We start from the raw sequence: 55,118 nt of genomic DNA, 5'->3' as shown, positions 1-55,118 counted from the left end.
GTATCCGTCCGAATTCGTCGACGAGCCGGTGTCGGATCCGGAGACCTTCTCGGTGCCGGATATGTTCGACATGTCCGACCTCCCAACGGAACCCGAGCGCAAACCCGTATCAGGGCCGTTCATCGCCGCCGCGCTGACCGAGCCGAATCGGTTCGCGCCCGCGGCGGATCACCGCCCGCTCGTCCACCTCGGTGAACGCTAGTACCCGTACAGTCCGTCCGAACTCGACCGATGGAGCCGACACATGTCGTCAAGCGTTGGGCAGTACCAGGATATGGGTCAGTATCGCGAATTGGCCGGCCGATTGGCCTCGTTGATGCAGGCCGGGCCGGAGCGGGCCGGGGCACTGAACCAGTTCATCGAGGCGGTCGCCAATCCGCAGATGTTCACCGACATGCTGATCGCCTATGCCGGGCGCTGGTTCAACGAGACCGGCGGTGCGTCGGTGCTGCTCGGGCCGGAGATGTTCTGGGCCCTGTCGGCTCCCGACGCGCCCAGCGGCAACTCGATCGCGGCGGAGATGGCGGCGTACGCGGAAATCAGTGGCGGCGAGCGCAATCGGAAGATGCTGCTGATCTGCCTGCTCGAACATCTGGCACAGAATCAGTGGCAGGCCGCCACCGCGGGCCTGTCCGAGCCGCGGATCGTCACCAACGGGCTGGTCTGAGCGTCAGTGCCAGCGCGCCAATAGCCGGTTCGCCTCGGTCGCCAGCGCCGCCTGCAGGAACGGGCCGAAACTGACTCGGGCGACACCGAGTTCGCCGAATCCGGCGCGGCCGCCCGCATCCGGCAGTGCGATGGCGTTGACCGGCAGCGGCAGCTCCGCGCACAGGCGGCGCTGCGTCTCCGGCCGGTGGCGGCCCACCGGATACAGCACATCGGCGCCCGCCTCGGCGGCCAGCCGCAGCCGCTCGATCGCGCGCTCGATACGGTCGGTGGGATCGCCGATCTCGCGCAGCAGCAGATCGGTGCGGGCGTTGACGACCATATGCACACCGGCGGCGTCCGCGGCCCGGCGCAGCTCGCCGACGAATTCGGCATGTTCGGCCGGTTCGCGCAGCCGCCCGCCCTCGCTGTGCACGGTGTCCTCGATGTTCAGCCCGACCGCACCGGCCTCGAGCAGACCGTCGATCAGCTGTTCCGGCTTCAGTCCGTAGCCGGATTCGATATCCACCGAGACGGGCAGATCCACGGCCGCGGTGATCTCGCGGATCCGGCCCATCGACTCGGCGAAGGTCATCCCCTCGCCGTCGGCCTTGCCCAGCGAGTCGGCGAGCGGATGGCTGCCGACCGTCAGGGCCGCGAATCCGGCCTCGGCCACCAGCTTCGCCGACCAGGCGTCCCAGACCGTCGGCAGGATCGCCGGATCGCCGGGGCGGTGCAGTGCGAGGAATGCGGTGGCCTTGTCGCTCAGTGCGGTCATGGCTCGATCCTTCCGCAGGGACCGGAGCCGCGCCAGGGTCAGCGCGCCGCCGTGGCCGGTTCCGGCGGCCCGAGCCGGGGGCGCAGCGCACTCGGCAGCCACGGCAGCAGCGGATCGGTCGCATGGTCCAGGATGCCGCCGACCGGATCGTCGACGCCGTCGCGGCGGACCAGATCCTCGGCGGGCCGATAGATCTGCCGCACGATCAGCAGGCAGACCACGATCACCGCGAGATCGCGCACGATCACCGCGCCGGTGAACCATTGCTCCGGCACGCCCTTCTTATCGATGCCCAGGTAGTAGTACATCCGCGGGAACCACACCAGCGCGTCGATCGTCATCCACGCCAACAGGATTCGCCGATGCGGCAGGGCCAGCACCGCCAGCGGCACCAGCCACAGCGAATACTGCGGGCTCCACACCTTGTTGGTCAGCAGGAACGCCGCCACCACCAGGAAGATCAGCTGCGCCACCCGCGGCCGCCGGGGCGCGGTCAGCCCGATGTAACCGATTGCGGCACAGGCGAGCACGAACAGCAGCAGCGAGACCGCGTTGAGCACGCCCGGGGTATCGGAGGAGGCCAGCGGCCCGTCGAAGCCCTGCCAGCCGGTGAACGAGGTGATCACGTTGTAGATCGAGTCCGGATCGGCATGCCGTTCGGTGTTGAGCCGGAAGAACTCTCGCCAGCCGTCGAAGAACGGCGCGGCGATCGGCAGATTCACCAGCAGCCAGGTCAGCCCGGCCGATACGACCGCAAGCCCGGCCGCGCGCAGCGGCCGGATCCGGGCGCCGTCCAGATACTCGCGCAGCCCCGCCATCCGTCCGGAGCCGTTGTGGCGCAGCTGTTCCCAGAGTGCGGGCAGGCGCTGGCGGCTGTCACTGCGCAGGCACAGCACCACGATCGGACCGAGCAGCAGCAGCGGATACAGCTTGGCCGCCCCGCCCAGTCCGAGCAGTACGCCCGCGAGTACGGGCCGCCGCCGCGACCACGCCAGCAGGCCGGTGGCCGCGAAAGCCGTTGCCAGCGCGTCGAAGTTGGTGAACACGTGCACGAGCACCAGCGGGGACAGCGCCACCAGCGCGGCGTCCCAGACCCGCCGCCCGGACAGTTGCGCCGAGGCCCAGACCGTCACCAGCCAGGCCATGGCCAGGCCGATCACCGCGACATTGAAGTAGACCACCACCGGCAGCGCGCCGGGCAGTCGCAGGCCCTGCCAGGCATTGGAGACCTCCATGGCCAGCCATTGGTACAGCCCCGACAGCACCGGATACTCCATGTAGCGGGTCTGTGGCTTGCCGTCGGAGCCGGTTTCGGTCCACTGCTTCTTGTACGGGAACGCGCCCTCGTTGAGATGTTCGGCGCCGTACAGCGGGACGGTGTCCGAATAGCACATGGCCACGTACTGACGGCCGTTGTTCCAGTCGAGCGTGACATGCCCCGCGCCGTCGGTGGTCTGCTGGATGCACCCGGCCTTACCGGCCCAACCCAATGCCAGGAACACCACCGCGAAGGCCAGCATGATCCGCAGCGGCGTCCAGAATCGGCTGCGCCCGATCATCGCGTGGTCGCCGACCGGGCCGCCGACGACCGTGGACAGCTGGGCGGCCAGGGAGTCGGTGCGGCTCGGCTTGTCCCGCCAGTCGGCCGATCGCAGATCGGGTGCCGGCGGTGCCGGAGACGTGGATCCGGTTGGGGTATCCCGCGTTTCGTCCCCGGCGGCCGCGTTCGTCGCCACGTGCTGCTCGATCACGGCACCCGAGGCTACCGGCGCCCGGCGTTACCGTCTCCCGCGCCCGTGGTCGGCCGGGTATTCCCGCCGGTCCCACCGGATTGCGCGGTCGACGGTGTCGAGCCGTCGGCCCCGACCACCGGCTGACCGGGCAGCGGTCCGGAGTCCGGCGCTTGCTGTTGCTGCTGGGCCTGCGGCTGCGAGCGTTGCTGCGATTGCGGATTCGGCGCCAGACCGGGCACCGGGATGCGGATGCCCGGCGCGATCTCGATCTGACTCGGGACCACTATCGACGGCGGCACGAACTCCGGCTGGGTCGACGACGGCGGGGTGTAGGGCGCGGTGAAGGACGGCACACCGGCCTGGCCGCCGATCGGCTCCGGCTTCGGGAAGTCCTGGGTGGGCGTGCCCTTGAGGGCGGCGTCCATGGTGCTCTTCCAGATGTCCGCCGGCAGGCCCGAACCGTAGATCGGGCCGCCGTTGGCGTTGATCAATCGCTCGGTTCCCTGCTCGGTGCCGACCCAGACGGCTGTGGCCAACTGGGGGGTGAAACCGACCATCCAGGCGTCGCGGTTGCCGTTGTTGTCACCGCCGGCGCCGAGCTGGGCGGTGCCGGTCTTGGCGCCGGACGGCCGGCCACCGGCCAGTCCGTGGCGCAGCGAGGACTGCGCGATCGGCTTCATGGCATCGATCAGGTTGCTGGTGACCGCCTTGGACACCCGCTGCTCACCGGCGACGGTGCCACGGTCGAGCAGGATCTGATGATCGGCCGTCTCGACCTTCTGCACGAAGTGCGGTTTGTGATACATGCCGTTGGCGGCGATGGTCGCGTAGGCCGAGGCCATGTACAGCGGTGGGACGGGGTACTCGCCCAGGACGATGCCGGGGTTCGGCACGCCGTTCTTTTCGGCGAGCGATTTACCGTCCTGGCCCGGAATCTGATCCGGAATGCCCATCTTGTGCGCCATATCGGCGATCTTCTGCGGCCCGGTCGCCTCGCCCATATCCATCTCCATGCGATAGAAGCTGGTGTTGAGCGACAACTTGAGGGCCTGGGCGATGGTGCACGTACCGCAGGCCTCGCCCTCGACGTTGGTGATCGGGATGCCGTGGTAGTTGTACGGCGAACTGTCGTACATGGTGTTCAGGCCCTTGCCCATCTCCAGGTTGGCCGCCAGGCCGAACACCTTGAACGATGAACCGGGCTGGACGCCGGGGGAGGTGGCGAAGTCGAAGCCGATGCCGTTCTCGCCGCCGTAATACGCCTTGACCGCACCGGTATTCGGATCGACCGAGACGACCGCGGTGCGCAGGTTGTCCGGCTCACCCTTCATGTTCTTCTGGGCCGCGTTGACGGCGGCCTCCTGCGCCTGCTGATCGATCGTGGTCGTGATCTGCAGGCCCTCCTTGTTGATCTGGGTGTCGGAGATACCGGCATCGGCCAGCTCCTGCATCACCTGACGCTTGATCAGTCCCTCCGGCCCCGAACTCGAGGGACCCGCCTCGTTGGCGCCGGACGGCTGCACCTTCGGATAGACCATCTTGGCGCGATCGGCGGCCGGCAGATTGCCCATCTCGACCATGCCGTTGAGCACATAGTTCCAGCGGGCCTCGGCGCCCTTGGGGTTGTTCTCCGGATCCAGGCCGTAGGGCTGCTGGATCGTGGCGGCCAGCATCGCGCCCTCTTCGACCGTCAGATCCTGGATCTTCTTGCCGAAGTACGCGTGTGCGGCCGCGTCGATGCCGAAGGTGTTGCGGCCGAAGGGAATCGTATTGAGGTAGGCGGTGAGGATGTCGTCCTTGCTCCACTGCCGCGCCATCTTGGCCGAGATCACCAGCTCGCGCATCTTGCGGCTCAGCGAGTGCTGATTGCCGACATACGCGTTCTTGACGTACTGCTGGGTGATCGTCGAGCCACCGCCGGCGCTCTCCTTGCCCATCAGGTTGTCGCGCAACGCGCGGGCGAAGCCGGGGATGGAGAAGCCGGGGTTGGTGTAGAAGGAGCGGTCCTCGGCCGCGATCACGGCATTGCGCACATGCGGCGGGATGTCGTTGATCGTCACATCGGTCCGGTTGCCCTGCGGCGGAACGATCTTGCCGATCACCGAGGTGCCGTCGGAGGCGAAGATGGTGGCGACCTGATTGGTTTTGAGATCGCCGGGCTTGGGTACCGTCACCGTGGAGTAGGCGACCAGGAAGACCGCACTGGGTACCACGATGGCCAGGGCGATCAAGACGTAGATCACCCGGCGCACGAGGCGCCACGGCGACTTCTTCTTGGTCTTGGCCTGCGGGCGTCGACCACCGGGACCACCCGGACCGTCGCCACCGCCGTTTCGGCGCGGCGGAGGGCCCGGCGGGGGCGTCGCGCCGCCGACCGGGCGACGGCCGCCGGTGTCCAGGCCGTTACGGTCGTCGGTCGGGCGCGGGCGCGCGGCCGTGCCGGATCGCGGAGCCGAAAGATTTTGTGCCGCTTGGGCGTTGGGCGCTCCAGGACCGGGCCGCTGTGGGGGCGGCGGGCCGGGGCGTCGCGGGGGCTGGCCGCCGGGACCACGCGGCGGCATGCCGCCCGGTCCGCGCGGAGGTTCGCCGCCCGGTCCGCGACCGGGCACAGGGCCGGGACCGACCCGCGGGCCGCCGCCTGTCGGCGGACCCTGACGCATCGGCGGCAGTGGCCGCGCACCAGGCGGTGGGCCGGCCGGGCGCTGAGGCGGATAACCACCCGGCCCCGGTTGCGAGCCGCGCGGTCGGCGGTCGCCGTTCGGTCCATCGTCGTAGGGCGAAGTCACAGCCTGGATCTCCATAACTCGAAACGGTCCGGGTCGCGGTCCTGCGACCGCGCGGGCATGGGTACATCGGTGCTACCCATGTCAGCGGGCAGGGCCCGTCATTCGGCGGCGGTCCGGCGGGTGCCGGTGCGGCGCCGCGACGGCGTCGGGGCGTGACCCAACACGTAGGACTGCACCAGATGATTCCAGCTGCAGGTACGGCACACCTCTACCACGTGCACCGTGAACTCCTCGCGGGACTCTGCCAGCCGGATCAGCTCCTCGGGCGTGCGGGCCGAGCCCGCCATCTGCCCCAGCCCCTCGCCGTAGACCCACGATACGAGGGTGAGCTGCTCCTTCCGGCAGATAGGGCAGGTGACCTCGCTCCCGCGCCCATGAAACTTGGCCGCCCGCAGCAGATACGGATTCGCGTCGCATACTTCCGCGACATCCACCCGGCCCGCATACACGTCGGCCAGCAGCGACCGGCGCCGAAGCGCATAGTCCACTACCTGCCGCTGAATTCGCACGACACCCAGAGTAGCGGCCACCCCCGACCACCGCTGTGGCGTCTTCGAGCTCGCGGGGCGATGTGGTGCATGACCTATCGCACACTATATCGGTCCGATATAGTGTGAAATCGTATCCACGGTTAGATTTGCAGAACACAGTCAGGAGGTGTGGCCCGTGCTCGAGCTGGCGATTCTCGGGCTGCTCCTGGAATCTCCGATGCACGGTTACGAGCTGCGCAAGCGGCTGACGGGCCTGCTCGGACCATTCCGGGCCTTCTCTTACGGGTCGTTGTATCCGACCCTGCGGCGCATGCAGGCCGACGGCCTGATCGCCGAGGAGAGCCCCTTGGGAGCGGTCACGCGGCGCGCACGGCGGGTCTACCAACTGACCGAGACCGGGCGGGTGCGGTTCAGCGAACTGCTCGCCGACACCGGTCCGCAGAACTACACCGACGACGGCTTCGGCGTACATCTCGCCTTCTTCAGTCGCACTCCCGCCGAGGCGCGGATGCGGATTCTCGAGGGCAGGCGGCGGCAGGTCGAGGAGCGCCGAGAAGGACTGCGGGAGGCGATCAAACGGGCCAGCGGGACCCTCGATCGCTACACCCGCCAGCTCCACCAGCTCGGTCTGGAATCCAGCGAGCGCGAAGTGCGCTGGCTCAACGAGTTGATTGCAGCGGAGCAATCACTGAAGGCGGCACCACAGAAAGAGGGAAATATCGGCCATGAGTGATGTCAACACGGCTGAAAACGCCACCGAGATTCGCGTGGCCATCGTGGGTGTGGGTAACTGCGCCTCTTCGCTGGTCCAGGGTGTGCAGTACTACAAGGACGCGGACGCGAATGTGACCGTGCCCGGTCTCATGCACGTCAACTTCGGTCGCTACCACGTCCGCGATGTGAAGTTCGTCGCCGCGTTCGACGTCGACGCCAAGAAGGTCGGATTCGACCTGTCGGATGCGATCTTCGCCAGCGAGAACAACACCATCAAGATCGCCGACGTGCCGCCGAGCGGGGTCAGCGTGCAGCGCGGCCCGACGCTGGACGGTATCGGCAAGTACTACGCGGAGACCATCGAGCTCTCCGATGCCGAGGCGGTCGACGTTGTTCGGACGCTGAAGGACGCGAAGGTCGACGTCATGGTGTCCTACCTGCCGGTGGGCTCGGAGGAGGCCGACAAGTTCTACGCCCAGTGCGCGATCGATGCGGGCGTGGCCTTCGTCAACGCACTGCCGGTGTTCATCGCCTCGGATCCCGTATGGGCCAAGAAGTTCGCCGATGCCGGCGTCCCGATCGTCGGCGACGACATCAAGAGCCAGGTCGGCGCGACCATCACCCACCGCGTGATGGCCAAGCTGTTCGAGGACCGCGGCGTGCAGCTGGATCGCACCATGCAGCTGAACGTCGGTGGCAATATGGACTTCAAGAACATGCTCGAGCGTGAGCGGCTGGAGTCGAAGAAGATCTCCAAGACCCAGGCCGTCACCAGCAACCTCAAGAAGGAGCTGGGCGCGGGCGATGTGCACATCGGCCCGTCCGACCACGTCGGCTGGCTCGACGACCGCAAGTGGGCCTATGTGCGCCTCGAGGGTCGCGCGTTCGGTGATGTGCCGCTGAACCTGGAGTACAAGCTCGAGGTGTGGGATTCGCCGAACTCGGCCGGCATCATCATCGATGCCATCCGCGCGGCCAAGATCGCCCAGGACCGCGGCCTGGGCGGCCCGATCCTGCCGGCCTCGGCCTATCTGATGAAGTCCCCGCCCAAGCAGCTCGCCGACGACGTCGCGCGCACGCAGCTCGAGGAGTTCATCATCGGGGCGGAGTAGCCTCGATCGAAAAGGGCGGGCCCGCAATCACTTTCGCGGGTCCGCCCTTTTCGTCAATCCAGGGAGACGTACACCTCGACCGATGTCGGCCCGGTGTAGCGCTCGATCTCCGCGGCATGCGATCGGGTGATCGTGCCCGCGTTCTCCGCCTTGGCGACCTTGGCCCAGGCCGTGCGCAGCAGATCGTAGGGCTTATCGGAGACGACGAACTTGGCGTACCGGCCCGCCGGGATGCGGGTGAGCACATCGCCGGTGTCGAGGTCGTCCAGTGAGCCCAGCTCATACCCCAGCACCGCGACGGCGTGATCGTTCTGGCCGATATAGGCCGCCACGCGGGGCACGGTCTTCTCCCGGGCCAGATAGCGATCCCAGGTGAAGTTCACCAGATCCAGGTCACGCGCGGTGACCTCACGTCCGGCCAGCGGCACGGTCAGCCCGCCGACGAAGCTGCCCTCCAGGGTGATGATTTCGAAATCCACTGTGCATCCCCTACCTGTCGCCCTCGGCCGCGCTCTCGTCCTTCAGCGCGACGAACACCTCGACCGTGTCCCTGTCCGGATAGTGCTCGAAATCGCCTGTGTAGGCCCGGATCAGGGCACCGGCCGCCTCGAGATCCCAGACCGCACGCCAGATGGACACGATGATGTCGCCCAGGTTGTCACCGCTGCGGATGAATCGTGCGAAGCGGCCCGCCGGCACGCGGGCCAGCACATCGCCGGGCAGCAGATCGTCCAGGCTGTCCAGGCGATAGCCGACGATATGGGTCAGATACGACCCGATCTCCGGCGCGTGATCGACGAACGCGCTCGCCGGCGGTCCCGGCAGGCTGCGCGCCAGATTGTGTTTCCAGGCCTCCTCCACCTTCAACCGGCGCGGCCCCTCGACCGCCAGCGCCGGGCTGCGTAGCACCGTCCCTGCCACCAGGGTCTCGTGGCGCTCAACGACATTGAAATCCACCGGTGTCGCCCCTATGTCTCGTGCTGTGTGATGTCTCGCGCGGCTCTCGTCGGCGCGCCACACCACTCTGCTCTCAGCCGTGCCCGAACCCTGCCCGCCGCTCGCGTCTGCGCCCAGCGTAACCGCACCCTTCGCTGGTCCTTCTCTGCGAACATCCTCCCGCATCCTGCCACTGTCGTCGCCTACCGGCCCGCACGAACATCTCCGGGGCCGACCCCCGCCACCTACCGTTCCCGAATCCGGCCACCCGCGCGGCTGGGCCTTGTGGGCCACGATCGCCGCGGGTCGGATGCACCGAGTACCTCACCTTCGTTCCACCCTATCGGCGTGTCTCGGGTAACGGTCAGGGAACGCCGATTCGCTTGGTCACAACGACGCCGTCGGCCCAACCGAGTCGTCAGCCCGGGACGGGGATGCTCAGGCCCGGGAAGATCTCGATCTGTTTGGGCGGGGGCGGCGGCGGGGGAACCGGCATCGGCATCGGCGCCGGATTCGGTGGCGGGGCGAGCACATCGAACGGGCCCTGACCGGATCGGCTCGTCGGCGGCGGTGCCACGCCGAACGGTCCGACACCGACTCCGCCGGACTCCTGCTGTTGTTGCTGCCCGGAGTCCGGGAACTGTTCGACCGGTGTGCCCGCCAGCGCACCGTCCATGGTCCGCTTCCAGATATCGGCGGGCAGGCCCGAACCGTAGATGGCCGCGCCGCGCGCGGTGTGGATCGGCTGGGGCTGTTCGGTGCCGATCCACACGGCCGTCGACAGCGCGGGGGTGAAGCCGATCATCCAGGCGTCCTTGTCGGCGCCGGTCTCGCCGAGCTGGGTGGTTCCGGTCTTGGCCGCCGACGGTCGCCCGGCCAGCGCATGCCCGTTCGAATAGGCCGCGATCGGCAGCATCGCCCGGGCGGTGGTGTCGGCGATACCGCGCGGAATCCGTTGTTCGGACGGGCGCTGGTCGGGCACGCCGCGATCCAGTAGCACGCGGCCGTCCCCGGTGACCACGCGCTGCACGAAGTACGGCTGGTGATAGACGCCGGAGTCGGCGATGGTCGCATAGGCCGAGGCCATATCGATCGGCCGAACGGAGTACACCCCCAACACGATCGACGGTTGCGACGATCCGTCGCCCTCGGTCAGGGTGTGGCCCGGCACGCCCGGGATCTGATCCGGGATACCGGCCTGATGGGCGGCGTTCGCGATCGACTGCGCGCCGACGCCCTGGGCGAGGCGGTAGAAGCTGGTATTCAGCGAGCGCTTGAAAGCCTCGGCGAGCGAACAGGTTCCGCAGGATTCGCCCTCCACGTTGGTCACCTTCACCCCGTTCACCGTGACCGGGGAGCTGTCGAGCTGATACGACAAGGTGATGCCCTGCTGCAGGGCCGCGAGCACCGCGAAGGTCTTGAACGCCGAACCGGTCTGCAGCGGTGCCTGCGCGAAATCGAAGCCGACCCCGTCCTCGCCGCCGTAGTAGGCGCGCACCGCACCCGAGCGCGGGTCGATCGACACCACGGCGCTGCGCAATTCGGGCGGCTGACCCGACAGCGTGCCGTGCACCGCGTCCACCGCCGCCTGCTGGGCGCGCGGGTCGATGGTGGTGACGATGTTCAGCGCCCCGGTGTCGATATCGCGTTCGCTGATCCCGGAGGCCCGCAATTCGCGCAACACCTGGGTGCGGATCAGGCCGGTCGGGCTGCGCGCGGAACCGTCGGTCGACACGACAACCGGTGCGATGACCGGGAATTCGATCGTCGCGCGCCGATCGGGCGCCAGCGTGCCCATCGACACCATGCCGTCGAGCACGTAGTTCCACCGTGCCTTCAGCTGTTCCAGATGGGTCTCCGGATCCAGGATCGACGGTGTGCGCACCACCGCGGCCAGTACCGCGCTCTCGGCGAGCGTCAGCTGCGGCACCGGCTTGTCGAAATACGCCCGGGCCGCCGCCGCGATGCCGTACGCGCCGCGGCCGTAGTAGATGGTGTTGAGGTAGGCGGCGAGGATGTCGTCCTTACTCCACTGCTGCGCCATCTTCGCCGAGATGATCAGCTCCCGCATCTTGCGCGAGAGCGTGCGCTCGGAGCTGAGGAAGGCGTTCTTGACGTACTGCTGGGTGATGGTCGAGCCGCCGCCCGCATCCTCGCGCCCGATCAGATTGTCGCGGGCCGCGCGCAGGAACGCCTCGGTGGAGAAGCCCGGATTGCGGTAGAAGTCGCGATCCTCGGCCGAGATGATGGCATCGCGCATCCATTGCGGCACGTCCGACAGCGGTACCGGGGTCCGATTGCCCTCCGGCGGAACGATTGTGGCGAGTTCGGTGGTGCCATCCGAGGCGGTGATCGTGGCGACCTGCTCGGTCTGCACGGATGCCGGATCGGGGATGTCGGCGCTCCAATACGCCAGCACCACCAGCAGCGACGGTATCGCGACGAAGATCAGGAACAGTGCCAATACCAGGCGTCGGATCCGCTGGCCGCGGGTGCGGGGCGGACGGGGCTGAGGCCCTTCGGGATCGGTCGGCCGCTCGCGTCGGCGCGGCCGTCCCCCCTTCGCACGCTCGCGCCGTGCGGTGACCGAAGGCAGTTCGTTCCACCCGGCAACGGAGGCATAGGGCACCTCAGGACGCTCGCGTCCCTTGCGGAACAAGCCCACCGCAACCTCCCGGAGCTTCGGCGAAACCACACGAGCAAGATCGAACTGCCGCATCGAAGGGATCCGAAACCAGATTACGGCGGATCGACCCCGGGTCCGACATGCCGCGACCGGGAGAGTTCGCTAACTCTTCACGCCACCAGCGGTGAGGCCGGAGATGATGCGGCGCTGGAACAGCAGCACCATGATCACCAGCGGAATGGTCACGATCGTGCCCGCCGCCATGATGGCCCCGTACGGCGGCACCAGCGGATCGTTACCGGAGAACCGCGCGATGGCGACGGTCACCGGTTCGGTGGCGTCGGCCGACAGCAGCCGCGACAGCAGGTACTCGTTGACCGCGGCGATGAATGCCAGGATGGCCGTGGTGAATACGGCCGGGGCGGCCAGCGGCAGCATCACCAGCCGGAACGCCTGGAACCGGCTGGCGCCATCGATGCGGGCCGCCTCCTCGAGTTCCCATGGCAGTTCGGAGAAGAACGAGGCCAGCGTGTATACCGTCATCGGCAGCGCGAAGGAGATATTGGGCACGATCATCGCCTGGTAGTGCCCGATCCAGCCGATATCGGTGAACAGCTGGAACAGCGGGGTCACCAGCACCACCACGGGGAACATCGAGGCGCTCAGGATCAGCCCGGCCACGATCCGCTTGCCGCGGAACTCGATTCGCGCCAGCGTATAGGCCGCCATCATGCCGATCACCAGGGCGATCACGGTGGTGGCCGCGCCGATGATGATGCTGTTGGTCACCGCCCGCCCGAAGTTGTTACCGCGCGTGGTGTCGAAGGCGTTCTGGAAGTTCGCCAGGGTGAGATGCGTCGGCCACGGCGTGGTGTCGAAGGTGTAGTCCGGATCGCGGAAGGCGGTGACGGCCATCCAATAGAACGGGCCCAGTCCCCACACCAGGATGATCAGTGCGCCGAGATACACCCGAGCCGAGCCGAGTCGTTTGGTCCATGGCATCGCTGTCAGTGTGCCTTCCGCTGTTCTTCCTGGGTCGCGACGGCGTTGGCGCCCAGCACCTTCACCAGCACGAAGGCCACCGCGAAGATCATCAGGAAGGTGATGACGGAGAGTGCCGAGGCACTGTTGGAGCCCTGCCGCACCTGGTCGACGACGAGAATCGAAATGGTCCGGGTGTTCGGATTGCCCTGCGTCATGATCGCGGGCAGGTCGTAGAGCCGCAGCGCGTCCATCGTGCGGAACAGCACCGCCACCAGCAGCGCGGGCCGCAGCAGCGGCAGCGTGATGTGGGTGAACCGCTGCCACGCCGAGGCGCCGTCCATGCGGGCCGCCTCGTACACATCACCCGGAATGACCTGCAGCCCAGCCAGAATCAGCAGCGCCATGAACGGCGTGGTCTTCCAGACGTCGGCGACCACCACAGCGACCCGCGACCAGGTCGGATCGGTCTGCCACAGGATATGCGTGCCCAGTATGTGGTTGACCACCCCGTCGTACTGGAACATGAACTCCCACAACCGCGCCGTCACCGCGGTCGGAATGGCCCACGGGATCAGCACCGCGGCGCGCAGCACCGCGCGGCCGCGGAAGGTCTTGCCCATGATCTGGGCCATGCCGAGCCCGATCGAGGCCTCCAGCGTGACCGTGACGACCGTGAACAGCAGCGTGACCGCGATCGCCCCCCAGAACTGGGAGCCGAGATTGCCGGTCGGACAGGATTCCATGCTGCCGTCGGGCAGCTGACACTGCTGCAGCAGCCAGTGGGTGTAGTTGCTGAAGCCCGCGCCGCCGCCCTCGACGAACATGCCGGTGGCCTCGTCGATCCCGGCGTCCTTCTGGAACGACATCCACACCGCCCGCACCACCGGATATCCGATGACGACGGCCAGGGACAGCAGGACGGGGGCGACGAACAACCAGGCGCGCCCCGGACCGGGCAGGACACCCCGCACTCCGCCGCCGCGCGGGCGCGGGGCGGGGGGCGGCGCGAGGTCGATCGCTCCCGAAGGATCCGACACGTTCAAACTCTCCTACGGGGCTGACTCGACAGGGGGCGATACCGTCCGTCAGGCGCCGGCGGCCTCGATGCCCTTCTTCATGCCGGTGACCGCGTCGTCGACCGACTTGCTACCGGTCAGGGCAGCATAGGCGTTGTCCTGGATGGCCCTCGACACGGCGTTGTAGTACGGGGTCACCGGGCGCGGCACGGCGCTGGCGATCGAATCCTTGAGCGCGGGCAGGTACGGGAACTTCGCGATCAGGGCCGGATCGTCGTAGAGCGAGGCGCGCACGGGCGGGAACGCGCCCTCGGCGACGATGCGCTGGGCATCCTCACCGATCAGGTAGCGCAGGAAGTCCAGCGCGGTGGCCTTGTGCTTGGAGTAGGTGCTGATGCCCGCGTTGTAGCCACCGAGCGTGGACGCGCCGATGCCGTCCTTACCGGGCAGCGGTGCGACGGCCGTATCACCCTTCACCGCGGACGAATCCGCGTTCGCGACGCCGAAGAAGTTCGGCCAGGTGCGCAGGAACAGCAGCTTGCCCTGGGCGAAGGCGTTCTGGCTCTCCGGCTCCTTGTAGGAGATGGCCTCCTTGGGGATGTCGCCGTTCTTGTAGGCGTCGACGAGTACCTGCAGACCGGCGCGCGACTGTGGGCTGTCCACGGTCGGGGTCTTACCGTCCGGGCCGACGAAGGTGCCGCCGAAGGCGTTGATCACCTCGGCGGAGTTCACCGTCAGACCCTCATAGGGCGCGAATTGCCCGGCGTAGCAACCGATGCCCTTCTCCTTGGCGACAGTGCAGTCGCTGATCAGCTCCGACCAGGTCTTGGGCGGGTTGGGCACCAGATCCTTGCGGTAGTACAGCAGGCCGCCGTTGGTGTTGCGCGGCGCGGCGTAGAGGACGCCCTTGTAGGTGGCGCTGGCTACGGTCGGCGAGAGCAGGGTCGAGGTGTCGATGGTGAAGGAGTCCTTCAGCGGCTGAATCCAGCCCTTGGCGGCGAATTCGGCCGTCCACGGCACGTCCAGCGCCATCACGTCGTAGTCGGACTGCTTGGCCTTCAGATGCTGGGCCAGGTCGTCGTACTGCTGCGAGGCGTCGTTGGACTGCTCCTTGAAGGTGACCTTCTCATCGGGGTGCGCGGCGTTCCACCGATCGATGAGCTGTTTCACCACACCGGTTTCGGTGGTGTCCTTGCCCTCCACATACGTGATCGGGCCGCGGCCGCCGAGGTTTTCGGTGGTGGGGTTGTTGCCGCCACTACTCGAGCATGCGCTCGTGAAGGTCGCGGTCAGCAGCGCGGCCGCGGCGGCAGCCAACGCGGCACGGGACACGAGGGACGAGCGTCGTGACGACACCGTGTTCAAAGCCATTGATACTCCAGGGTCGAAAACCGAGTACAGCCGCCTTGGGGCGTGAGCGCCAGCACACTCAGCCGGTTGCACAAGGCAAGATACATTGTTCCCGCCGGATTGTGTCGTTCGGTTCTCGTATCCTGGTGCGGATGTCGACCCAGCTGACCCCGGACAAACTGCTCACCCGCATCGGTGGGCTGCTGCGCCAGGCCGAGTCGACCGACAACGAACACGAGGCCGAGGCGTTTCTGGCTGCCGCGCAACGGCTCGCGACACGTTCGTCGATCGACCTCACGATGGCGCGCGCCCATGTGGCCGGGCGCGAGCGCCGGCCCACGCCGGTGCAGCGGATCATCCCGATCGGCGAGGCCGGTAAGCGCGGGCTGCGCACCTATGTGCAGCTGTTCGTGGCGATCGCGGCCGCCAACGATGTGCGCTGCGATGTGGCCCGCTCGTCCACGCAGGTGTACGCCTACGGCTTCGATACCGATATCGACACCTGTGCGGCGCTCTACACCAGCCTGCTGGTGCAGATGGTGCGTGCGTCGGATCACTACATCAAGTCCGGCGGATACCGCTCGGCGACGGTGGAGAAGGTCGTCGTCGAAAGCCGCTGGGGCCGAAAGGTTCAGCGGCGCATACAGGCACCTGTCGCAGCTGTGACGGCACGATTGAATTTCCAGATGGCCTTCGCCGCACGGATCGGCAAGCGCCTGGCCGAGGTCAAGGCGGATGTGGAGGCCGAGGCGAAGGCCGAACCCGCGGCCGCGACGAGCATGGCGGTAGCCCTGCGCGATAAGGACATCGAACTGCACGACTTCTACCGCAGCACCTCCGAGGCGCGCGGGACGTGGCGGGGGCCGCAGGAGTCGGCGAGCTATTCGCCCGCGGCGCGGCGCGCGGGGGACCGCGCGGGCCGCGCCGCGCGCCTGGGCAACGCACCCGAACTCGGCGCCGCCCGTGGGCAGTTGGGCTTCGGCCGGGAATGAGCCCGCGCGATACGCAGCGGGCCAGGGTCTACGACGCCGAGGGCCTGGTGCGGCGCATCTTCGACCGCGCCGACGAGAGCGGTGTGCGCACCGTCGAACTGCACGGCTCCCAGATCACGCTGCCGATCGAGCGGCGTTTCGCCTCGGTGGAATCGGTGCAGAACTACGCCGATCGCGTGCTGGCCCTGAATTGGGTTCGCGCCCGCTGGGACCGCGCCACGGCGCCGCTCACCGTCCGATCGCGCGCGGGCGCCGCCGCCGCCCACTACGAATCCGAACGCGCCGTGCTGGCCGTACCCCTGCACACCCGCGGAACGGCCTGGGCCCTGCGCGAATTGGTCATCCTCCACGAACTGGCCCACCACCTGGAACCCCACCCCACCGATCTCGCCCCGCACGGCCCCGAATTCTGCACCCGTTACCTCGATCTCGTCGACGGCGTCATCGGCCCCGAGGCCGCCCTCGTCCTGCGCACCACCCTGCTCGGCTGCGGCGTCCGATGTGGCTGATTCCCGCGCACTTTCGGGTGCGAAGTACGAGAAAGAGTGCGGCTGTGCTGCCGATCTCGCATGGCCGGACTTCGTCGCCGATATCGAACCGCGGTGGTCGGGCGGCGACGCCGCGGGCGTGGACCGAATACTCAGACTATCGAGCGCACCCGATCCAGACGCTCGCGCCACCACCGCTCGCGTTCGGGGTCGGGGTGGCGGAAGCGGGACAGGAGTTCGGGATCCGGCCGCGGGGGCGCGGCGGGGACCGGGAGGTAGCCGTCGACCGGAAGCAGGGATTCGGTGACCACATCGCCGTCGAAGAGGTTCACAGTGCCCAGGCCGCAGGCGAATTCGAGGGTCGGGAGCGCGGCGGCGAGGGCGATCTGGGCGCTGAGGCCGATGCTGGTCTCCAGGGCGGAGGAGACGACGCAGGGCAGGCCCGCGGCCTCGGCGACCCGCAGCGCGCGGCGGACGCCGCCGAGGGGGGTGCATTTGAGGACGGCGATATCGGCGGCCCCGGCGACGGCGACACGCAGGGGATCCTCGGCGCGGCGGATGGATTCGTCGGCGGCGATGCGGACGTCGACGCGGCGGCGGACCGCGGCCAGCTCCTCGATCGTGCGGCATGGCTGTTCGACATACTCCAAACCGCCTGCGGCACGGTCGATTCGGGTAATGTTGCGCACCGCGGTATCCACATCCCAGACGGCATTGGCATCCACCCGGATCGCCCCGTCCGGGCCCAGCGCGTCCCGGACCGCGGCCACCCGCTCCAGATCCCCGGACAGGGAATCCGGATGATCGGCGACCTTGACCTTGGCCGTGCGGCACCCGGATCCCGCGACGATGGCGTGGGCACGGTCGGGATCCACCACCGGCACCGTGCAGTTGACCGGTATCCGGTCGCGCACCGGCGTCGGCCACCCCACGGTGACCTGCTCGATCGCGGTGGCCAGCCAGCCCGCGGCCTCCCGATCGTCGTATTCGGGGAACGGGCAGAACTCCCCCCAGCCCAGCGGCCCCTCGATCAGCACACCCTCACGCACCGTGATCCCCCGGAAACGCGTGCGCATCGGTATCGCGTAGACGACGGCGGCTTCCCACTTCGGCTGGTCGCTCACCCCGGGGAGCCTATCCACCCGCCTGGATACGGGCATCTCGGCACCGACGGCACGGCCCCCGGTCGGTTGGCGCCGTGGCGTTGGGAGCGGGTCGGTGCGGGGCACCGGCCCGGCCGACTCACAACCGTTCGTAGATCGTGGCGTTCGCCAAACCGCCTGCCTCGCACATGGTCTGCAGGCCGTAGCGGGCGCCGCGCTCCTGCATGGCGTGCACGAGGGTGGTGGCCAGGCGGGCGCCCGATGCGCCGAGCGGGTGGCCCAATGCGATGGCGCCGCCGTTGACGTTGACCCGCGACAGGTCGGCGCCGGTGTCCTTCTGCCAGGCCAGCACCACCGAGGCGAAGGCCTCGTTGATCTCGATCAGATCCATATCGGCCAGCTGGAGTCCGGCGCGCTGCAGCACCTTTCGGGTGGCCGGGATGACCGCCGTCAGCATCAGCAGCGGATCGTCGCCGGCGACGGCGAAGCTGTGCAGCCGGGCCAGCGGCTTCAGGCCGAGCTGCCGGGCCTTCTCGCCGGTCATGATCAGCAGCGCGGCGCTGCCGTCGTTGATCTGGCTCGAGTTGGCGGCGGTGATGTTCCAGCCGATCTCCGGGAAGCGGGCGGTGTATCCCTCGCTGTAGAACGCCGGGCGCATACCCGCCAGGGTCTCCAGCGTGCTGCCGACGCGAATGCCCTCGTCGGTGGCGAGTCCGGCCAGGGGCGCGAGCTGGGCCTCGAACGAGCCGTTCTTCGTTGCGGTCGCGGCCTTCTCGTGGCTGGCGAGGGAGAACTCGTCCATGGCCGTGCGGCCGATGCCCCAGCGCGCGGAGATCAGCTCGGCGCTGATGCCCTGCGGGACAAGATCATCCGGGTACCGCTCCCGGAACGCCACACCCTCGAGATCGGTGGCGCCGATCAGGTTGGAGCCCATCGGGAGTCGGCTCATCGACTCCAGTCCGGCGGCCACCACGACGTCGTAGGCGCCCGCGATCACGCCCTGCGCCGCGAAGTGGACGGCCTGCTGGCTGCTGCCGCACTGCCGATCGACCGTGGTGGCGGGCACCGATTCCGGATAGCCCGCGGCCAGCGCCGCCCGGCGGGTCACATTCGCGGCCTGCTCGCCGACCTGGGTGACCACGCCGCCGATCACGTCGTCGATCAGCGCCGGATCGATGCCGCTGCGCCCCACCACCTCGCGCAGGCTGTGTGCGAGCAGATCCACCGGATGCACGTCGTGCAGCGCGCCCGTCGGCTTGCCCTTGCCGATGGGTGTGCGTACGGCCTCGACGATCACTGCGTCTCTCATGGCGATGTCCTTCCGATCCCGCGACGATGCAGTATCCAACTCTGTCGCTCTATAGCCAGGTTAGACAGCTGGCAATAGTTGCCACAAGTCAGAGGCGGTATGATGAGCGTCATGTCCGCTGTACTGGAAGGTCCGCTGCGGGATCTGAACGCGTGGAAGCCGGACGAATGCTCGATCGCCAAGGCGCTCGACGTCGTCGGCACCCGCTCGGCCCTGCTGATCCTGCGCGAGGCCATCTACGGCACCACTCGCTTCGACGGCTTCGCCGCCCGGGTGGGCATCACCGATGCCGCCGCGGCCGCCGCCCTGCGCAAACTCACCGTGGCCGGCCTCCTGCGCAAACAGCCCTATCAGGAAGAGGGCAAGCGCACCCGCCACGAATACGCCCTCACCGATATGGGCCGCGACCTCCTCCCGGTGGTCCTGGCCCTGTGGCAGTGGGGCGACAAGTACCTCCAAGACGGCGTCCCCCCGCTCGAACGAGTAGAGGACTCCACCGGCGCCCCGATCCAGGTCGAAATCCGCAGCGCCGCAGGAAACGAGGTCTCCCTGGAGAGCCTGCGCATCCGCAGGAACGAGAACTGGCAGCGCAAGTCCTCAGCCGAAAGCGCCTCGGAGACTTAAGGTTCCGAGGCGCGTAGCGCCCCCAGTCCCCGCACCGTCCGCCCAGCGGGCGGTGCGGGGCTTTCGAATCAGTTGAGGCGCTTGCCGCTGGTCGGTTCGAAGAAGTAGAAATGCTCGGCGGTCGAGATCAGGGTGAGCTTTTCACCCTTGGTCGGGGGCTTGCGCCAGTCGGCGCGGGCGACGATGGTTTCGCCTGTGCCGGAACCGTTCTCGCCGAGGCTGCGGCCGTAGATGTAGGCGTCGGAGCCGAGTTCCTCGACCACGTCGACCTCCATCGCGATGCCCGCGCCGGATTCGCCGAGTTCGAAATGCTCGGGGCGGATGCCGACGACGATCGAACCGTTGCTGGCATCGGAGACCGTGCGGGGCACCGGCACCTCATGTCCGCCGAGGGTGACCGAACCATTCGACAGCGGCAGCGTGAACAGGTTCATCGCCGGGGAGCCCATGAATCCCGCCACGAACAGATTCGCCGGATCGCGATACAGATCCCGCGGGGCGGCACATTGTTGCAGCAGACCGTCTTTCAGCACCGCGACCCGATCGCCCATGGTCATCGCCTCGACCTGGTCGTGGGTCACGTACACCGTGGTGGTGCCGAGCCGGCGCTGCAACTGGGCGATCTGGGTGCGGGTCTGCACGCGCAGTTTGGCGTCGAGATTGGACAGCGGCTCGTCCATCAGGAACACCTGCGGCTGGCGCACGATCGCCCGGCCCATCGCCACGCGCTGGCGCTGACCGCCGGACAGCGCCTTGGGCTTACGGTCCAGATACTGCTCGAGATCCAGCAGTTTGGCCGCCTCGCGGACGCGCTGATCCTTCTCGGCCTTGGGCACCTTGGCCATCTTCAGCGCGAAGCCCATATTCTCGGCCACGGACATATGCGGGTAGAGCGCGTAGTTCTGGAACACCATCGCGATATCGCGCTGTTTGGGTTCGGCGTGCGTGACGTCGTTGTCGCCGATCAGGATTCGCCCGCCGTCGACATCCTCGAGCCCGGCGAGCATGCGCAGCGAGGTGGATTTGCCGCAGCCGGATGGGCCGACCAGAACCAGGAATTCGCCGTCGGCGATCTCCAGATTCAGCTCGTCCACAGCGGGTTTGGTGGCGCCCGGATACAGCCGGGTCGCGCGGTCGAAGGTGACCGTAGCCATCAGAAATCATCCCTTCACCGGCAGGAACGTGCCGGACGATCCGAGTAGAGGGTGGGTATTGCAGATAACTCGCAGGTCAGATGCCTGAATCAGGCGGCCATGTCGCTCTTGTCGGTCTCCGTGACAACGATTTGACAAGGTTTCCCGGAACCGTACTTGTCGTGAATAGCGGCGGCGACCCTGTCGAGGTCATCGTCGAACAAGTCGGCGTAGATGTTCAACGTCATCGAGGCATCCTTGTGTCCAAGCATCCGTGCGAGTGCCATCACATTAGCCCCAGCAGCGACCGCAAGCGAGGCGCATGTGTGCCGAAGGTCGTGCGGAGTGACCTCTTGGACTTTGGCGCGCTTCACGGCTGAGACGAACCACCCGTTATAGGAGTGGGGACGAGACAAGTACTCGGTCGAGTCGTTGGGGTCCGGGAACACGAGTGCATCGAGGCGCTTCCCCTTCACTCTCTTCTTCAGCTCCCGAAGCACGAACTTCGGTACCGGGACCTCGCGGACGGTTCGGCTCTTGGTCGCTCCCTCGTAGTGCTTGGAACCCAGCTGTACGGCGTTGTCGGCGACGGTGAGCCGTGCCCGAATGAAGTCGATGTCTCGGACGCGTAGCGCGATGGCCTCACCCCAACGACATCCGCAGTAGGCGAGCACGAGCACGAGGAGTCGGTGTTGCCCTGATTCCTCGGCGAGACGGGCCACGTCCTCGGCGGTGAGGTAGATGTGGCGCTTGCGGGTCTTCTTGGGCAGGTTCTCGGCTCCGCGAACGAGATTCACGTTCAGGCGCTTGCTTTTCACGGCCATGTCCACGATGCCAGCGAGGACACCGTAGGCCCGCAGGATGAGGTCTGTTCCGTCGCCCGGTTTGTTCCCCAGTTCTTTCTGCTTCACGGCGCGTTCCTGGGCTGCCAGCTGCATGTCGGTGATCCATGCCTCCACGCCCTCCTTGGTGATGTCGGAGAGTCGGACGTGTCCCCAGCGGGTCTTGACGTGGTTACGCCAGGAGCTTTCGACCTGCTTGTAGGTGGATACGGCAAGGCTCGCCTTCTTGGCCTTCAGGAAGTCCGGGGCGAGTTCCGCCACCGTTACGCGGCCGAGGGCGGGGGCGACATATTCGCCGGTCATCTTCTTGACTTCGACCGAATTGGCGAAGGCGTTGGCCTCGCCCTTGCGGAGGAATCCGCGCTTACTGGTCGGCTTCCCGTCCGGCTTGTTGTAGGCGACCAGGTAGCGTTTTCCTTTGTCTCCCTTGATCTTCGGATCTGGCTTCACCTGGTATTCGTGCACTGACGCCACTTACTCGTTCTCCTCGGATAGCTGCTCGGTCAGCAACGGCATGATGACTTTGCGGAGCGCTTCAGCCCTCCGGCGCGGTGTCAGCGCCCGATACATCGGAATCACCACGTCGGCGAACATCTGTACGGGGTCCGGCTGACCCTCTTCTGGTGCCATCCGGGCATGTTCCTCGTGGTGTTTGCGGATGCCTCTCGTCAGTGCGAGCAGGGTTGAGGTTTGAGGTGTGCCCCCGGCGGCTTCCATGTGCTTGATCGCGCGTAGTGCTACGCCGGACAGTTCTGCCAGCCGGGCCTGTGTGAGCTTCGGCGTAGCGGCCTTTCGGTCCCGTCTGATCTTGTCGGCGAGAGTACGACGATCGGCCAGGTCGAGCCGCTCTCCGCGATCCAGCTGGTACAGCAGCCAGTCCATCTCGACGCTGCTCTCGCGACCTTCGCCGCTTCCTTCATCCATCCCGATCCACTCCTCTCATTCTTGGGGCATAAACATAACACATCGTGCACCTCACGAGGTGTGTGGTTTCAGTGCTTCCTCGGCCCACCTGCTGCTATGTTATCAACGTTGATGCACGAACACCGACAGTCATGCACCTTTGTTGGGGACGAGGTCTCTGGCGGGGGTGGGCTCAGTCCTGAGCCTTGGCGGTCGGGAGGAACGCCGATCGACTGGAATTGAACTGTGCGCCAACGTTTTTCATCGCGACAAGAAGGAGCGGAGGTCTTCCATGACCCCACCAATGAGCCCGGCCGACGCAGCGGCCGTAGCCGGATATCACGTAAATCACATCTATGCCGCACTACTGTCCGGCGAACTGAAGGGCTATCAGCGTCGTGCGCCGAAAGGCCGTTGGCACATCTTCCCTGAAGACCTGGACCGCTGGCTGCGCGGAGAAGCGGTGGCAGCGTGAGCGTCCTCGACCTCGCAGGCGTCCCCATCGAGATGGGCGAAATCGACGCGCGGGCAATCACTTCCAAGATCCTCGCGTCGGCGTGCGAGCTGACGGAACTGCATGTGATGGATCCCAGCGTCGCCAAATAAGCAAGCGTCGAGAGCCTGAGATCCAATCTCTGAAACACGCTGGGGCGCAAATGGTTTAAGCCAGCACAGGCTGGCTCTATGTCCAAAAACTGCTGCGGCGATTCGCTCGGAAGGAATACATGAACACACATCCCGAAGCCGGGCGTCAGCTAACGGCTGACGAGCAATGGTCCGACTCGCACGTCTCCGAGCTGTTCGCCGATCAGATCCGCGACACCCACTATCACGCTGAAGGGCTGGGCTGGATGCGCTGGAACGGAAAGATCTGGCAGCGTGTCAGCCGGGACGAAATCATCGAAAGGTCCCGTACGTTCGCGCTCGAACTACAGCGGCAAACCACCGAGACCGGCGACCCGTACCAGATCAACATGTGTGCGCGGCGACTCAAAGCCTCATCGGTGCGGGCAGTGGTCGATCTCGCCAAGGGGCAGCTACTCGCCGATGCCGCCGATTTCGATGCCCGCCCGGATCTGCTGAACGTCGGCAACGGAGTGGTGAACCTACGCACCGGGAAGCTGCGGCCACACGACCCGAAGTACATGTTCACGAAGATCACGGCCGTCAACTACATGCCTGATGCTATCCATTCCGATTGGGGCACAGCACTTTCAGCGTTAACCGAAGAAGTCGCCGACTGGATGCAAGTCCGGTTCGGGCAGGCGATCACCGGGCATTCGACCCCGGACGATCTGCTACCGGTATGCCAGGGGGGCGGCGCGAACGGCAAGTCGACCGTCGTCTCGGCGATCCTGCGCGCGGCAGGCGATCACGCTGTCGCCGTGCACGATCGAGTACTGATGGGCAACCCGAACGATCATCCGACCGAGCTGATGGTGTTGCGGGGTGCTCGACTGGCCATCGTGGAAGAAACCCCCGAGGGTGGTCACCTCAACGTCAAGCGGCTCAAAGACACACTCGGCACCGATCGGATGACGGCGCGCTATATCAGCGCGAACCCAGTTTCGTGGGAATGCACGCACTCGCTGTTCCTCACCACGAATCACCCGCCGCGTATCACCGAGACCGATCACGGCACCTGGCGGCGGTTGGCACTGGTGCGATTCCCCTTCACCTACCGCAAGCCCGGCGAACCGCTATCGGGCGACATGGACCGCCACGGCGACCCGAGGCTACGAGACCGGCTGAAAACCGGCCAGGCACAGCAGGAGGCGGTACTGGCATGGCTGATCGAGGGTGCCCGCCGCTGGTATGAGGCCGACCAAGTTCTACCGCCGACCCCAGCGAGCGTGGTGGACGACACCAAGGTGTGGCGCGGCAAGTCCGACCAGATCCTGTCCTACTTCGCCGAACGTCTCGCGGCCGATGCCGGGGCGTATGTGATCTCGAGTGAGCTGCACGCCGATTTCGTGGCGTGGCAGACGGCGGCGGCGGTGCGTCTGGTGTGGGACTCCAAGACATTCTCGGGAAAGTTCGCCGAGTGTGACGAGGTGCAGCGGCATGGGATCACCTACAAGCAGTTCCGGCCTGCCGGTAAGCCGCTGCGGGCGTCTCGGCCGGGTGGCGGCTGCGATACCGAGGCAGTGAAGGTACGCGGCTGGATCGGAGTCCGGTTCCAACCCGAGGAAGACGACGAGGAGAAAGCTGAAACGGCTGTGACCTGCACTGTCCCGAGCGTCCCGCCTGTAGATGGAGATTTCTCCACTACGCGGACTTCAGAACCGCCATATGGATCTGGGACAAGCGGGACAGATCTCCTCGAAGGTCACTGGGCCGACCACCTGGCCGACCAAGAAAACGCGGCGTAGCGCCTGAGGTGTCTGCTGATCGCAGACGGGGCGGACGATTACCGGTTCCAACCCACCGCCTCGCCAAATACACCGTTAAGGACTTCTGATGCAATGGTTGAACAGCTGGGAAGCCAAGAGGCTTACCGGTAAGGACCTGCGGACCCTTTATCGCTGGAAGGAGCGTGGGTGGGTTACCAGCGGTAAGCGTGGCACTGAGCGGATGTGGGAGAAGCAATCGGTGCTGCATGCATTGGCGCTGTCCAAACAGAAGCACGGCGGCAAACGTAACGCCTATGGCGGGGGGAGGCTTGCCGATTGGGGCAGCGATCGTAAGAGGGAGTCTGAATTGCTGCCACTATTCGATCTGACCTCAACTGGCAATGACGATTGATACCTTTGTTACGAGCAGGTCAAGAGACCTCTAATAGAACTTAAGAACACGAAGCCGTCACCCCAACAGGTGGCGGCTTTTTCTATGCCCGAGGAGGGGAAATGCTTCAGAACCACATCACCGTCACCGAGGCGGCAAAACGGCTCTCGGTCTCCCGTCAAACCGTCCACCGCTACATAGACCAAGGACTCTTGCCCGCACAACGGGTAGGTACCCGAGACCTGCGCATCGACCCCGCGCACCTCGCAAACCTGATTACCGAGGTCAGCTGAATGAACGACCACCAGGCATACGGCATCAACCAGTGGGAGATCGAAGACCATCGTGAGGACGCATATGCCAACGGATACCAGCAGCTCTGCGAAGCCGCAGGGTACAGAGCCCGCATTCATCGCACCTCACCCCAAACACTATTACAGCCGCAGCTACGGCACCGGCTACGCCCCCGGAGAGGAACACGACAGGTGAACCGCAACAAGGGCAAACGGCAATGAAGAGGTCACCCCGCGAACGTTGGGATTGCCGACTGTCCCGCCTATCCGCACGATGGCAATGCAATATTGCCGTCACTGCTCCCGATGAGAAACATATCTATTGGTTCGGCGAAAACGATGCTCGCGACTTTTGCGCTGTTGCTTTAGACGTAATCGAGGCCGGCCGCGGGGGCAAGGAAACCCATTGGGCAGCGACCTATATTAACGATCGCTACCGGATGGAATTCAAATCCGGCAGCAGGTGCATTGCCTTCGCTATACCGAAACCGGACCTAATGCATCTCGTCACTGAAATAGCCGATCTGCTACCGCCACGCAAGGCGTAGTAGAGCAGCCGAAGCTATCCAGGCTATCCAGCCGAACGTCAACGAACCTGTCGCCGATCGGCGACATCCAGCAGAGAAGAAAGAACACCTAATGACCAACACTGTGAGTATTCCCCTTGAAGCCGCGAACCTCCTGCCCGACGTCTATGCGTCCGGCTGGGCAGGATCAATGAGCCAGCCGGACCCTGCACGAGCCATCATCGAGCACGTACACGAATTTGGGCTATCCATCGACAAGCCCACCATCGACGCCCTGAACGCCTTCAAGAAGACGCACGACAGGTACGCGAAGCTCGTCGCCGATTTCGAGCCCTTCGAGCTCACCGAATCGGATCTGTTCGGCAAGAACTCCGCCGCACGACTCACCGACCTCGCTGCACGCCAGATCGCGCACCCCGCCGCACAAGAGTTCGCAGACCAGGCAATCGGCCAAGCCGCCGACACCGTCCGCTCTGCCGTCCGCGCCAATGCTGGCAAATGGCTTGCCGCCCTCTCCGATCTCTTTGCCAGCGAACACGAATACCTGTACCTCGTGGACGATGACGCTATCGACTCCAAGGCTGAGGTTCGCGACCGTGAAGCACGCCGGGAGTCCATTGCCTCGCTGTATGAAGCACTCCGCAAATACCTTGGACTCGACGCGCTCGGAGCCTCCCGATATATCAATGGCGTGTTCATCGAACGATACGAACTGACACCGGAACAGCTGCGGCAGATGAAGGAACCGACAGTGCACAACGTGATCGAGCTGGAGCGGGCCCTTGCCGAACTCGTTGCCAATGTTGGAGGCGGAAAGCCACGCCTGTACGTTGGATCGCTTTCTGAGTTCGAAGGTGAGGTTAGAGAGCTCAACGACGGGGTTAAGGCTTTGGATAGGGCAGGATTGCGGCCTACATCTGCCGAGATGGTTGCAAAGCAGATGGGCCATTACTTTGAGATGGGCGAGGTCGGGAGCTCCTGACACGCCAGCCGATAGCCATCGCTGATCGGGCCATCACCCCCTCCCTCCCCTTTTACTGGCCTCCCCTCAGGCATACGGGCCTAATCTATCTCAGGTAGGGGGAGGGGGGTACAAGATTGCCCCGATGGCCGTAACGGTCCGTCTGGCGAATCGACGGACCGTTACGAAGTGCTGATCACTACTCAGGCGTGGCAGAGCTCGGCGTTATGGTCCCCTTTACGGTGAGATCAGTCGCTGAAGCCCGGCCTTTGATGATTGCAGATACTTCGCTGGCGTTGAGTTGCTGCATTCGGGCGGCCCCAGATGCGACTGCTGCGACCGCTGTAGGGCCGGTGACCAGCAAGGCGTAAGCGCGGGCCAGTTCTTCGAGCGCTGTGGACGCTTGGCCCGCTTGGTTGTCCGCGAGGTAGTCGGCTTCCCGGCCGATGGCCCCCAACAGCTTCTCGCGGGCGACGGTAGCGGTGGGGTCCTGCACCGCCTGAATTGCAGTGGCCGGAATCTGTTGTATGCCTGCATCTTCGGCGGCGACTTCGGGTGTGGCTTGCTCGTCAGACATGGCACTGCCTCCATCTAGTCAGCCCGGTGCCGACCGCTACAGATCGTCCCATGGCGAAGCCCGCCACGTCACCAGATCGGTTGCGCCCCAAGGTGATGCAACGCAGAAAGGAGGGTGACCCTCTATGAACCACGCAGAGCCAGGAAACCGCCTCGCTGAAGTAGCGAAGCTGGGCAATGAGCTGGAGACGCTGAAGGTTCTCCGCGATGAGATGGCGTTGAGGTTCCCTGAACTGTCTCCCGGCGTCATCCCCCAGTTTTCGAAGATGTTCATGGATTTGAACGCTCGCATTGCCGAGCTTGCACCACCTAAGCGGGAGGCGTCCGACATTGACGACCTCCGCGACGAAATCGAGGCCCTTACCGGCTACGTTGAAGAAGACGACGAAGAAGACAATGACGGCATTGATTCTATGCTGCGCCGTATACATAGTTAGGACGAAGAAGATGACGGATTTTATGCGGCAGGCCATTGCCGACAAGGACGGCGCGAAGGCCGATATGTACGCGCGACTGTTCGGCTTCGAGACATCAGCCGAGAGGCAAGTGCGAGAGGCCAACACGCTTCGGGAAGCTACCGCGAGCTATGAGCGGATTCAGCAGGCGAAGCGGGATCATGAAGCCCGCAATACGCCCGAAGCCCGTGCAGCAAAAGAGGCTGAGGAGATCGTACGCAACACGCACCGGAACGCCCGTTGGACTTAGACGGCTAGTCAGCGCCCCGCCTATGCTTCGGCATGGGTGGGGCGCTATTCGTCGTTTAGGAACCCTCCGGTTCTTGTAGTCCATCGAGCGCTTTGCGAATCAGATTACTGGCAGCCCGCCCGTGCACGGCTGACTGCTGAAGAAGGCCAAACGCCTTGATGTGCACTGCTACCTCTCGCGGCTGGGTAATGTCTAATCCCGACGAAATGCCCTCCGTCTGGACCCGTTCCTCATCAAATATCCAGAAACTTCCTTGAGCAAGGCAATGCCGGTCCGCTCCGGCGGGGATGATTCCGAGACTCACTCTAGGTAGGGACATTACTGCGAGCAGGCGATCTAGTTGCCCAAGCATCACATTGACTCCGCCAACATGTGTACGCAGGGTTTGCTCTTCCAGTACGAATGAAAAGCGCCGATTTCCAGTGTAGAGAATCCGCTGCCGCTCCATGCGCGCTTCTACTGCTTCGTCTATGTTGCTCGATAAGTCGAGGAAGTTATTCCAGAACTCCAGGATTGCTGTTGCGTATTCGGCCGTATGAAAGAGGCCAGGAAGAAAGGTATTCTCGTAGCCTCTAAATAGTTTGGTCCGCTCATACAGAGGAACCGATGAGCTTTGCGTCCTCTTAAGTCCTGCTCGCAAGTGGCGTTGCCATTCGATATACATGGATTCTATGGCACGTGCCGTCGCGATCAGGTCCATTACCTGGTCCTGAGCATTGCAGGATCGACACCAGGCGGTTATGTCTTCGGCACTGGGGGTTTGAGTTCCGTGTTCAATTTTGCTTACTTTAGTGAAATGCCAGTTATGTGAAGCAGCAAGAGCCCGCCCCGTCAATTTCGCTTCGATGCGAATATCTCGGAGGCGGGCTCCTAGGGCTGCACGAGCCTGCTTGACCGGTGAAGTGGACAAGTTACGTAGGCTTGTACTCGTTGTGCGGAATGGCGCGCTTCCACGCTTCCTCGAAAGCAGATTCACAATTGCTGACAGTGGCCGGATCGGTTGTTACCTCATGGCCCAGCACGTGCCCATCGCCGGAGAAGTGAGTAAATGCGACTGTTTCACGGTCGAACATCCAGAAATCATTACCTGGCAGCAGAATAGTGGATGCCTTACGCCGTGGAAGCCAGCGAACATCCTCACCAGCCTTCACCAGCTCTGCTGCGTCCAACCATTCAAATCGGATATAGTCCGTAACTGGCTCTGAAACAATACGCAACCTGCGTAAAGTTTTGCCAGCCTCGGTATTACGCCGCATCAGATCAAACCACGGACGCCACCACTCCGCCTCCGAATCCGGGTCCAGTGGTTCGCCGCGCAGCCACGTAGTGAACCGATCCCTTTCTATGTTCGTGGCATAGATGTCACGCATTTCCAAGTGAACGGCTTCATGCCTGAACGTCGAAAGGAACCGATCCCGCTCGTCTTCGGAAATTGATTCCAACGAACTACCCTCCGACCAGAACTGAGACGGCCGATCGCGACACATGGATACAGGTCTCGTGATCGGGAATACTCATCTGACTCAACACACCGGCGTCGGTGACTCTACGGCCTTGGATGATGTAGTTGCCGTTTTCCTTGACGTGAACAATCGGAGGCACAAGATTTCGCATCGTAGTATCCAGGCCATCCAATGAGAGATGCTCCAAAAGTGCCGCAGGTACCTCCACAATCGTCTCATCGTTGGGAACTGCAAGCTGAGCAAGGATGGCTTCGTCGTTGACGATCCATCCCTGAATTACATAGGAATCCTGGTCGGTTGCGTACAGGGTGGGCGAGTTGGTAGGTGTCGAATTCTTGCCGAGAAACCTTAACTGCATGGTCTTATCCACTTGCCTTCTCCATCAGACGGAGTTGCCAAAGGTTGCACGAACATGACCCAGGATCGACGTATCCGAGCAACACGTCAAGAGGTTGACTACAGGGGCACTGCTGTGGCACACCTCGGCTGTACTGCGCGGGCTGAAGCATCACTCACGCGACTCAGATCCCATGACTTGAAGCAACATTGAGCAACTTCCTTCCAGTGCCGACGGGCCTACCCATAGCGTCGGATACGGGGCTTGGGGCTGGTCGAGCCCGCCCGGCGAGTCGACGGACCGGGACTCCCGCCCTGAGCTGATCTACCAACGACGCGACTAGGGGTTGAGATGAGCGAGCGCGCAAAGGTGTTCGAGTTCGACGGTGGAAGGTTCGAGACGTACACCGACGCAGACGACGACACCGACGACTTCCCGGCCGGGGTGTATCTGGAGATCTACCCCCGTGGCACCGCCAGGGCCGTACTGACCGAGGGGCAGGACGACGACCAGGCCGACACGAAGGTTTCCTGATCATGTTCGACTGGCACATCGGATTATTAGTCGTGATCGGCATCCCGCTGGGGGTATTCCTGGCCCTGGTGGTGCCGTGGCCGCGACGGATTCCCAAACACAGGTCCGTGCAAGCGATCCGGGAACGGGTCGAGCGTGAGGCTGATTAGAGGTTCTGCGATTCATGGGCGCGCCGATGCTCGCGGCCCGCCTTGCCATCCGGCCATCGTGAGGAACGGTGAGCCGGTGACACGACGCGACAACGTTGACCGACACCGACACCCCCGGCCTTTCGGATACGTTCGCGCTCCGGGGGTGTCCCGTACTCCCAGTGCCCCAATGGAACTCGAATAAGATGGCCGAAGGCGTTCACAACCCGCATGTATCACGGGCGTCTGCATCCGTGTCCGACCATGACCGCTGATCGAGCCTCGGCTGACCACCGGCCCCACGTGATGCAGACGGGTACTGGGTAGATGCGGGTGGCTCGAACACCACACCCGCAGCGACTACCTGGAAGCGGTCGAGAAGTTCGAATATCTGAAAGCTGAAGAGCCACAGGGACAATCGGGCAGTCAGTAGACGGAGACAGCCGGGCAACGCGAGTGCAGAACGGAGAAGACCCCCAACCCCGAATGTGGGGGCTGAGGGTCCTACTTGCCGACAAGATTCCAACAAAGAACCCCGCACATTGGGGGTGGATGACCTGAGATCAGAGTGGTTCGGCTTCTGCTCTGATCTGCGTGTTTGACATATTCTCCCTGGTCGTGCTAGCGCTCCGATAATGGTGCCGGACGATCCGAGTAGAGGGTGGTGCGGCCGGTGGCCACGGCTCGAATACTAACGCGAGTAGCCTCGGAAACGGCCTACAACCAGGATGAGGAGCACTCATATGAGTCGACCGATTCGCATCGGAGTCCAACTCCAGCCCCAGCACGCGCCCCGCTACGACCTCATTCGCGACGCCGTGCGCCGCGCCGAGGACGCGGGTGTGGACGTCGTATTCAACTGGGACCACTTCTATCCGCTGAGCGGCAATCCGGACGGCGAACACTTCGAATGCTGGACCATGCTCGCCGCGGTCGCCGAGCAGACCGAACGCGTGCAGCTCGGCGCGCTGGTCACCGGCGGCGGCTATCGCAATCCCGATCTGCTGGCCGATATGGCCCGCACCGTCGACCACATCTCCGGCGGCCGCCTGATCCTGGGCATCGGCGCGGGCTGGTTCCAGCGGGACTATGACGAGTACGGTTACGAATTCGGCACTCCGGGAACACGTCTGGCGCTGCTGAAGGAGTATCTGGTCCGCATCGATGCCCGGTTGAAGAAGCTCAATCCCCAACCGCTGCACGATATTCCGATCCTGATCGGTGGCGGCGGCGAGAAGAAGACGCTGCGGTTGGTCGCCGAATACGGCAACATCTGGCACACCTTCGCGGATGTGGATGTGCTGGAACACAAGTCGAAGATCCTCGCCGAACACTGCGCCGACGTCGGCACCGATCCGGCCGGTATCGAGCGTTCGGTGGACTGGCCCGGTGCGGAGAAGGCGCGCGCCCTCGTCCAGGCCGGAGCGACGCTGTTCACCGTCGGCTCCAGCGGCCCGGACTACGACCTGTCCGAGGTCGAGGCCGCCATCCGCTGGCGCGATGAGCAGGCCGGATAGCCAACTCGAATCACCCTGATTCCATTGCTTCCTCATCGGTGTGGCGGGCCTCACCATTGCTGCTGATCGCGGAAACCGGTCGCGATCAGCAGCGATGAGGAGTAACTCATGAGTGAACCGGGGCCTGGCGGGGAAGGATCCGTGCTCGCACGGATCGGCGCCGACTGGTGGGCGGTGATCGTCACCGGTGTCATCACGCTCGCGGCGGTCGCCGGGGTCCTGCCGAAGATTCCGTGGTGATCGCGATGACCACCGAAAGCGCCGCCGCCGCAACACATTCCGTAAATAAACCGGCCGGAACTGCCACGCGGTCCCGGCGCGTCCCCGGCGGGGAACTGCTGGTCTACCTGCCCGGTATCGCCCTGCTGATCGTCATCGGCCTGCTCGGCAAGTACACCGAGACCTGGGTGAACAGCCTCGCCAAGCAGCATCACCTCCGTGTCCCGGATATCGAATACGTCCTGTGGGCGATCGTCTTCGGCTTGATCATCGCCAATACCGTGGGTGTGCCCAAGGTTTTCAAGCCCGGTATCGGCACCTACGAGTTCTGGCTGAAGGTCGGCATCGTCGCGCTGGGCTCCCGCTTCGTCCTGGGCGATGTCGCCAAGCTCGGCGGCACCAGCTTCGTGCTGATCCTGGTCGATATGACGGTCGCGGGCGCGATCATCCTGATCGCGGCCCGGCTGCTCGGGCTGTCGGGCAAGCTGGGTTCGCTACTCGCGGTGGGCACCTCGATCTGTGGCGTCTCGGCGATCGTCGCCGCCCGCGGCGCGATCCGGGCCCGCAACTCCGATGTGGGCTATGCCATCGCCGCGATCCTCACCCTCGGCGCGGTCGCGCTGTTCACGCTGCCCGCTATCGGGCACGGCCTCGGACTGAGCGATCACGAATTCGGGCTGTGGTCGGGTCTGGCGGTGGACAACACCGCCGAGACCACCGCGACCGGTTATCTGTATTCCGATGCCGCGGGCAAGCTCGCGGTGCTGGTGAAGTCGACCCGCAACGCACTGATCGGCTTCGTGGTGCTCGGCTTCGCGCTGTACTGGGCCGCCCGCGGCGAGGCCGATGCGCTCGCGCCGGGGCTGCGCGCCAAGGCGGTCTTCGTCTGGGAGAAGTTCCCGAAGTTCGTGCTCGGCTTCCTGGCCGTATCCGCGCTGGCGACCGTGCACTGGCTGGACATATCGCAGATCGCGAACCTGGGCAACGTCTCCCGCTGGGCATTTCTGCTGACCTTCGCGGGCGTCGGGCTCAATACGAACTTCCGTGAGCTCGGTCGCACGGGCTGGCGGCCGCTGGCGGTGGCCGTGGTGGGCCTGGTCGTGGTGGCGACGGTCTCGCTCGGCCTGGTGTTGTTCACCTCGCGCGTGCTGCACTGGGGCGTGGTCGGCTGACCGACATCGCCTCCGGCTAATGTTTTGGGCTATGGCCCGTTTGCCCGTATCGCGATCCCGTGTGCTGTTCGCGGTGATGTCGGCCGTCACCCTGCTGCTCGTGACGGCCTGCGGTTCCGATGGCAGCAATTCATCAGCAAGCCCCGATCTCTGCGCACCGCCGGGTGTGGCCTCGGCCTCGTCGGCGCCCACGAATCTGGCATCGGGTGCGGCGGCGGGTGCGGACCGCTACACCACAGCGAACACCGTGCCGCTGGATCGCATCGATACGAACAAGCTCGGACTGCTCACCCCCGGCAAGCTGAGCGTCGGCACGCTGTCGGATGCGCCGCCGAGCATCTGCGTGAATTCGCACGGCACCTTCACCGGCTTCGACAACGAACTGCTGAAGGCGATCGGCGCGAAGCTGGGCCTGCAGGTGCAGTTCTCGGGCACCGAATTCGCGGGTCTGCTGGCCCAGGTGGCCACCGGGCGCTTCGATATCGGCTCGTCGAGCATCACGACCACCGATTTGCGCCGGGAGCAGGTCGGCTTCACCAACGGCTACGACTTCGGCTACTTCTCGCTGGTCGTGCCGAACGGCAGTGCGATCAAGGGCTTTCCGGATCTGCGTCGGGGTGTGCGGATCGGCGTCGTCCAGGGCACGGTGCAGGACGAGTACGTGGTCAACACCCTGCATCTGGATCCGGTGAAGTTCCCGGACTACAACACCGCCTACGCGAATCTGAAGTCCGGCCAGATCGATGCGTGGATCTCGCCGTCGGCCCAGGCCACCGGCATCATCAAGCCGGGTGACGCGGCCTCGATCGTGCAGAACACCTTCAGCCTGGACAACTACACGGCCTGGGCGGTGCGCAAGGACAATCAGCCGCTGATCGATGCGCTCAACGCCGGCCTGGACGCGATCATCGCAGACGGCACCTACGCCAAGCTGTACGAGAATTGGGAACCGCGACCGCTCCCGCCGGGCTGGAAGCCGGGCTCGAAGGCCGTTGCCGCGCCGCAACTTCCGGACTTCGACGCGATCGCGGCCGAACATCGGAAATCCGATACGCCGCTGGTCGCGCCGAAATCCACACTGGCGCAATTGAAGGACACATTCTTCGATTGGTCGTTGTACCGCAAGGCATTTCCGGACCTGTTGAAGACCGGTCTGCCGAATACCCTGATCCTGGCCCTGGTTTCGGGCGTGCTGGGCACGATCATCGGCATGCTGCTCGCGGTCGCGGGCATATCGCGAACGCGCTGGTTGCGCTGGCCCGCACGGATTTACACCGATATCTTCCGCGGGCTGCCCGCGGTGGTGATCATCCTGTTGATCGGATTGGGCGTCGGCCCGGTGGTCAAGAACGTCACCGGCAACAATCCGTACTGGCTGGGCGCGGTCGCGCTCGCACTGCTCGCATCCGCCTATATCGGTGAGATCTTCCGCTCCGGTATTCAATCGGTGGAGGCCGGGCAGCTGGAGGCCGCCCGCGCCATCGGATTCGGCTACCGCCAGGCCATGACGCTGGTGGTGATTCCGCAGGGCGTGCGGCGGGTGCTGCCCGCGCTGATGAATCAGTTCATCGCGCTGATCAAGGATTCCTCGCTGATCTACTTCCTCGGCCTGCTCGCGACCCAGCGGGAACTGTTCGCCGTCGGCCGGGACCTCAACGCGCAGACCGGAAATCTGTCCCCGCTGGTGGCGGCCGGTCTGGTGTATCTGCTGCTGACCGTCCCGCTCACTCATCTGGTGAACTACATCGATCGGCGGCTGCGTACCGGCCGCCGGGAGGATACGGCCGATCCGATCGAACAGGCCGTGATCACGGAAGGGCGTGGGGCATGAGCGGTCAAGGCCCGGAGGAGGCAGCTTGCGTTACCACGCAGGGCCTCCGAGCATGCCCGAGAGGACAGAGCGCATGAGCGGTCAAGGCCTGGAGGAGGCAGCTTGCGTAACCACGCAGGGCCTCCGAGCATGCCCGAGAGGACAGAGCGCATGAGTGAATTCCGGAGTTCTTCGCTGACGGGCACCGGTCTGCATCTGACCCTGGGGAACAATCAGGTGCTGCGCGGGGTCGATGTCCACGTCGACGCCGGGAAGTCGACCACGGTCATCGGACCGTCCGGCTCGGGCAAGTCGACGCTGCTGCGCGTGCTGAACCGGCTGCACGAACCCGATTCCGGTGATGTGCTGATCGACGATGTCTCGGTGCTCGCCGAGGATCCGGATCGGTTGCGCCAGCGCATCGGAATGGTGTTCCAGCACTTCAACCTATTCCCGCATATGTCCGTCGCGGACAATGTGGCGCTGGGGCCGCGCAAGCTGCGCGGGCTGTCCAAGGAGCAGGCCCGCGCGGTGGCGTTGGAACAGCTCGAGACCGTGGGGCTGGCCGGGCGTGCCGACACCCGTCCGGCCAATCTGTCCGGCGGTCAGCAGCAGCGGGTCGCCATCGCCCGCGCACTGGCGATGAAGCCGGAGCTCATGCTGTTCGACGAGGCCACCTCGGCGCTGGATCCGGAGCTGGTCAAGGGCGTGCTGTCGCTCATGGCCGATCTCGCCTCGGGCGGTATGACGATGATCGTCGTGACCCACGAAATGGGTTTCGCCCGTTCGGTCTCCGACAACGTCGTCTTCATGGACGAGGGCAAGATCGTGGAATCCGGCACGCCGGATCAGATCTTCGATGCGGCGCAGACGCCGCGATTGCGGCAATTCCTGTCCCAGGTGCTGTGAATCCGCGAGGCGCGGCGTAAATCGCAAACGTATGGCTATTACTGTATGTGTTCGGCATCACTTGTCCATCCGGGATACGGAACGAGGGGAGTTCGATGACAACAGCACACGCGCCGCATACCGATCACGATCACAAGCACGGACAGGATTGCGGGCACGTCGCGATCCCGCACGGTGATCACGTCGACTACGTCCACGACGGTCATCTGCACCGCGCCCACGACGGGCATTTCGACGAATGCGAAGCGGCCGGGCACCGCGAGCACAGCGGGCACAACCATGTCCACGGCGAGGGCTGCGGACATGTCGCGATTCCGCACGGCGATCACATGGACTACGTCCACGACGGCTGCCGCCACGCCGCCCACAACGGCCACTACGACGAGCACTGAGCTCGATCACCGCGAGATACCGAGGTGGGCTGCGTGAATCACACAGCCCACCTTCCGGTTTCAGGCCATATTGGCGAAGTGGGCGAAATCGCCCTGGGCGCCGCTGTAGACGTTCAGATCCGTATTGCCCGCGATCCCCGGAATGCTGCCGGAATCGGTGGTCTGCCAGAACGTCCAGGCCGGCCATCCGCCCGGAACCTCCGGCTGGGGATTACCGCGATAGTCCGCGATCCACAGCGGGTAGTTGGTGAACTCGTGCGAATCGGCCATCGCGGTTCGCCAGAAGTTCGGATAGGTATAGATGATCGGCACCCGGCCCGTCATCGCCTGCACCGTCTGGAGATACCGATGGGTCCAGGAGACGAGTGCGGCCGGGGGCAGCCCGCCCGCATTCTCGAGATCGAGCACCGGCGGTAGATCCAACGGCCCGTTCTGCCCGAGTGCCACGCCCGCGTACAGCGCGGCCTGCGGTTCGGGCGGCAGGTTCGGGCGGGCGTAGTGATAGGTGCCCCGGGCCACGCCCGCGGCACGCATGAGCAGGGAGTCGGGAACGATATAAGGATTGACGTAGGACATTCCCTCGGTCGCCTTGACCATGGCGAAGTTGTTGCCGGAGGCGCGAACCTCGAACCAGTTGATCAAGCGACCATCTATATGTTGCCAGGACGAGACGTCGGGTCCGGTCGGCGCGGCCGCGGCGATGCCGGTAGCCGTGAGAATGCTCATGGCCGTCACGAGGGACAGCGTGAGCGCCGTGCGACGGACCTTGGAACGAGCCACTGTGCGTCGATACATGGTTACGAGAGTAAACATCCGAGGCTCATGTGACCATAGTCATAACTGTGAATCGGCCATGGAGATTGCTCGAGACTAGCCTAGCCAGTCCAAAACCGATGCGGCAGTCCATGATTGCTGCATACTGCCCAGCGGTTCGCCCGTGAACGGCTCGTAGTATTCGGCGAAGCTGCCGTCGCTGGCCTGCCGAAGTCCCTCGGCGCGCAACATCAACGACCGCTCCGCCCAGCCCCGACGGGCGAACACCCAGGAGAACAGCCAGCTCATCACGGGCCAGACCGGTCCGCGCCAGTATTCGCGCGGGCGGAAGTCCCGCGACACCGGCGAGGTGGACGGTGGCAGGGCGTAGCGCAGATCCGGATGGCCGCAGAACCGCGGCCCCTCGAACAGCCGCAGCAGGTTGCGCTCGGTATCGCGGGGCAGGCCGCCGCACAGCAGCGGCGCGAACATCGCCAGCGTCTCGGTGTGGATCGGGCGGCCCAGGCGCAGATCGAAATCGCGGGCCGCGCCGCTGCGCGCGTCGGTGGTGGCGATGACCCCGGCGCGGAAGTAGTCGGCCCATTCGTACAGCTCGCGCACGTCGGCGTTCGGCATCCGGTAGTCCTCGCCGATCCCGGCCAGAACCTCGCAGGCCAGCGCGAAGACGGCGGTCACGAAGACGTCCTCGACCGCGAAGCTCAGCGTCGACGCCATTTGGAAATCGTCGTATCCACACCGGCGCATCTGTTCGACCAGCCAGAGGTAGCGGTCGTATTCGCGATCGGTGGGTCGTTGCGACGCGTCGACCAGATGGATATCGGCCCGCTGATAGGGCGGCAGATCGGGGCCCGGGATCACGTTCTCGTAGGCGCGATCCCAGCGCGGCGAATTGTCCATACCCGATTCCCAGCCGTGGTACAGCGTGATGCGGCCGTTGCCCTTCGGATCGCGGGCGTGTGCGAGCCAGCGATGCCAGCGCATGAGCTGGGGCCAGCGGCGATCGAGGAATCCCTCGGCGACGGCCCGGGTGCTGCGGCCGTGCCGGCGGGAGTGATCGAGGATGCGCTGCACGGCGATGGCGTGCACGGGCGGCTGGGTGATGCCGGAGGTGTCCACGCCGTCCGGGGCGTTGGCCGCGAGCCGATGGCACTCCCAGCGGGCGGGCCCGGGGAAGTAGCCGTCCCGGCCGCCCGCGAACACGATGTGCGGGATCATCCCGTTCTTCCACTGCGCCGACAGCAGCGTATCGAGCTCGACCACGGCCCGTTCCACGCTCAGCGGCGCCAGGCCGACCGCGACGAACGCCGCGTCCCAGCTCCACATATGCGGATACAGCCTGGGCGCGGCGCTGGTCATGGTGCCCAGGTCGTTGCCGCGCAGCAGATACGCGGCGCGGGCCGCCAGCTGCGTCGGAGTGAAACCCGGTCCGTTCATCCCCCTATTCTGCTGTGCCACCGGCGGGTCTGCGCGCCGCACCGGTTTCCTGCCCGAGGAGCCCCCGGCGGGCGGGTGACAATCGGGCATTACGGTGAGGGCATGGTGACCGACAGCTCTGACAACATGCCGACAGCCCTGATCACCGGGGCGGCCCGCGGACTCGGTGCGGCGATCGCCCGCGAGCTGGCGCCCACCCATCGGCTGCTGCTGGGCGCGCGGTCCGCCGATTCACTGTCCGGCATCCTGGCCGAGCTGCCGGGGGCGACGGGCTGGCCGGTGGAGCTGACCGACTATCCGGCGGTGGCGCGGGCGGCCGCGCCGATCGAACGGCTGGATGTGCTGGTGCACAACGCCGGAGTGGCCGATGATCTGGGACCGATCGCGGATTCGCCGGTGCGAGTGTGGCGGGAGACGTTGGAGGCCAATCTGATTGCCGTCGCCGAGCTGACCCGGCTGCTGCTGCCCGCGCTGCGCGCCGCGAAGGGGCATGTGGTGCTGATCAATTCGGGTGCGGGGCTGCGGGCCAATCCGGGTTGGGGCGTATATGCCGCGAGCAAGTTCGGGCTGCGGGCGTTCGGAGATGCGTTGCGGCAGGAGGAATCCGCGCTGCGGGTCACCTCGATTCACCCCGGACGGATCGATACCGATATGCAGCGGGCCATCGTGGCCGGGGAGGGGCGCGACTATCGGCCCGAGGAGTTCCTGACCGCGGAAACCGTTGCGCGCACGGTGCGCACCGCGGTCGAGATGCCGCGCGACGCGCATCCCACCGAGATCGTGCTGCGCCCGATCGCGCGCTGATTGCGACAAAACAGACCGCAAGGTTCGACGGGTCGTCATGCGGCGTTCATGCGGCGTGGTGAACGGTCGCATACCGTGGCCGCGTTTACCGTAGGTCGCAAACCGCCAGTGACCCCGAACCGTTTGGTGTGCTATGAATTCGACCTGGTCCCGGCGCCAGCTGCTGACCATGCTCGCGGCCGGAACCGTCGGCGCCGCGGCCGCCGCGATCGCCGGATCCACGATGGCCGAGGGTGATCCGCCGCTCCCCAGTGGCTCCGGCGGCGGCCTGCCGCTACCCAGTGGCTCCGCTGGCGGCCTGCCGAATGCGGCGGCGCCGCCTCCCCCGCTGCTGCCTCCCCCGCCCCGCGGGCCGAAGACCCCGCTGCGGCCGGGGACCATCACCGCATTGCCCGGCGCGGGTACGAGTCTCGCGCTGACCGTGGACGACGGGGCCAGTCCCGAGGTGGTCGGCGCCTATATCCGATTCGCCCGGGACACCGGCGCGCGCTTCACCTTCTTCGTGACCGCCTACTACGATTCGTGGACCATCCATCGAGACGCGTTGCGCCCCTTGGTCGATTCGGGTCAGATCCAGCTGGGCAACCACACCTGGGACCACCCCGCCCTGACCAAACTCTCCCCCTCGGCTGTCGCCGACCAACTGAACCGCGCGAAATCCTTCCTGCACAACACCTTCGGCGTAGACGGCACCCCCTACTACCGCCCGCCCTTCGGCTACCACGACGCCACCGTGGACCGAGTGGCCGCCGACTGCGGCTACACCGTCCCCACCCTCTGGTACGGCACCCTCTCCGACTCCGGCGTCATCACCGAGGACTACCTCCTCCAGATGGCCCGCCAATACTTCAACCCCCAGGCCATCGTCATCGGCCATGCCAACCACCCGGCCGTAACCCACTGCTACGGCCAGTTGGTGGACATCATCAAGGAGCGCAACCTCTCCCTGGTGACCCTCAACGACGTCCTCCTCCCGCCCTGACCCCCACCTCGCTGCGCTCGGTGGGGGACGTGGATGACGCTGCCGCTCGACGGCAACGGCCGGGCGACTACGCTTCGACGGCTATGGTCAGGCGACTACGTTGACCATGCGTCCTGGGACGACGATGACCTTGCGAGGGGTCTTGCCGTTCAGGAATTCCTGCAGTTTCTCGTCGGAGAGGGCCGCTGCCTCTACGGTTTTCGCGTCGGCGTCGGCGGGGACGCTTACTCGGCTGCGGACCTTGCCGTTGACCTGGATGGGGTATTCGACCGAATCCTCCACCAGCAGAGCGGGATCGGCGAGGGGGAAGGGGCCGTGGGCCAGGGCGGTGGTGTGGCCCAGGCGTTCCCACAGTTCCTCGGCGATGTGGGGGGCGGTGGGGGCCAGCATCAGGATCAGGGGTTCGACCACCGCGCGGGGGGCGCCCTGGGGGTATTCCTTGGTCAGGTGGTTGGTCAGTTCGATCAGTTTGGCGCCGGCGGTGTTGTCGCGCAGGGCGGCGTAATCGCCGTCCACGCCGTCGATCGTGCGGTGCAGCAGGCGCAGGGTGGCGTCGGCCGGCTCGGTGTCGGTGACGCGCATGCCGCCGGACTCCTCGTCCACGACCAGTCGCCAGACGCGCTGCAGGAAGCGGTGCGCGCCGACGACATCCTTGGTCGCCCACGGGCGGGAGGTGTCCAGCGGGCCCATCGACATCTCGTAGAACCGGAAGGTGTCCGCGCCGTACAGGTCGTACATCTCGTCCGGCGAGACGGCGTTCTTCAGTGATTTGCCGATCTTGCCGTACTCCTGGAACACCTCGATCTCGACGCCGGATTCGTTGGTCCAGAAGAACTTTCCGTCGCGCTCCACGATCTCGGAGGCGGGCACGTAGGTGCCGCGCTCGTCGGTGTAGGCGTAGCCCTGGATGTAGCCCTGGTTGAACAGGCGGCGGTACGGCTCGGGGCCGGACACCTCGCCCAGATCGAACAGCACCTTCTGCCAGAACCGCGAGTACAGCAGGTGCAGTACCGCATGCTCGACACCGCCGACGTACAGGTCGACGCCGCCCGGATCGTTCGGGCCGTGCTCGGCCGGACGCGGGCCCAGCCAGTAGTGCTCGTTCTCCGGCGCGGCCGGCGCCTCGGTATTGGTGGGATCGGTGTAGCGCAGCTGATACCAGGAGCTGCCCGCCCAGTTCGGCATGACATTGGTGTCGCGGCGATAGGTCTTGGGTCCGTCGCCCAGATCCAGTTCGACCGTCACCCAGTCGGCGGCCTTCGCCAGCGGCGGCGACGGCTCGGAATCGGCGTCGTCCGGATCGAAGGTGACCGGCGCGAAGTCCTTCACCTCCGGAAGTTGCACCGGCAGCAGCGATTCCGGCAAGGCATGCGCCCGGCCGCTCTCGTCGTAGACGATCGGGAACGGCTCGCCCCAGTAGCGCTGCCGCGCGAACAGCCAGTCGCGCAGCTTGTACTGGACCGTTCCCCGGCCGTGACCGTCGGCCTCCAGCCGCTCGATGATCTTGGCCTTGGCGCCCTCGACGCCCAGGCCGTCCAGATAGCCGGAGTTGACCAGAGCGCCGTCGCCGGAATACGCCGCCTGCGAAACATCCCCGCCCGCAACGACTTCCACGATCGGCAGACCGAAGGCCGTGGCGAACTCCCAATCGCGCGGATCGTGACCCGGCACGGCCATGACCGCTCCGGTGCCGTAGCCGCTCAGCACGTAATCGGCGATGAAGATCGGCAGCCGCTCGCCGTTGGCCGGATTGGTCGCGTGCGCGCCCAGGAAGACGCCGGTCTTGTCCTTGTTCTCCTGACGCTCCAGCTCCGATTTGGCGGTGATCGAATTGCGGTATGCCGCAACGGCTTCCGCCGGACTCGGCGACTGGAAGGTCCAGTGCGAATCGACGCCGTCGGGCCACTGCGCGGCCACCAGGCGATCCACCAGCTCGTGTTCTGGGGCCAGCACGACATACGTCGCGCCGAACAGGGTGTCGGGCCGGGTGGTGAACACCTCGACGGTCTCGCCGTTGGCCGCGAACCGCACCTGCGCGCCGCGCGAACGCCCGATCCAGTTGCGCTGCATGGCCTTCACGTTGTCCGGCCAGTCCAGCAGATCCAGATCGTCGACCAGCCGGTCGGCATAGGCGGTGATGCGCATCATCCACTGGCGCAGACGCTTGCGGAACACCGGGAAGTTGCCGCGCTCACTGCGCCCGTCGGCGGTGACCTCCTCGTTCGACAGCACCGTGCCCAGGCCCGGGCACCAGTTGACTATCGAATCCGACAGGTACACCAGGCGATACGAGTCCAGCGCATCGTCACGTTCGGCCGCGGTCAGTGCGGCCCAGGCCCGGTTGTCGGGGGTCTGCCTTGCGCCGGAGGCGAATTCGGCCTCCAGCTCGGCGATCGGGCGGGCCTTACCGGCCACGGTGTCGTACCAGGCGTTGTAGATGCGCAGGAAGATCCACTGCGTCCACTTGTAGAACTCGGGATCGGTGGTCGAGAACGAACGCCGCCGATCATGGCCCAGGCCCAGCCGATCCAGCTGGCGGCGCATATTGGCGATATTCGATTCGGTGGTCACCCGCGGATGGGCGCCGGTCTGCACGGCATACTGCTCGGCGGGCAGGCCGAATGCGTCATAACCCAAGGCGTGCAGCACATTTCGTCCGTGCATGCGGTGGTAGCGGGCGAAGACGTCGGTGGCGATATAGCCCAGCGGATGGCCGACGTGCAGGCCCGCGCCCGACGGGTAGGGGAACATGTCCTGGATGAACAGCTTGTCTCCGGGGGTGTCGCCCGCCAGCGGGCCGACCGGATTCGGTGCGAAGAAGGTGCCGCGCTCGTCCCAATTCTGCTGCCACTTGCGCTCGATGCGCCCGGCCAGAGCGGAGTTGTAGCGGTGTGCGGGCACGTCGCTCTCACCGGCGGCGCCGGTCGTTTCGGTTGCACGGGTGTCCTGCACGGTCCTGCCTTCGTTTGGCTTTCGTCCCCGGATAAAGGTCTTCACCAGGGTAAAGCGTGCCCATGCCGGGGCCCAAAAGGGGGCGGCGGGGCGCGCCGAGTAGCGTGAGCGGAGTGTTCGTGGTGGCGCTGATCCTGTTCGTGCTGGCGGCTGTGGCCGTCGTCACCGGGGTACTCGGGCTGATCGGTTCCCTTCCTCCCAATCGCTTCGTCGGAGTGCATACCGAGGAGGCGTTGCGGACCGAGGAAACCTTCCGGGTCGCCAATCGGGTGGCCGCGCCCACCTCGCTCGGCGCCGGTGTGCTGCTCGCGGCCGGTGGTCTGGTCGCACTGGTGGCCGGGAGCGTGATCGGCATCGTCGTCGCCGTGGTGGCCGCGGTGATCGCGCTGTTCGCTCTGGGTGCCGGTGCCAATGCCGCCGCGCAGGCGATCGTCGGGCTCGCGCCCGCGCCGGAGGTCGGCGGCTGCGGAAATGCCTGCGGTGCCTGCTCGCTACGCGATGCCTGCGAGCCCGCCAAGCGATGACATCGCCCGCCTTCACGGTCGGCTTCGACCTCGATATGACCCTGATCGATTCTCGCCCCGGCATCCGCGCCTGCTATCAGGCCCTGTCCGATCGCACCGGCGTCTACATCGACTGCGACCTCACGGTCACCCGGCTCGGTCCGCCGCTGGAACTGGAACTCGCGCACTGGTTCCCCGCCGAGCGGATCGCGGCCATGACCGAGCTGTACCGCGAGATGTATCCGACCCATGCCATCACCGGCACGCTCGCGATGCCCGGCGCCCGCGAGGCCGTCGCGGCGGTCCGAGCCGCGGGCGGTAGGGCCGTGGTCGTCACGGCCAAGTTCGAACCCAATGCCCGGCTGCATCTGGAACATCTGGATATCGGCGCCGATGCGGTGATCGGCGATCTGTGGGCCGAGCGCAAGGCCGAGGCCCTGCGCGAGCAGGGGGCGAGTGTGTACGTGGGCGACCACATCGGCGACGTCCTGGGCGCCCGGACCGCCGAGGCCTATTCGGTCGCGGTCACGACCGGCCCGTGCGATGCCGACGAATTGCGCGCCGCGGGGGCCGACGTGGTGCTGACGGATCTGACGGCGTTTCCGGACTGGCTGCGGGATTACCGCGCGGCGTGAGCGGTAATTACACAGCCTCAGCGCATTTCGGCGGTGGGACGCTCCGGGAGAGCGCGCTGCCGGCCGGGTTCAGATAGACGACCGTCAGCATCAGCGGTTTCGTGCCGCTGTTGCGTGCGAGATGGGCGTGGTTCGGTCCGCTCGGCTCGCGGAAGATGCGGCCGGGGCGATGGACGACCGGGACGCAGTCGATGCCGGGATGATCGAGCCCGCCGCCGGTGACCAGGACGTAGAGCGTGCCGTCGTGATAGTGCCAGCCGCTGTCGCCGCCCGGCTCGATGATGGTCTGGCGCAACACCACCTCCCAGCGGAACATCCGCAGCCGCAGCAACAGTCGGCTGCGTGTGTGCGTGGCCGGTGCCGGATTGGGCCGGAATTCCATGCGCTCCATGATCCTCCGCGCAGGCGAAAGCCCCGCCCGACCCGCTGGGCGGATCGGGCGGGGCATACCCCTCGTGATCAGTTGGCCTTGCGGCGGAACCGGCTGGTCGACCATAGGTAGCCGATCACCGCGAAGGCGATGCTCCAGCCGACGGCCAGGATCGCGTTGCCGCCGATAGGTGTGCCCATCAGCAACCCGCGCAGGGTTTCGATGATCGGCGTGAACGGCTGGATTTCGGCGAACTGCCGGACCCCGACGGGCATGGTGTCGGTCGGCACCAGGCCGCTGCCCAGCATGGGCAGATACAGGATGATCGAGGGCGTATTGCTCGCGGCCTCCGGTGAGGACGCCGCCATCCCGAATCCGGCGCCCAGCCAGCACAGGCCGAACAGCAGCAGCACGATCAGTCCGAACGCGGCCAGCCACTGAAGCAGGTTCGCGTGCGGCCGGAACCCGATCGCCAGTGCCACACCGAAGGTGAGGAGCAGTCCCAGCAGGCCCTGGATCATGGTGCCGAGCACCTGACCGCCGAGGAAGGACGAATGCGCGACCGGCATGGCCCGGAATCGGTTGACGAAACCCTTGCTCATATCGGTGGCGATCGCGACCGCGACGGTGACCACCAGCATGGCCGGAACGATCAGCAGCAGTCCGGGAGTGATGTAGTCGATGTACTTGCCGCCGCCCACGCCCTTGCCCAGCGCGCCGCCGAGTACGTAGTTGAACAGCATCAGCAGGGCGACCGGCATCACGACGAGATAACCGGTCATGCCAGGATATCGCCTGGCGTGCAACAGATTCCGGCGCAGCATGGTCCTGGTGTCGACCAGGGAGTCGGTCATGGCGCTCATCGCGAGGATTCCTTTTCGGGAACGGATTGTCCGGTGAGAGTGAGGAAGACGTCGTCGAGGTCGGGGGTGTGCACCACCAGGCCCTCGGGCTCGATTCCGGCGGCATCGAGCCGATCCAGAACGGAGCGAAGCGATTTCACGGCCCCGTCGCTGGGCACCGCGAGGGTGAGATCCTCGGCCTGTGCGACGCCGCCGAGCAGATCGGCCGCGATGTCGAGGGTGCGGCGATCGGGGAGGGTGAGCCGGATATGGCCGCCCGGCACCAGGCGTTTGAGCTGATCGGGGGTGCCCTCGGCGACGAGGTGACCGTGGTCGAGTACGGCGATGCGCTGGGCCAGTGCGTCGGCCTCCTCGAGGTATTGCGTGGTGAGGAAGATGGTGACGCCGTCGGCGGCCAGGCCGCGGACGATCTCCCAGACCACCCGGCGGCTGCGCGGATCGAGTCCGACGGTCGGCTCGTCGAGGAAGATGATGTGCGGGCTGCCGACCAGTGTCATGGCCAGATCGAGCCGCCTGGTCATACCCCCGGAGTAGCTGGCCGCGGTCTTGTCGGCGGACTCGAGCAGATCGAATCGCCCGAGCAGTTCATCGGCCAGCCGACGGCTCTCCGGGCGCGGCAGATGATGCAGATCGCCCATCAGGATCAGGTTCTCGCGGCCGGTGAGCAGTTCGTCGACCGCCGAGAACTGGCCGGTCACACCGATTGTCGCGCGCACCGCGCCGGGATCGGCGCTGACATCGTGGCCGCCGACCCGGATCTCGCCGCCGTCGGCGCGCAGTAGCGTCGACAGGATCTGCACGATCGTGGTCTTTCCGGCGCCGTTGGGGCCCAGCAGCGAGAAGATCGTGCCCTGTGGGACGGTGAGGTCGATGCCGTCGAGCACGAGGTGATCGCCGAAGGCTTTTCGCAGGCCGACGGCGGATATGGCCGCGCCGGGGGCTCTGGTGGACATGGTTTCCTCTCATCAATGTATAGCGATTAATGCATGCGTCCACTGAGCCGTGACCACCGGAACGTGGTCAAGGTGTGGAGCCGTATTCGGTTGTGCCCGAACGCTTCAGGCGGTCCGGATCAGATGTCGAGATCCTCGATCTGGGGATGTTCGGCGAGATCGAGCACCCGGGCGTAGAGGCTGTCGGGGATGCGGCCCTTCAATTCGGTCACCGAGTCGTAGAGGTCGAGGGTGAAATCACCCCAGTCCGGATCGCCGACCCCGAGCATGCGCCGCCAGTCGGTGAGCTCCTTGATCCAGTTCTTATGCGTCTGGGTGGGGTACTCCGACCATTTGGACACCTGGGCATGCAGCACCAACTTGCCCTTGCGGCTGCGGTAGACGCGGATGTATCGCCAGTCCTTGTCGTTGATATCGCGCCACTCGCCCAGCAGGGCCCCGGAGAATCGGACCTGCCGGGCGCCGTTGCGCCCGACCCGTACGATCACCTCGTCATAGCCCTCCTGCCGCCCCTCCTCCAGTTCGATGAATCGGCGCAGGGCCGTCACGATCGCCCCGGACAGATTGCCGCCGACCAGCTCCTGTGCTCGCTGGAACAGGGGTAGGTCGTCGTCGGATACGTACACGGTCTTGTTGGGCATGACTCCACTATATGTAGACGTATACGTACATGGCAAGAGGATTGTGCGGATCAAGTGAACCGTGGGGTAGGGGTATCTCGTATATGGGGGTGGGAGCGGCGGTGCGGGTGCCGCTAGCGTGCCCGGCAGGAAGGAGCCCCCATGCCGTCACGCGCGGTGGATTATCTGGTGCGGGCCGTGGCTGATCTCGGTGTGCGGTACATCTTCGGCGTCGATGGGGCCAATATCGAGGATCTCTACGATGCGATCTTCGCCTCCCCGTGCGGGGTGACCGGCATTGTCGCCAAGCACGAATTCTCGGCGGCGACCATGGCCGACGGCTATGCCCGATCCACCGCCGGACTCGGTGTGGTCGCCGCGACATCCGGCGGCGGCGCAATGAATCTCGTTGCGGGACTTGCTGAATCCTTCACATCCCGGGTGCCGGTCCTGGCGCTGGTGGGGCAGGCTCCGACTACAATGGAGGGCAAGGGGGCGTTTCAGGACTCCAGCGGCCTCGCCGGAACATTCGACGCCGCAAGGCTTTTCGAGCAGATCTCGCATTACTGCGCCCGGGTGCACGACGCCGCGGATCTGCCCGATCACCTGGCACGTGCGGTGCACGCGACCAGGCGTGGCGGTCCGGCCGTCCTGCTGCTGCCCAAGGATGTGCAGCAGGCCCCGCTCGCGGCCGTGCCGTTCCGGCCGCCTCAGGCCGAATCCCGGTTCGACACAACCGGATTCGCTCGGGTCCGCGCCGAACTGCGGGCGGCGCGGACCCGGGGCAAGATCACGATCATCGCGGGCGATCAGGTGGCCCGCGACGATGCCCGGGCCGAATTGCGCCGCCTGGCGGTCGCGGTCGAGGCCGCGGTCGGCGTGGCACCGGACGCCAAGGACGTCTACGACCACGACGAACCCGGATTCTGCGGGGTGGCCGGAAGTATGGGCCACCCCGAACTCGTCGATGCGGTGCGCGGCGCGGCGCTGTGCCTGCTGGTCGGTACGCGGCTGCCGGTCACCGCGCGCACGGGGCTGGACGATGCACTCGCCGGCCCCTGCCTCGTCAGCGTCGGGGCCGAGCGGCCGTATCTGGATTCGGTCCACGCCACCAGCACCGATCTGGCCGCCACCCTCGGCGCGCTCGCCGATGAATTGGTCGGTGCGGGAACGGAATTCGGGTCGACTCCGCGATCCGTGCCCACCCCGCTGCCGGTCCCGGCCTCGACCGGCCCCGGGATGCGCTACCGCGATATCGTCGAAATCCTCAATGCGGCACTGGAACCCGGTACGGACGTCTTCGCCGATGCGGGCAATACCGGTTCGGCCGTGGTGCATCATCTGCGGCTGCCGCGCGACGGCCGGTTCGTCGTCGCGCTGGGGATGGGCGGTATGGGCTATGCGTTCGGCGCGGGGATCGGCTCGTGTTTCGCGCGTCGGCGCCGCCCGGACGGGAGTGTGCGGCGCACCTTCGTGATCGCCGGGGACGGTGCGTTCTTCATGCACGGCATGGAGGTGCACACCGCGATCGAGTACGCGCTGCCGGTGACCTTCGTGGTGTTCAACAACAACGCGCATGCCATGTGCCTTACTCGCGAACAGCTCTTCTACGGAGATCGCTACAGCTTCAACCGCTTTCATCCGGCCCATCCCGGCGCCGGGGTGGCGGCGATGTTCCCGGAACTACCCGCGTACTCGCCCACCGATACGAGCGAACTGGCCGTAGTCGTCCAGCGCTGCATACAGAGCACGGGTCCGTCGTTCATCTCGATCGACTGCGATCCGGACGAGATTCCGCCGTTCACTCCGTTCCTGTCGGCCTAGAGGAGGCATTCGTGACCACCAGCGCCCTACCCGCTCTCAGTGATATCCCGGAGAAGGAGATTCCCGGGATACTGCGCATCGAGAATTCCGATCGCGAGGCGACCACGCCGATCATCATGGATATGCTGCGGTCGGTCTATCCGCACGATCAGATCTTCGGCGAATTCTGTCCCGTACAGTCCTATATCGCGGCGCCGCCGCGCGCGGTGTACGAGTATCTGGCCGAGACCCGCAGCCTCGAGGAATGGACCTACAGTCTGCGCGGATTCGTCGAGACCGAGCAGCCGGGCCTGTGGCTGGCTTCCGACCGGCTCGGTCCGGACACCCGGATCTACACCCGCACGGTCGCCAATCCCGATGCCATGACCGTCGACTACCACTGTGCCTGGGATCAGGGCGAACACCTGTGGATGATCTATCTGATGCGAGTGGTCGACGCCGCGGTGGTGTTCGACAAGCCGGGTTCGGTTGTGCTGTGGATGAATTGCCGACACCCGTTCTACGAGGAGAATCCCTATCCCGAGGCCGCGCCCCCGAAGCGGCCGGTCTGGGTCGGTGACTTCTGGGAGATGTTCTCGGCCGGACATCAATTGGAAATGAACAATCTCAAGGCGATCTGCGAATACCGTGCCGCGCATGGGCTTCCGATCAGGCCTGATTGGATGAAGTGAGGCATAATGGATTTCACCGATTCGAGATCGACGATGCCTGTTCCGGTGAGCCTGGTGGACGTGGCGAGTTACCTCCCCGGAGAACCGGTCGGCACGGAGTACTTCACGCAATTCTCCCGCTCCGAGCGCATGGCCAAGAACGTGATGTTCCGCGCCCCCAAGGCCCGGCATCACGTCGGTCGCGACGAAACCGCGGTGGATATGGTCGAGCGCGCGGTCGCGCCGCTCGTGGAACGTCATGGGGCCGAACTGCTGTCGAGTATCGACGTGCTGCTCACCCACACCCAGCTGCCCACCAATCCGGTGATGGGGTGCGGGCCCGAGGTGGCGCGGCGGCTCGGCATGCGACCGGGATGGGTCTTCGATGTGCATAACGGCGGCTGCGCGGCTTTCATGCATATGATGCAGCTCGCCCGGATGATCCTGCAGACCACCGACGCCCGCAGCGCGCTGATCGTGGTCACGCAGAACGCCGCGGGTCCGGTGTTCACCCAGTCCGAGATTCGCGGGCTGGCCCAGGCGCCGGTGCCCGGCGACGGCTGCGGTGTCGGACTGCTGCGCAAGAACGACCAGGCCCCGATTCTCGACATCGAATGCCGGACCTATCCGGAATTCGCGGGCGATATGGATTTCGATACCGGATCCGAGCGCAAGTATTGGGAACCCGGTGTGGGTCAGGGCTGTGTGAGCTTCTCCGAATCGAAGATCACCAAGGTGTTCGCGCGCGGCAATCGGCTGGTGCCCGAGGTCGCGCTCGCGGTCTGTGAGCGGATCGGGGTGAAGGGCCGCGATATCGACACCTTCGTCACCAATCAGCCGAATCGGCTGTTCCTGCGCAACTGGCACGACGCGCTGGAACTGCCCGCGGAACGCCATCCCGACACCTTCGATCGCTGCGGAAATCTGTTCGCCGCGGGCATTCCGGTGACTCTCGATATCGAGAATCGGGCGGGCCGGCTGCGCAACGGCTCGATCGTGCTGATGTCGGCCTTCGCCCACGCCGGGGATTTCGCGGGCGCGGCGGCCGTGCGCTGGGGAGCCGCGTGATGAGCACGCCGATGGCCCGGACCGACCTCGACACCATGCGGTGGTCGCCGTCCGCCGCGGTGCGCTTCGACCTGAGCCTGAGTGAAAACCCCTTTCCGCCTTTGCCTTCGGTGCTCGACGCGCTGCGGCGGACGCTGTGCCACGCCCATCGCTATCCGGAATTCCTGCCGGAGCGGCTGCCGCGCCTGATCGCCGGTCACCTCGGGGTGCGGGCCGATCAGGTGGTGGTCGGCTCGGGCGCGACGGGTGTCGTACTACAGATCATGCAGGCGCTGACCGGTCCGGGTGGGCGCATGGTGTTCGCCGCGCCCACCTTCGACGGCTATCCGATCATGGCCGCCATGGTCGGGCTGGAAGCCGTTGGGGTGCCGTTGGATTCGTCCGGGCGGCAGGATCTGTGGGCGATGGCGCGCGCCGTGGACGAGCGCACCGCGCTGGTCGCGGTGTGTCGCCCGCACAATCCGACCGGCACCGTGGTGTCGGCCAGCGAGCTGAAGGCGTTCCTGTTCGGGATTCCGCGGCGGGTGCCGGTCATACTGGACGAGGCCTATGTCGAATTCCTCGGTGCGACAGACGGTCTCGATCAGATCGAACTCATCGAGCGTTATCCGAATCTGCTGGTGCTGCGCACCTTCTCCAAGGCGTACGGCCTGGCCGGGCTGCGGATCGGCTATGCCTTCGGCGCCGCGGATCTGGTGCGCCGGGTTCGCACCCTGCAGCTGCCGTTCGGGACTCCGGAGTCGTCGGTGGCCGCCGTCGCCGCCTCGTATGCGGCCGGGGCCGAGCTGGCCGAACGTGTCCTGCGCATCACGACCGAGCGGGAGCTGCTACGAACTACGCTGCGGCACAGCGGAATGCGAGTTCCACGCAGCCATGCCAACTTCCTCTACCTGCCCGGGCCCGGCATCGTGGAGGCGCTGGCGCGGGCCGGTATCGTGGCCAAGGGCTATCCGGACGGCAGCGCGCGCATCGCGATCGGCGATCCGGCCGCCGATGCCGCGGTCCGGCGTGCCCTGGCCAATCCCGCGCCCGACGGTATCCGCCGGGGCCTGCGGCGCGAGGACAGCGGCCTGTACTCGTTGACGGTGCGCGAGCCGCACGACTGACCTGCCTCGACAACTCGAACCAGCGCCACCGCGCTCGCCGCGCTGTGCGCTGGTCTGCTGCTGCTCCGACTCAGATCGTCGACCGCAGGATCGTCGACCCGCCGCTCGCCCGGACCTCCAGGGCCGTGATCTGATCGGGCGGCAGATCGGTGGTCCGGGTCATCGTCAGGGCATTGCCGGGCCCGGCCGACCAGCCCATGAGCTTGACGGAGGTGCCCTCCTTCGAGGTCATCCAGAGCTCGAAATCGGCCTGATACGGTTGCCCGCCCTCCGCGTACTGGCAGGACATCTCCACCGTCGCCTTGCCGTCCGCGTCGATCACTCGGACGCTCGCCGAAACCGGCGTCGCCACAACGGGTTCCAGCTGCCGCTCGGCCACCACCTGGGTGGCCGCGGGCGGTGTGCCGTGCTGGGCGACCGACGTGGTGATCGGAATCGCGATCGCCACCGCCGCGGCCGCCGCGACCACCGCCCCGCCGACGGCCGCCCACCGGCCGCGCCGCCGTTGGGTCCGGGTGCGCTCGGCCAGCCGGGGCAGCAGATCGGCGGGGGAATCGGAGGGTTCGGATATGTTCTCGCCGGGGATGATTCGGGGCGCGGCGGAGCCGGGATATCCGTTGGACTCCGTCTTGATCGGATCCACCAGCGCCAGCGCGATATCGGTGTCCACGTGGCCGAGCAGCCCGGGTAGTCCGGCCAGATCCGCGACGGCGGCACGGCAGTGGGGGCAATCGGCCAGATGCTGCTCGTACTGCAGCCGTTCGGTCCGTTCGAGCGCGCCGAGTACATACGGCGCGTCCCACGTCGCGTACTCGTCGTCGGTCATTTCGTCACCCCCATCTGCTGTAGTGCCGAGCGCAATGCGCGCATTCCGTAGTGCATTCGGGATTTCACCGTGCCCTCGGGGATGGCCAGTTCCGTCGCGATCTGCTGGGTCGACAGGCCACGGTAGTAGGCCCGCACGATCACCTCGCGGTGATCGATGCTCAGTTGAGCCAGCGCGTCGGCGATCAACCAGCCGTCCAGGGCGCGATCGGCCTGATCGGGACTGGCCTGTTCGGGCGGATTATCGGTGCGGAATTCGCGCCGGGACCGAGCGCTGCGATGTTCGTCGACTGCCATGTTGCGGGCCACGGTGAACAGCCAGGCCCGGGCGGATGCGGTCGATTGGTCGAGGACATGCGGGCGCTGCCACGCCCGCAACAGGGTCTCCTGCACGATGTCCTCGGCCCGCCCCGAATCCCCGACGAGGCGGTAGGTATATCGCCACAGTGCCGTCGCATGCTCGTCGTAGAGCGCCCGCAACAGCTGTGCCTGCGTCGAATCCTGGTCGGCCCCGTCCGGAATCGGCGGACCAGTGCGAGACGGTTGGGTATCGGCCCCGTCGCTGGGCATCCGTGATGAGCCGGCCATGCGCTCACCGCATCAGCTGTCGCGGGGTTCTCGAGATAGTGCCCACACTAGGTATATACGTATCTCAGTTACGTTCGAGTTCGATCGGATGTGTGGCCAGCAGCGACAGCGGTAACGGCTGGCGGCGCAGCACCTGCGCCCACAGGTCGGTGCGCCCGGCGATGGGATCCGATGGCAGCGCCGACAGCACGATCCAGTCGCCGCGCTCGAGTTCGCCCTCGAGCTGACCGAAGGTCCAGCCCGCATATCCGGCGAAGATGCGAATGCCCTCGACCAGCGGTCCGATCAGATCCGGATCGGAATCCAGATCCAGCAGCGCGACCCGGCCGTCGACCCGGCGCAAGCCCGGGACACGGTCGATCGCGGTGCCGACCCGGACGGTGGTCAGGCATAGGGCCGCGTCCCGTTTGACCGGTCCGCCGAGATACAGCGCCTGCGGTGGGGCGGCCAGCTCGGCCCAGCGCGGCAGCACGTCGCGGACCGCGGTATCGCTGGGGCGGTTCAGCACCACACCCAGGCTGCCCGCGTCGTTGTGCTCGACGATGTACACGACGGTGCGCCGAAACGAGGGCTCGACCAGATCGGTCGACGAGAGCAGCAGTGTGCCGGGCCGGACAACTTGGTCCTCGTGCCGGAATTCGCGTCGCGAACGATCGCCGTGTTCCTCTGCGCGTGCCACCCCGCCATCATCGCACCGGAACAACCCCTATGCCGCTCAAGCTTTGTCCATTTACCGCGCATGCCGTCCCCTCGCGGGCACTCGGTGACGACACGCGGTGCGCGCCGTGCCGATGATTCGCTCGCAAGCTCGCTCAGCGCGGCAAGTCGAATCGCTCCCGTGCCCAATGCGGTACGAGCGCCACGTATTCAGGCCTGGATTCGACGAAATGCTGGACCATCGGACACAGTGGCAGAATCCCGTAACCCTCCGCCCGGGTGGTGTCCAGCGCCGACTGCACCAGTTTGCGTCCGTAGCCCTGCCCCTCGTAGCGGGGATAGATCTCGGTGTGCACGAAGGCGCGCTCGGCGGCGGTGTCCTGATATTCCGCGATACCGGCGAGATTGCCGTCGACGCGTAACTCGAAGCGGTCGAGGGTGGAGTTGTTGCTGACTGTCAGGGCTGGTGCCACCCGCTGAGCCTAGAACCTGAGGGTTGCCGTTTGTGTGCAAGTGGCCCGGGTTGTCGCATTCGAGTTGTTCATGGGGCTGAAATGGGTCGGGATCCTCGGCGCGTTCCCGGCCGCCCACGCGCCCCTTGTACGCCCAACTGCCGCCCAGCACACGCCGGAATTCGCGCGAGTGCCGAAATGGCCGGTCGGCAGCACAATGGCGGGA

General features: G+C 65.8%; 61 protein-coding genes and 1 pseudogene (2 of these 62 only partly in view). 32 read left to right on the top strand and 30 right to left on the bottom strand.

The annotated features are described in order from the left end of the window. Both ACIA76_RS14175 and ACIA76_RS14170 read left to right on the top strand, forming a co-directional pair. On the top strand, positions 1–202 hold the end of the coding sequence (locus ACIA76_RS14175) for a DUF2637 domain-containing protein (protein ID WP_397152196.1). The gene continues 515 nt to the left of window position 1, outside the view; only the last 202 of its 717 coding nucleotides appear in the window; the start codon falls outside the window, past its left edge; the stop codon is at positions 200–202. Between the two features lie 42 nt (positions 203–244). Next, entirely contained in the window at positions 245–667 is a 423-nt protein-coding gene (locus tag ACIA76_RS14170) for a hypothetical protein (RefSeq protein ID WP_397152195.1), read from the top strand. A gap of 3 nt (positions 668–670) precedes the next feature. Here ACIA76_RS14170 and ACIA76_RS14165 read toward each other — a convergent pair whose 3' ends face one another. The 4 genes from ACIA76_RS14165 to ACIA76_RS14150 all read right to left on the bottom strand — a co-directional run bounded on the left by ACIA76_RS14165 (position 671) and on the right by ACIA76_RS14150 (position 6,451). Then, positions 671–1,423, bottom strand: a complete 753-nt coding sequence (locus tag ACIA76_RS14165; protein WP_397152194.1) for an isocitrate lyase/phosphoenolpyruvate mutase family protein — start codon at positions 1,421–1,423, stop codon at positions 671–673. A gap of 38 nt (positions 1,424–1,461) precedes the next feature. Beyond that, positions 1,462–3,159 carry a glycosyltransferase family 87 protein gene (locus ACIA76_RS14160; protein WP_397152570.1) on the bottom strand — a complete coding sequence of 566 codons (1,698 nt, stop codon included), beginning with the start codon at positions 3,157–3,159 and terminating at the stop codon, positions 1,462–1,464. A 26-nt stretch (positions 3,160–3,185) separates the two neighbouring features. Further along, complete coding sequence (locus ACIA76_RS14155) at positions 3,186–5,717, bottom strand: transglycosylase domain-containing protein (protein ID WP_397152193.1); 2,532 nt, start codon at positions 5,715–5,717, stop codon at positions 3,186–3,188. 323 nt (positions 5,718–6,040) lie between these two features. Further along, positions 6,041–6,451: a DUF5318 domain-containing protein gene (locus tag ACIA76_RS14150; RefSeq protein ID WP_397152192.1), complete on the bottom strand. Its 411-nt coding sequence runs from the start codon at positions 6,449–6,451 to the stop codon at positions 6,041–6,043. 157 nt (positions 6,452–6,608) lie between these two features. Here ACIA76_RS14150 and ACIA76_RS14145 point away from each other — a divergent pair, with 157 nt between their 5' ends. Together ACIA76_RS14145 and ACIA76_RS14140 are read left to right on the top strand one after the other, a co-directional pair. Beyond that, positions 6,609–7,166: a PadR family transcriptional regulator gene (locus ACIA76_RS14145; protein WP_397152191.1), complete on the top strand. Its 558-nt coding sequence runs from the start codon at positions 6,609–6,611 to the stop codon at positions 7,164–7,166. Then, positions 7,159–8,259, top strand: coding sequence for an inositol-3-phosphate synthase (locus ACIA76_RS14140; RefSeq protein ID WP_397152190.1), 1,101 nt, complete (start codon positions 7,159–7,161; stop codon positions 8,257–8,259). The genes ACIA76_RS14145 and ACIA76_RS14140 overlap by 8 nt, the downstream gene beginning before the upstream one ends. A 53-nt stretch (positions 8,260–8,312) precedes the next feature. On the opposite strand, the gene ACIA76_RS14135 is transcribed toward ACIA76_RS14140, so the two are convergent. The 6 genes from ACIA76_RS14135 to ACIA76_RS14110 form a co-directional block, all read right to left on the bottom strand. Then, positions 8,313–8,738: a GyrI-like domain-containing protein gene (locus ACIA76_RS14135; RefSeq protein ID WP_397152189.1), complete on the bottom strand. Its 426-nt coding sequence runs from the start codon at positions 8,736–8,738 to the stop codon at positions 8,313–8,315. Between the two features lie 10 nt (positions 8,739–8,748). Then, a complete protein-coding gene (locus ACIA76_RS14130) occupies positions 8,749–9,216 on the bottom strand; it encodes a GyrI-like domain-containing protein (RefSeq protein WP_397152188.1) in 468 nt (155 codons plus the stop codon). 397 nt (positions 9,217–9,613) lie between these two features. Further along, on the bottom strand, positions 9,614–11,914 hold the full coding sequence (locus ACIA76_RS14125; RefSeq protein ID WP_397152187.1) for a transglycosylase domain-containing protein: 2,301 nt from the start codon (positions 11,912–11,914) through the stop codon (positions 9,614–9,616). Between the two features lie 69 nt (positions 11,915–11,983). Beyond that, the gene (locus tag ACIA76_RS14120) at positions 11,984–12,823 is read right to left on the bottom strand and encodes a carbohydrate ABC transporter permease (protein ID WP_397152186.1); all 840 of its coding nucleotides are present in this window, start codon (positions 12,821–12,823) and stop codon (positions 11,984–11,986) included. Positions 12,824–12,828: 5 nt separating this feature from the next. Beyond that, the gene (locus ACIA76_RS14115) at positions 12,829–13,842 is read right to left on the bottom strand and encodes a carbohydrate ABC transporter permease (RefSeq protein ID WP_397152185.1); all 1,014 of its coding nucleotides are present in this window, start codon (positions 13,840–13,842) and stop codon (positions 12,829–12,831) included. 48 nt (positions 13,843–13,890) lie between these two features. After that, a complete protein-coding gene (locus ACIA76_RS14110; RefSeq protein ID WP_397152184.1) occupies positions 13,891–15,192 on the bottom strand; it encodes an ABC transporter substrate-binding protein in 1,302 nt (433 codons plus the stop codon). Between the two features lie 131 nt (positions 15,193–15,323). Between ACIA76_RS14110 and ACIA76_RS14105 the strand changes: the two genes are divergently transcribed. After that, on the top strand, positions 15,324–16,163 hold the full coding sequence (locus ACIA76_RS14105; protein WP_397152183.1) for a DUF2786 domain-containing protein: 840 nt from the start codon (positions 15,324–15,326) through the stop codon (positions 16,161–16,163). Next, on the top strand, positions 16,160–16,672 hold the full coding sequence (locus ACIA76_RS14100) for a TIGR04338 family metallohydrolase (protein ID WP_397152182.1): 513 nt from the start codon (positions 16,160–16,162) through the stop codon (positions 16,670–16,672). Before ACIA76_RS14105 ends, ACIA76_RS14100 begins: the two co-directional genes overlap by 4 nt. A 131-nt stretch (positions 16,673–16,803) precedes the next feature. Here ACIA76_RS14100 and ACIA76_RS14095 read toward each other — a convergent pair whose 3' ends face one another. Then, entirely contained in the window at positions 16,804–17,811 is a 1,008-nt protein-coding gene (locus ACIA76_RS14095; RefSeq protein ID WP_397152181.1) for an o-succinylbenzoate synthase, read from the bottom strand. An 82-nt stretch (positions 17,812–17,893) separates the two neighbouring features. Beyond that, complete coding sequence (locus tag ACIA76_RS14090) at positions 17,894–19,063, bottom strand: thiolase family protein (protein WP_397152180.1); 1,170 nt, start codon at positions 19,061–19,063, stop codon at positions 17,894–17,896. 111 nt (positions 19,064–19,174) lie between these two features. Here ACIA76_RS14090 and ACIA76_RS14085 point away from each other — a divergent pair, with 111 nt between their 5' ends. After that, complete coding sequence (locus tag ACIA76_RS14085; protein ID WP_397152179.1) at positions 19,175–19,687, top strand: winged helix-turn-helix transcriptional regulator; 513 nt, start codon at positions 19,175–19,177, stop codon at positions 19,685–19,687. A 68-nt stretch (positions 19,688–19,755) separates the two neighbouring features. Here ACIA76_RS14085 and ACIA76_RS14080 read toward each other — a convergent pair whose 3' ends face one another. The 3 genes from ACIA76_RS14080 to ACIA76_RS14070 form a co-directional block, all read right to left on the bottom strand. Next, the gene (locus ACIA76_RS14080; protein WP_397152178.1) at positions 19,756–20,841 is read right to left on the bottom strand and encodes an ABC transporter ATP-binding protein; all 1,086 of its coding nucleotides are present in this window, start codon (positions 20,839–20,841) and stop codon (positions 19,756–19,758) included. Between the two features lie 89 nt (positions 20,842–20,930). After that, on the bottom strand, positions 20,931–22,127 hold the full coding sequence (locus tag ACIA76_RS14075; RefSeq protein ID WP_397152569.1) for a tyrosine-type recombinase/integrase: 1,197 nt from the start codon (positions 22,125–22,127) through the stop codon (positions 20,931–20,933). 9 nt (positions 22,128–22,136) lie between these two features. Further along, positions 22,137–22,586: a helix-turn-helix domain-containing protein gene (locus ACIA76_RS14070; RefSeq protein ID WP_397152177.1), complete on the bottom strand. Its 450-nt coding sequence runs from the start codon at positions 22,584–22,586 to the stop codon at positions 22,137–22,139. A gap of 271 nt (positions 22,587–22,857) precedes the next feature. Between ACIA76_RS14070 and ACIA76_RS14065 the strand changes: the two genes are divergently transcribed. The 6 genes from ACIA76_RS14065 to ACIA76_RS14040 all read left to right on the top strand — a co-directional run bounded on the left by ACIA76_RS14065 (position 22,858) and on the right by ACIA76_RS14040 (position 27,091). Next, positions 22,858–23,040, top strand: coding sequence for a helix-turn-helix domain-containing protein (locus tag ACIA76_RS14065; RefSeq protein WP_397152176.1), 183 nt, complete (start codon positions 22,858–22,860; stop codon positions 23,038–23,040). Further along, complete coding sequence (locus ACIA76_RS14060) at positions 23,037–23,171, top strand: hypothetical protein (RefSeq protein WP_397152175.1); 135 nt, start codon at positions 23,037–23,039, stop codon at positions 23,169–23,171. The genes ACIA76_RS14065 and ACIA76_RS14060 overlap by 4 nt, the downstream gene beginning before the upstream one ends. A 119-nt stretch (positions 23,172–23,290) precedes the next feature. Next, a complete protein-coding gene (locus ACIA76_RS14055; protein WP_397152174.1) occupies positions 23,291–24,937 on the top strand; it encodes a phage/plasmid primase, P4 family in 1,647 nt (548 codons plus the stop codon). Positions 24,938–25,025: 88 nt separating this feature from the next. Beyond that, positions 25,026–25,310, top strand: a complete 285-nt coding sequence (locus ACIA76_RS14050) for a hypothetical protein (protein WP_397152173.1) — start codon at positions 25,026–25,028, stop codon at positions 25,308–25,310. Between the two features lie 101 nt (positions 25,311–25,411). Further along, entirely contained in the window at positions 25,412–25,582 is a 171-nt protein-coding gene (locus tag ACIA76_RS14045; protein ID WP_397152172.1) for a helix-turn-helix domain-containing protein, read from the top strand. Positions 25,583–26,221: 639 nt separating this feature from the next. After that, positions 26,222–27,091: a hypothetical protein gene (locus ACIA76_RS14040; RefSeq protein WP_397152171.1), complete on the top strand. Its 870-nt coding sequence runs from the start codon at positions 26,222–26,224 to the stop codon at positions 27,089–27,091. Positions 27,092–27,269: 178 nt separating this feature from the next. On the opposite strand, the gene ACIA76_RS14035 is transcribed toward ACIA76_RS14040, so the two are convergent. After that, positions 27,270–27,647, bottom strand: coding sequence for a hypothetical protein (locus ACIA76_RS14035; RefSeq protein WP_397152170.1), 378 nt, complete (start codon positions 27,645–27,647; stop codon positions 27,270–27,272). 124 nt (positions 27,648–27,771) lie between these two features. On the opposite strand from ACIA76_RS14035, the gene ACIA76_RS14030 reads away from it, so the two are divergent. Continuing rightward, the gene (locus ACIA76_RS14030) at positions 27,772–28,083 is read left to right on the top strand and encodes a hypothetical protein (protein WP_397152169.1); all 312 of its coding nucleotides are present in this window, start codon (positions 27,772–27,774) and stop codon (positions 28,081–28,083) included. 10 nt (positions 28,084–28,093) lie between these two features. Then, entirely contained in the window at positions 28,094–28,351 is a 258-nt protein-coding gene (locus tag ACIA76_RS14025) for a hypothetical protein (protein WP_397152168.1), read from the top strand. Between the two features lie 55 nt (positions 28,352–28,406). Here ACIA76_RS14025 and ACIA76_RS14020 read toward each other — a convergent pair whose 3' ends face one another. The 3 genes from ACIA76_RS14020 to ACIA76_RS14010 are packed head-to-tail and all read right to left on the bottom strand — an operon-like array spanning position 28,407 to position 30,184. Next, complete coding sequence (locus ACIA76_RS14020) at positions 28,407–29,261, bottom strand: helix-turn-helix domain-containing protein (protein WP_397152167.1); 855 nt, start codon at positions 29,259–29,261, stop codon at positions 28,407–28,409. 1 nt (position 29,262) lies between these two features. Continuing rightward, positions 29,263–29,793 (bottom strand): DUF6879 family protein, encoded by a 531-nt coding sequence (locus ACIA76_RS14015; protein WP_397152166.1) that lies wholly within the window; start codon positions 29,791–29,793, stop codon positions 29,263–29,265. A 4-nt stretch (positions 29,794–29,797) separates the two neighbouring features. Beyond that, positions 29,798–30,184 (bottom strand): hypothetical protein, encoded by a 387-nt coding sequence (locus tag ACIA76_RS14010; protein WP_397152165.1) that lies wholly within the window; start codon positions 30,182–30,184, stop codon positions 29,798–29,800. Positions 30,185–30,502: 318 nt separating this feature from the next. Between ACIA76_RS14010 and ACIA76_RS14005 the strand changes: the two genes are divergently transcribed. The 8 genes and pseudogenes from ACIA76_RS14005 (at position 30,503) to ACIA76_RS13970 (ending at position 36,832) form a co-directional block, all read left to right on the top strand. Beyond that, positions 30,503–30,685, top strand: a complete 183-nt coding sequence (locus ACIA76_RS14005; protein ID WP_397152164.1) for a hypothetical protein — start codon at positions 30,503–30,505, stop codon at positions 30,683–30,685. 2 nt (positions 30,686–30,687) lie between these two features. Further along, on the top strand, positions 30,688–30,834 hold the full coding sequence (locus ACIA76_RS14000) for a hypothetical protein (RefSeq protein ID WP_397152163.1): 147 nt from the start codon (positions 30,688–30,690) through the stop codon (positions 30,832–30,834). Positions 30,835–31,556: 722 nt separating this feature from the next. After that, on the top strand, positions 31,557–32,330 hold the full coding sequence (locus ACIA76_RS13995) for an LLM class F420-dependent oxidoreductase (RefSeq protein WP_397152162.1): 774 nt from the start codon (positions 31,557–31,559) through the stop codon (positions 32,328–32,330). Positions 32,331–32,438: 108 nt separating this feature from the next. Continuing rightward, positions 32,439–32,570, top strand: coding sequence for a hypothetical protein (locus ACIA76_RS13990; RefSeq protein ID WP_397152161.1), 132 nt, complete (start codon positions 32,439–32,441; stop codon positions 32,568–32,570). 98 nt (positions 32,571–32,668) lie between these two features. Continuing rightward, positions 32,669–33,721 (top strand): annotated as a pseudogene (locus ACIA76_RS13985) (YeiH family protein); the annotation flags it as partial. A gap of 31 nt (positions 33,722–33,752) precedes the next feature. Continuing rightward, positions 33,753–35,552 (top strand): ABC transporter permease subunit, encoded by a 1,800-nt coding sequence (locus tag ACIA76_RS13980; protein ID WP_397152160.1) that lies wholly within the window; start codon positions 33,753–33,755, stop codon positions 35,550–35,552. 150 nt (positions 35,553–35,702) lie between these two features. Next, positions 35,703–36,440, top strand: coding sequence for an amino acid ABC transporter ATP-binding protein (locus tag ACIA76_RS13975; RefSeq protein ID WP_397152159.1), 738 nt, complete (start codon positions 35,703–35,705; stop codon positions 36,438–36,440). A 95-nt stretch (positions 36,441–36,535) separates the two neighbouring features. Next, the gene (locus ACIA76_RS13970; RefSeq protein WP_397152158.1) at positions 36,536–36,832 is read left to right on the top strand and encodes a hypothetical protein; all 297 of its coding nucleotides are present in this window, start codon (positions 36,536–36,538) and stop codon (positions 36,830–36,832) included. A gap of 60 nt (positions 36,833–36,892) precedes the next feature. Here ACIA76_RS13970 and ACIA76_RS13965 read toward each other — a convergent pair whose 3' ends face one another. Both ACIA76_RS13965 and ACIA76_RS13960 read right to left on the bottom strand, forming a co-directional pair. Beyond that, complete coding sequence (locus ACIA76_RS13965) at positions 36,893–37,558, bottom strand: glycoside hydrolase family 25 protein (protein ID WP_397152568.1); 666 nt, start codon at positions 37,556–37,558, stop codon at positions 36,893–36,895. 144 nt (positions 37,559–37,702) lie between these two features. Next, the gene (locus ACIA76_RS13960; protein WP_397152157.1) at positions 37,703–39,040 is read right to left on the bottom strand and encodes an MGH1-like glycoside hydrolase domain-containing protein; all 1,338 of its coding nucleotides are present in this window, start codon (positions 39,038–39,040) and stop codon (positions 37,703–37,705) included. Positions 39,041–39,166: 126 nt separating this feature from the next. Between ACIA76_RS13960 and ACIA76_RS13955 the strand changes: the two genes are divergently transcribed. Then, complete coding sequence (locus ACIA76_RS13955) at positions 39,167–39,844, top strand: SDR family oxidoreductase (protein ID WP_397152567.1); 678 nt, start codon at positions 39,167–39,169, stop codon at positions 39,842–39,844. A gap of 133 nt (positions 39,845–39,977) precedes the next feature. After that, positions 39,978–40,826, top strand: coding sequence for a polysaccharide deacetylase family protein (locus tag ACIA76_RS13950; RefSeq protein WP_397152156.1), 849 nt, complete (start codon positions 39,978–39,980; stop codon positions 40,824–40,826). Positions 40,827–40,913: 87 nt separating this feature from the next. On the opposite strand, the gene leuS is transcribed toward ACIA76_RS13950, so the two are convergent. After that, positions 40,914–43,778, bottom strand: a complete 2,865-nt coding sequence (gene leuS / locus ACIA76_RS13945; protein WP_397152155.1) for a leucine--tRNA ligase — start codon at positions 43,776–43,778, stop codon at positions 40,914–40,916. A gap of 104 nt (positions 43,779–43,882) precedes the next feature. Here leuS and ACIA76_RS13940 point away from each other — a divergent pair, with 104 nt between their 5' ends. Both ACIA76_RS13940 and ACIA76_RS13935 read left to right on the top strand, forming a co-directional pair. Then, positions 43,883–44,302, top strand: coding sequence for an SdpI family protein (locus ACIA76_RS13940; protein WP_397152154.1), 420 nt, complete (start codon positions 43,883–43,885; stop codon positions 44,300–44,302). Then, positions 44,299–44,916 carry an HAD family hydrolase gene (locus tag ACIA76_RS13935; protein ID WP_397152153.1) on the top strand — a complete coding sequence of 206 codons (618 nt, stop codon included), beginning with the start codon at positions 44,299–44,301 and terminating at the stop codon, positions 44,914–44,916. Before ACIA76_RS13940 ends, ACIA76_RS13935 begins: the two co-directional genes overlap by 4 nt. 7 nt (positions 44,917–44,923) lie before the next feature. Here ACIA76_RS13935 and ACIA76_RS13930 read toward each other — a convergent pair whose 3' ends face one another. The 4 genes from ACIA76_RS13930 to ACIA76_RS13915 form a co-directional block, all read right to left on the bottom strand. Beyond that, the gene (locus ACIA76_RS13930) at positions 44,924–45,307 is read right to left on the bottom strand and encodes a cupin domain-containing protein (RefSeq protein ID WP_397152152.1); all 384 of its coding nucleotides are present in this window, start codon (positions 45,305–45,307) and stop codon (positions 44,924–44,926) included. A gap of 68 nt (positions 45,308–45,375) precedes the next feature. Then, the gene (locus tag ACIA76_RS13925) at positions 45,376–46,149 is read right to left on the bottom strand and encodes an ABC transporter permease (protein WP_397152151.1); all 774 of its coding nucleotides are present in this window, start codon (positions 46,147–46,149) and stop codon (positions 45,376–45,378) included. Then, positions 46,146–47,102 carry an ATP-binding cassette domain-containing protein gene (locus tag ACIA76_RS13920; RefSeq protein ID WP_397152150.1) on the bottom strand — a complete coding sequence of 319 codons (957 nt, stop codon included), beginning with the start codon at positions 47,100–47,102 and terminating at the stop codon, positions 46,146–46,148. Before ACIA76_RS13920 ends, ACIA76_RS13925 begins: the two co-directional genes overlap by 4 nt. Positions 47,103–47,221: 119 nt before the next feature. Beyond that, positions 47,222–47,743 (bottom strand): EXLDI protein, encoded by a 522-nt coding sequence (locus tag ACIA76_RS13915; protein WP_397152149.1) that lies wholly within the window; start codon positions 47,741–47,743, stop codon positions 47,222–47,224. A 141-nt stretch (positions 47,744–47,884) separates the two neighbouring features. Here ACIA76_RS13915 and ACIA76_RS13910 point away from each other — a divergent pair, with 141 nt between their 5' ends. From ACIA76_RS13910 to ACIA76_RS13895, 4 genes are read left to right on the top strand one after another with little or no spacing between them, the layout of a single operon-like run. After that, complete coding sequence (locus tag ACIA76_RS13910; RefSeq protein ID WP_397152148.1) at positions 47,885–49,546, top strand: thiamine pyrophosphate-binding protein; 1,662 nt, start codon at positions 47,885–47,887, stop codon at positions 49,544–49,546. Positions 49,547–49,557: 11 nt separating this feature from the next. Beyond that, positions 49,558–50,217: an SRPBCC family protein gene (locus tag ACIA76_RS13905; RefSeq protein ID WP_397152147.1), complete on the top strand. Its 660-nt coding sequence runs from the start codon at positions 49,558–49,560 to the stop codon at positions 50,215–50,217. A gap of 33 nt (positions 50,218–50,250) precedes the next feature. Further along, entirely contained in the window at positions 50,251–51,264 is a 1,014-nt protein-coding gene (locus ACIA76_RS13900) for a 3-oxoacyl-ACP synthase III family protein (RefSeq protein ID WP_397152146.1), read from the top strand. Continuing rightward, positions 51,264–52,370 carry an aminotransferase class I/II-fold pyridoxal phosphate-dependent enzyme gene (locus ACIA76_RS13895; RefSeq protein ID WP_397152145.1) on the top strand — a complete coding sequence of 369 codons (1,107 nt, stop codon included), beginning with the start codon at positions 51,264–51,266 and terminating at the stop codon, positions 52,368–52,370. The genes ACIA76_RS13900 and ACIA76_RS13895 overlap by 1 nt, the downstream gene beginning before the upstream one ends. A 70-nt stretch (positions 52,371–52,440) precedes the next feature. Here ACIA76_RS13895 and ACIA76_RS13890 read toward each other — a convergent pair whose 3' ends face one another. The 4 genes from ACIA76_RS13890 to ACIA76_RS13875 all read right to left on the bottom strand — a co-directional run bounded on the left by ACIA76_RS13890 (position 52,441) and on the right by ACIA76_RS13875 (position 54,913). Beyond that, positions 52,441–53,196 carry an anti-sigma factor family protein gene (locus ACIA76_RS13890; protein ID WP_397152144.1) on the bottom strand — a complete coding sequence of 252 codons (756 nt, stop codon included), beginning with the start codon at positions 53,194–53,196 and terminating at the stop codon, positions 52,441–52,443. Next, a complete protein-coding gene (locus ACIA76_RS13885; RefSeq protein WP_397152143.1) occupies positions 53,193–53,783 on the bottom strand; it encodes a sigma-70 family RNA polymerase sigma factor in 591 nt (196 codons plus the stop codon). The genes ACIA76_RS13890 and ACIA76_RS13885 overlap by 4 nt, the downstream gene beginning before the upstream one ends. A gap of 64 nt (positions 53,784–53,847) precedes the next feature. After that, positions 53,848–54,462, bottom strand: coding sequence for a YqgE/AlgH family protein (locus ACIA76_RS13880; protein ID WP_397152142.1), 615 nt, complete (start codon positions 54,460–54,462; stop codon positions 53,848–53,850). 133 nt (positions 54,463–54,595) lie between these two features. Next, positions 54,596–54,913 carry a GNAT family N-acetyltransferase gene (locus tag ACIA76_RS13875; RefSeq protein ID WP_397152141.1) on the bottom strand — a complete coding sequence of 106 codons (318 nt, stop codon included), beginning with the start codon at positions 54,911–54,913 and terminating at the stop codon, positions 54,596–54,598. Between the two features lie 204 nt (positions 54,914–55,117). On the opposite strand from ACIA76_RS13875, the gene ACIA76_RS13870 reads away from it, so the two are divergent. Continuing rightward, a protein-coding gene (locus tag ACIA76_RS13870; RefSeq protein WP_397152140.1) for a glycerate kinase crosses the window boundary here: on the top strand, position 55,118 shows a 1-nt sliver of it. Its footprint extends 1,124 nt past the window's final position; only 1 of the gene's 1,125 nt is visible here; only part of the start codon is in view: it crosses the right edge, with 1 base visible at position 55,118; the stop codon falls past the right edge of the window.

The sequence above is a fragment of the Nocardia sp. NPDC051570 genome (assembly GCF_044454005.1).
In the GTDB taxonomy this organism is placed as follows: Bacteria; Actinomycetota; Actinomycetes; order Mycobacteriales; family Mycobacteriaceae; genus Nocardia.
The sequence above is the reverse complement of the archived record's forward strand: the minus strand, read 5'-3'. Positions and strand labels throughout refer to the sequence as shown.

Coding starts and splice junctions, on each gene's coding strand:
- ACIA76_RS14090 (WP_397152180.1), bottom strand. CDS start 19,063: ATGAGAGACGCAGTGATCGTCGAGGCCGTACGCACACCCATCGGCAAG.
- ACIA76_RS14085 (WP_397152179.1), top strand. CDS start 19,175: ATGTCCGCTGTACTGGAAGGTCCGCTGCGGGATCTGAACGCGTGGAAG.
- ACIA76_RS13980 (WP_397152160.1), top strand. CDS start 33,753: ATGGCCCGTTTGCCCGTATCGCGATCCCGTGTGCTGTTCGCGGTGATG.
- ACIA76_RS13935 (WP_397152153.1), top strand. CDS start 44,299: ATGACATCGCCCGCCTTCACGGTCGGCTTCGACCTCGATATGACCCTG.
- ACIA76_RS14025 (WP_397152168.1), top strand. CDS start 28,094: ATGACGGATTTTATGCGGCAGGCCATTGCCGACAAGGACGGCGCGAAG.
- ACIA76_RS14140 (WP_397152190.1), top strand. CDS start 7,159: ATGAGTGATGTCAACACGGCTGAAAACGCCACCGAGATTCGCGTGGCC.
- ACIA76_RS14155 (WP_397152193.1), bottom strand. CDS start 5,717: ATGCCGCCGCGTGGTCCCGGCGGCCAGCCCCCGCGACGCCCCGGCCCG.
- ACIA76_RS14170 (WP_397152195.1), top strand. CDS start 245: ATGTCGTCAAGCGTTGGGCAGTACCAGGATATGGGTCAGTATCGCGAA.
- ACIA76_RS13965 (WP_397152568.1), bottom strand. CDS start 37,558: ATGAGCATTCTCACGGCTACCGGCATCGCCGCGGCCGCGCCGACCGGA.
- ACIA76_RS13890 (WP_397152144.1), bottom strand. CDS start 53,196: ATGACCGACGACGAGTACGCGACGTGGGACGCGCCGTATGTACTCGGC.
- ACIA76_RS13915 (WP_397152149.1), bottom strand. CDS start 47,743: ATGCCCAACAAGACCGTGTACGTATCCGACGACGACCTACCCCTGTTC.
- ACIA76_RS14070 (WP_397152177.1), bottom strand. CDS start 22,586: ATGGATGAAGGAAGCGGCGAAGGTCGCGAGAGCAGCGTCGAGATGGAC.
- ACIA76_RS14080 (WP_397152178.1), bottom strand. CDS start 20,841: ATGGCTACGGTCACCTTCGACCGCGCGACCCGGCTGTATCCGGGCGCC.
- ACIA76_RS13910 (WP_397152148.1), top strand. CDS start 47,885: ATGCCGTCACGCGCGGTGGATTATCTGGTGCGGGCCGTGGCTGATCTC.
- ACIA76_RS13895 (WP_397152145.1), top strand. CDS start 51,264: ATGAGCACGCCGATGGCCCGGACCGACCTCGACACCATGCGGTGGTCG.
- ACIA76_RS14055 (WP_397152174.1), top strand. CDS start 23,291: ATGAACACACATCCCGAAGCCGGGCGTCAGCTAACGGCTGACGAGCAA.
- ACIA76_RS14030 (WP_397152169.1), top strand. CDS start 27,772: ATGAACCACGCAGAGCCAGGAAACCGCCTCGCTGAAGTAGCGAAGCTG.
- ACIA76_RS14165 (WP_397152194.1), bottom strand. CDS start 1,423: ATGACCGCACTGAGCGACAAGGCCACCGCATTCCTCGCACTGCACCGC.
- ACIA76_RS13920 (WP_397152150.1), bottom strand. CDS start 47,102: ATGTCCACCAGAGCCCCCGGCGCGGCCATATCCGCCGTCGGCCTGCGA.
- ACIA76_RS13885 (WP_397152143.1), bottom strand. CDS start 53,783: ATGGCCGGCTCATCACGGATGCCCAGCGACGGGGCCGATACCCAACCG.
- ACIA76_RS14035 (WP_397152170.1), bottom strand. CDS start 27,647: ATGTCTGACGAGCAAGCCACACCCGAAGTCGCCGCCGAAGATGCAGGC.
- ACIA76_RS14120 (WP_397152186.1), bottom strand. CDS start 12,823: ATGCCATGGACCAAACGACTCGGCTCGGCTCGGGTGTATCTCGGCGCA.
- ACIA76_RS14125 (WP_397152187.1), bottom strand. CDS start 11,914: ATGCGGCAGTTCGATCTTGCTCGTGTGGTTTCGCCGAAGCTCCGGGAG.
- ACIA76_RS14105 (WP_397152183.1), top strand. CDS start 15,324: ATGTCGACCCAGCTGACCCCGGACAAACTGCTCACCCGCATCGGTGGG.
- ACIA76_RS13975 (WP_397152159.1), top strand. CDS start 35,703: ATGAGTGAATTCCGGAGTTCTTCGCTGACGGGCACCGGTCTGCATCTG.
- ACIA76_RS14065 (WP_397152176.1), top strand. CDS start 22,858: ATGACCCCACCAATGAGCCCGGCCGACGCAGCGGCCGTAGCCGGATAT.
- ACIA76_RS13990 (WP_397152161.1), top strand. CDS start 32,439: ATGAGTGAACCGGGGCCTGGCGGGGAAGGATCCGTGCTCGCACGGATC.
- ACIA76_RS14095 (WP_397152181.1), bottom strand. CDS start 17,811: ATGCCCGTATCCAGGCGGGTGGATAGGCTCCCCGGGGTGAGCGACCAG.
- ACIA76_RS13995 (WP_397152162.1), top strand. CDS start 31,557: ATGAGTCGACCGATTCGCATCGGAGTCCAACTCCAGCCCCAGCACGCG.
- ACIA76_RS13930 (WP_397152152.1), bottom strand. CDS start 45,307: ATGGAGCGCATGGAATTCCGGCCCAATCCGGCACCGGCCACGCACACA.
- ACIA76_RS13960 (WP_397152157.1), bottom strand. CDS start 39,040: ATGAACGGACCGGGTTTCACTCCGACGCAGCTGGCGGCCCGCGCCGCG.
- ACIA76_RS13970 (WP_397152158.1), top strand. CDS start 36,536: ATGACAACAGCACACGCGCCGCATACCGATCACGATCACAAGCACGGA.
- ACIA76_RS14005 (WP_397152164.1), top strand. CDS start 30,503: ATGAGCGAGCGCGCAAAGGTGTTCGAGTTCGACGGTGGAAGGTTCGAG.
- ACIA76_RS13900 (WP_397152146.1), top strand. CDS start 50,251: ATGCCTGTTCCGGTGAGCCTGGTGGACGTGGCGAGTTACCTCCCCGGA.
- ACIA76_RS14045 (WP_397152172.1), top strand. CDS start 25,412: ATGCTTCAGAACCACATCACCGTCACCGAGGCGGCAAAACGGCTCTCG.
- ACIA76_RS14100 (WP_397152182.1), top strand. CDS start 16,160: ATGAGCCCGCGCGATACGCAGCGGGCCAGGGTCTACGACGCCGAGGGC.
- ACIA76_RS14050 (WP_397152173.1), top strand. CDS start 25,026: ATGCAATGGTTGAACAGCTGGGAAGCCAAGAGGCTTACCGGTAAGGAC.
- ACIA76_RS13955 (WP_397152567.1), top strand. CDS start 39,167: ATGCCGACAGCCCTGATCACCGGGGCGGCCCGCGGACTCGGTGCGGCG.
- ACIA76_RS14040 (WP_397152171.1), top strand. CDS start 26,222: ATGACCAACACTGTGAGTATTCCCCTTGAAGCCGCGAACCTCCTGCCC.
- ACIA76_RS14110 (WP_397152184.1), bottom strand. CDS start 15,192: ATGGCTTTGAACACGGTGTCGTCACGACGCTCGTCCCTCGTGTCCCGT.
- ACIA76_RS14000 (WP_397152163.1), top strand. CDS start 30,688: ATGTTCGACTGGCACATCGGATTATTAGTCGTGATCGGCATCCCGCTG.
- ACIA76_RS13950 (WP_397152156.1), top strand. CDS start 39,978: ATGAATTCGACCTGGTCCCGGCGCCAGCTGCTGACCATGCTCGCGGCC.
- ACIA76_RS13925 (WP_397152151.1), bottom strand. CDS start 46,149: ATGAGCGCCATGACCGACTCCCTGGTCGACACCAGGACCATGCTGCGC.